A 57,671-nucleotide genomic window follows, 5' to 3' on the forward strand; every position below is an offset into this window, starting at 1 on the left:
TGCGTACCAAGTTGTTCTTGTTGATCAGTGTGTTGGTTTTGGCAAGCCTGGTTTTGGGCGCCTGCCAACCCGCTGCTACAACCCCTGAAACCATCATCCAGACGGTGGTGGTGGAAGGCACGCCTAAGGAGGTCGTGGTGACCGCGACGCCCGCGCCAGCCGCGGCCGGTCCCAAGGTGTTGCGCCTGAACATGGGTCCGGGCGATATTCCGACCATTGATCCCGCTCTGGCCACCGACACGTCTTCAGTGCAAATCATTGAGGAAACCTCGGTTGGTTTAACCCGCCAGGATGAAGAGACCGCGGACGTATTGCCTGGCATGGCCGAATCCTGGGATGTGGTCAACAATGAGGACGGCACGCAAACGGTGACTTTCCATCTGGTGCCCAACATTCCATGGGTGCGCTGGAACGGTAAAGAGGTCGAGCAAGTGCTGGACTGCAACGGCAACCCACGCTATGTGACCGCTTATGACTTCGAATACGGTATCCTGCGCACGCTGAATCCCAAGACGGCCTCGGATTACGCCTATGTGTTGGCGTTTGCGATCAAAGGTGCTGAAGACTACAATGCGGGGAAGACCGAGGACCCGACCACGGTGGCGGTGAAGGCAGTGGATGAGAAAACCCTCGAGATCACCTTCAAAGAGCAAGCGGTCTATAATATCAACATCGCTGGTATGTGGGTGGCGCATGCGATGCCCAAATGGCTGATCGAGGGTGATGACTGCACCGAAGCCCGCGGTGATAAGTGGACCGAGACCGGTTTCTTCCAGGGTTATGGCCCCTACACCCTGAAGGAATGGGTGCATGATTCTTACATTACCCTAGTGAAGAACCCCTTCTGGCCGGGCTTGCCCTCGGTGCCGGTGGCTAAGATTGATGAAATCACCTGGACCATGCTGGATGAGGTTCCGGCATTCGCTGAGTACGAGGCCGGCAATCTGGATGTGGCAGGTGTGCCTCTGGCCGACATTGACCGGGTGAAGGCGGATCCCGAACTCTCCAAGCAACTGGTAATTGGCCCGGTCCTCTGTACCTACTACTACGGTTTCAATACCAAAGCCAAGTTCGTGGATGATGTCCGCGTGCGCCGTGCTCTCTCTATGGCGATTGACCGCCAGAGCCTGATTGACAACGTGCTCAAGGGCGGTCAGGAACCGGCACAATGGTTCTCCCGCCCCGGTCTGACCGGCGCGCCGACCCCGGACAAATACCCCGATCTGGGCGTCAAGTTTGATCCGGAAAAGGCCAAGGCCGAACTGCAATCCTACCTGGATGAGAAGGGCCTGAAGGTTAGCGATTTGGATATCACCCTGATGTTCAACACTTCTTCGGGTCACCAGAAGATCGCTGAAGCCATCCAGCAGATGTGGAAAGAGTACCTCGGCCTGGATGTCAAACTGGCCAACCAGGAGTGGAAGGTCTACCTGAAGACCATCCGCGACCCGCAGGCAACGCCGCAGATTTGGCGCCTTGGCTGGTGCCAGGACTACCCGGATGCCAACAACTTCCTGCGCGAAGTACCCACCAAGGGTGGCTCGGCTAACCCGGCTGAGGGTGGTGGTTTCAACTGGGAGAATCCCAAGTTTGAAGAACTTGTCGTCCAGGCTGCGCGCGAAACGGATCCGCAGAAGCGTGTAGACCTCTACGCGCAGGCGGAGCAGATTTTGGTCTACGAAGATGCGGTGATGGCGCCGATCTACTGGTACACCCGCGTCACCGTGACCAAGCCGTATGTCCAGCGCACTTTCTCGGTGCTGGGTGGCCTCGAGCACATCGAGAAGTGGGATATTACCCAGTAGTGTATGAGGAGAAACAGGAGGGGAGGGGGGAGCCTCTCCCCTCCACTTCTCTATGAACGAAATTTGTTTAGGAGTGAGTGAATGGGCCGATATATTGCGCGGCGTTTGATTTATCTCCTGGTGGTGTTGTTTGTGGTATCGGCGATCACGTTTGGGCTAATGCATGCAGTGCCAGGGGGGCCTTTTGATCGCGAAAAAGCCTTGCCGCCCGAAATCCTTGAAAATTTGAATAAGCGTTATCATTTGGACGAACCTTTGTTGATGCAATATGGGCGCTACATGTACGATGTCTTTATCCCGCGGATAAGTTCTGTTCCGCCCAAAGGTAGTGTTGATGATGATTTCTTAATTACCGTTAAGTTGGGTAATGTGTGGTTTAAGTGGATGAATTTTGGCCCGACCTATACATCACGCAGTCGCACCGTCAACGATATCTTTCGCCAACAACTCCCCGTTTCTGCCCAACTGGGGATTATGGCCTTGCTGGTCGCTATCATCATCGGAATGCCGTTGGGGATTCTAGCGGCATTGAAACAGAACACCGTTTTTGACTATCTAGGGATGAGTGTGGCTATCTTCGGGGTTTCGGTGCCCGTTATTATTTTGGGCCCACTTATGATTTGGATTTTTGGAGTCACCTTGAAATGGTTCCCACCGACAGGGTGGGGGGCTAAACCACCCTTTGTGTTGGGTATCTTCCCACGCGATTTGAGCCCCGAATTCTTCCGCTATGCGATTATGCCGTCGGTAGCGTTGGGATTAGGTTCCTCAGCCATTATCGCCCGCCTCACCCGCGCCAGTTTACTCCAAACCATGCGCGAGGATTATATTCGCACGGCGCGGGCCAAAGGATTGCGCGAGTCGTTGGTCATTGTGCGCCATGCGCTCAAGAATTCGCTAATTCCAGTGGTCACCATCCTGGGGCCGCTGTTCGCCGCTTTGGTTACCGGGACCTTTGTCACAGAGGTTACCTTTGGTATTCCGGGCATGGGGCGTTACTTTGTCACCAGTATCACCAATCGCGATTACCCAGTGATCATGGGCACTATTCTGCTGTATGCAGTGATTTTGGTGATTGCCAACTTGATTGTGGATATCGTATACGCATACCTGGATCCACGCATCCGGTATGATTAAGCGTTTCGAGGAGAGAGTATGGCTCAGCCTGTGACCTTGGATCGTGCAAGCCAAAAAGATGTTCTTCTGACCACAAAACGCGAAAGCCTGTGGCAAGATGCCCTGCGCCGGTTGGTGCGCAACCGCGCGGCAGTGATCGGTGGGGTGATTATTCTAATCCTCTACCTTACCGCAATCTTTGCCGATAAGATTGCCCCTTATCCTTATGAAAAGCAGACCCTGGTGGATCAGAACAAGGTTCCAGCCTGGATGCTTAAGGTGTTCCCAACGATGCAGCCCTATGCCAAAATCTCGGATAAGTACCTTTTGGGGGCTGACTATGTGGGGCGCGATCTCTTCAGCCGGATCGTATACGGGACGCGCGTTTCACTAACCGTTGCGCTGATCGGACCTCTCATTAGCCTCTTTATCGGTGTGATTTACGGAAGCATTTCAGGTTACTTTGGGGGGCGCCTGGATAACATCATGATGCGCATCGTGGATGTTTTGTACGCCTTCCCGGGGTTGCTGTTTATCATCCTGCTCATGGCGTTTTTCCGCTCCACGTTGGCACGACCTGAGCCGGGCACGTTTGCCTACAGCGTCAGCCAATTAGATGCGCGTATGGGAGGGATGTTGTTTATCTTTATTGGAATTGGTCTGACGGCGTGGGAAACGATGGCGCGCCTCACCCGCGGACAGGTGCTTTCGATGCGCGAGAAGGAATTTGTTGAAGCGGCCCGCACCATTGGTGCTACCGACTTGCGTATCATGTTCCGCCATATCCTGCCCAATATCGTTGGTCCGTTGGTGGTGGCAGAGACGCTTGCAATCCCCGGCTACATCACAACGGAAGCGTTTCTCTCTTTTATTGGTCTGGGTGTTAACCCGCCCACGCCTTCCTGGGGTTCCATGATCTCCGAGGGCGCTCAAGTTATCCGCACCTACCCCAATCAAACCATTTTCCCAGCGTTGGCGCTGGCGATCACCATGTTCGCGTTCAACTTCCTGGGAGATGGCTTGCGCGATGCGCTTGATCCGCGTCTGCGCGGAACCCAGTGATCTTTTTAGCGGGGCTTATTCGTAGTTCCTGAACTCGCACCCTAAGAATCGAGGTCGTTAGCCCGCCGCGCTGAGGGATTTGCCAACCCGCAGGGCGGCTTATCCTATTAAATCCCAAAGGAGGAGGTTGCAATGCGTACTAAAGTCTGGATGGCCTTGAGTGTTTTACTCGCCCTTACATTGGTGTTGGCAGCCTGCCAACCCACTGCACCAACCCCGCAAGTCATTGTCGAGACCGTGGTGGTTGAAGGGACGCCTAAGGTGGTCGTGGCCACGCCCCAGGTCACACAACCGACCGAGCAGCGTAAAGTCTTACGCCTGGCTTGGGGTCCGGGGGATATTCCCACGATTGATACGGCGCTGGCGGTGGATGTCATTTCTATCCAGCTCATTGACGAGATGACGGTGGGGCTGACACGTCAGAACGAGCAGACGGCGGAATTGGAACTGGCGATGGCCACGGATGTTAAAACCTCGGATGATGGGCGCACTTACACCTTTACGATCAAAGAGGGCGTGCCCTGGGTGCGTTACAACGGGAAAGAGGTCGAGCAAGTGCTGGATTGTGAGGGCAACCCCCGCTATGTGACCGCTTATGACTTTGAATATGGCATTTTGCGCACCCTCAACCCGGCCACGGCCTCGGATTATGCATACGTGCTGTACGGCATTGAGGGGGCCGCGGCTTACAATCAGGGCGAAACCGAGGATCCCAGTACGGTTGGGGTCAAGGCGCTGGATGCCAAGACGTTGCAGATCACGTTTGTTGAACCGGCGGTGTATAACCTCAACATTGCTGGTCTGTGGGTTGCCCATGCGCAACCCAAGTGGATTATTGATGGGGATGATTGCACCGAAGGGCGCGGCGAGCGCTGGACGGAGACGGGCTTCTACCAGGGTTATGGGCCGTTTACGCTCAAGGAGTGGGTACACGACTCCGAAATCGCCATTGTGAAGAACCCCTTCTGGCCAGGTGATGCAGTCGTACCCTCACCCAAGATCGATGAGGTGCGTTGGAAACTGGTGGATACTTCGGGTGCCTTAGCCGAGTTTGAAACGGGTAATCTTGATGTGTCGGGCATCCCCTCAGGTGATCTGGATCGTATTCTCAATGATCCGAAATACGCAGATATGCTGCGTAACACCTATACCCTGGGCACTGAATTCTACGCCTTCAATACCACCAAAGCCCCTACCGATGATGTGCGGGTGCGGTTGGCGTTGGCGCTGGCCGTGGATCGTGAGGCGTTGGTCAAGAACGTGACCAAGACTGGCGAACCGGCGCGCTGGTTCACGCATCCGGGTGTCGCGGGTGCTCCCAAACCGGAGAAATTCCCCAACCTGGGCCTCACGTATGACCCGCAGCGGGCTAAGGCGTTGCTGGATGAGTATTTGAAAGAAAAGGGCCTCACCGCTGATCAGTTGGATATTACGCTCATGTTCAACACCAGCGAATCGCACAAGCGTAAAGCCGAGGCCGTGCAAGCGATGTGGAAAGAGACCCTGGGGGTTAATGTCAAACTGACCAATCAAGAATGGAAGGTCTACCTGAAGCAACGCAAAGCAGGCAATGAGAACATTTATCGTGGTTCCTGGGTACAGGATTACCCCGATGCCAATAACTTCCTACGCGAGGTGTTTGCCGATAATAACGGCACGCCTGGGGCCTACCAGGACGTGGTGAACTGGCCGGTAGCTGAAAACGCGGAAGGAATGATCGTCTACACGCCCGGGAGTAACCCGCTCTATGACAAGTTTGTCGAGTTGGTGAAGGCAGCGGCCAGAGAAACGGATCCGGAGAAACGCATGCAGTTGTATGCGGATGCCGAGAATATTCTGGTTAATGAAGCTGCCGTGGTCCTTCCGCTTTACTGGTATGCGGATAAGGTTCTGGTCAGCCCGCGGGTGGTGGATACACCCTCCGTCACCGGGTATGACCGTTACGAGAAGTGGGATATAAAGTCCTGAGCAGGTAGTCACTTGGGATCGTTCTGCAGCCCCTGAGCCAGCCGGGGGCTGCCTTTTTAACGCGGTGCGAGAATTGTGGTTATAATGGAGAAGCCTTCTCTCGGATAAAAGGGCTGAAGGTACCTTCATTGCGGAGAATCTTATGATCAGGACTTTCACGGATTGGCGTAGATGGACAGGCGTCTGGGTGATAATGACCCTTATTCTGACGGCCTGTCAGACGGCTGGGATAACCCCTGACCAGCCCACGCTAACGGTTGTCAATACATCTGTGCCCACATATTCCCCCACCCCAACTCAGCCACCCCAGGTGTTAACCGTGTGTCTGGGTGAGGAACCGCAAACGCTATATATTTACGGGGGCAATAGCCGTTCGATGTGGAATGTCTTAGAGGCCATTTATGATGGACCAGTGGATTGGGTCAACGGCCAACCGACGCCGGTAATCCTGGAGCGTTTGCCCACCCGAGAGAATGGCGATGTGGTTGAAGAACGCATCACTGTCAAAGCTGGGGATGAGGTTGTCAGTACTGAAGGTCAGGTGGTGCCTCTGGAAGCGGGTGTTCGTGTCTTTCCGGCGGGGTGCCGAGACGAAGGGTGTGCCCAAACCTGGGATGGCGATACGCCGCTGGAAATGACGCGCCTGCGGATCACCTTCCATCTGCGTGCCGGGGTAACTTGGTCGGATGGGCAACCCCTGACTGCGGAGGACTCGGTCTATTCGTATCGCTTAGCCGCCGACCCCCAGACCCCCACCTCGAAGTTTTACGTTGATCGCACCGCAGAGTATCAAGCCCTAGATGCACAAACGGTGCTCTGGGTGGGAAAACCCGGCTACTTTCCCCGAGATCATGCGGCGCTCTTTTTTATCCCGCTTCCTCGGCATGCATGGGGCAATTACACGGCCGAAGCCTTGTTGAGTGCTGAGGTTAGCACCAAGTCTCCGTTGGGTTGGGGACCCTATGTGATCGAAACCTGGCAGCCTGGTGAGGTTTTGCGGGTGCGACGCAACCCTAATTACTTTCGGGCCAATGAAGGTCTTCCTAAATTTGATGTGGTGGAGTTTCGTTTCTTGGGTGAGCAAGCCGATAATAATCTCTATGCCTTGCTCCATGGCGCCTGTGATATCGTAGATCGTACCGTGTTGTTGGAGAACCAGCTAAAAGACACGTTGGAAGCCGAACAAGCGGGCCAGATCCGCCTGTGGCGCATTTTGGGGCCGATCTGGGAGCAACTGGTTTTTGGCATTCGTCCCGCGGCTTATGATGCGGGTTATTCCCCCTATGGAGGTTATCGCCAGGATATTTTTGGAGATGTACGCGTGCGTCAGGCATTTGCCTATTGCCTGGATCGTGAGCGGGTGAACAAAGAGATATTCTTGGGACAGAACCGGATACCGCTGGGCTTTTATCCCCCCGACGATCCGCGTGCCCTCTCCGCCGAGAATCCCTATCCTTACGATCCCCAGCGCGGGCAACAGTTGCTGGAGACTGTGGGTTGGATAGATGATGATACCAATCCATCTACCCCACGTGTGGCGCAGGGCGTGCCCAATGTGTTGGACGGCACACCGTTGACAGTAACTTACCTGACGACGAATGCATCTTTACGCCAAAAAGTGGCGACGATTCTGGCCGAAGGTTTGCGGGGGTGTGGCATCGGGGTCAATGTGCAGTTCTTGGACCTTGGAGATTTCTACGCCCCGGGCCCAGAAGGACCGCTTTTTGGGCGCAAGTTTGACCTGGCGGCTCTTTCCTGGCAAATTGGCGAGGATTCGCCATGCTTTCTCTACTTGAGCGATCAGATTCCTGATAGCAATAATCATTGGTTGGGAGTCAATCTATCGGGATTCAGCGATCCCGAATATGACCGCCTCTGCCGGGCGGCACTTGATGCGAATCCCAATGAAGTTGAGTCTTATCAAAACGCTCAGCGTGCCGTGCAGGAGTATTATCTACAAGCCCTGCCCGCGGTTTCCCTGTATTTTGCGCTGGATTTGGTAGCGGCTCGCCCGGACATCTGCGGCTTAGCTCCTGATCGGAGCAGTCGCAGTGATGTTTGGAACCTGGAGGTGTTGGATCGTCAACCGAATTGTCCGCAATAAGGCCTTAAATCGGCTGGAACAATAACCACACGCCCAGCAGTGACACCACTGCCCCCAGGATGGCGCGCGGCGTTAACCGCTCCCCGCGCCAAGCGGCTAGAGGGAGGACAAAAATCGGGCTGGTGGCTAGAAGAGTCTGGGCGATGCCGGCGGCGGCATAAGTAAGAGCCACTTGTTGCAGCCACATGGCTAAGTAAGTGCCTAAAAACGTTGCAGCAAAGGCATAAACCCAAAAGCGGGGTTGGACCTTAAGGGCGCTCATATTTAGTCGTGCCTCACCCGTGAGGAGCATCCAAAGCAGCAGACCAACCACCCCCGCGGTTAGACGCATGACGGCGCTTTGTAGGGCGTTGACCGTGGTGGTGAGAAAGACTGCTCGTGAGAGAATGACCGCGCCAGACTGCGCCAGTGCTGCGATGAGACCCCATATCACCCCGCGCCAACGTACCGGGGTCTGCCCGTGGGCCTCGGATGTGCGTTCACTGATCACCCACGCCACGCCGGCAGTGGTGATGGCAATACCTCCCCAGGCCCAAAGGGTAAGGGCCTCGTGCAAGAGGATCAGGCTGAGCAAGGCCGTCATCGGTGGTGCGAGGATGGATAAAAGCAGTGTGCGGCGCGGCCCGAGATCACTTAATGCGGCGAGGTAAGCCGTATCCCCCAGGGTAATCCCAATCAGGCCGCTCAACCCCAGCCAAAGCACGGCAGAGGGGGTAAATGCGGTCATAGTTCCGCGCAGGGCCAGCAGGGTTAATCCTAAAAGGGCTAGGCCACAGATTCCTTTGAAGAGATTAAGGTGGAGCGGGGGCAACCAACGCCCGGCTCGCGCAAATAAGAAGGAAGCAGAAGCCCAGAAAAAAGCGGCCAGAAGGGCAGCCAAAGCACCTAGAGTTGGGATGATCATGGCGGCAATGCTCCGGAAAACAGGATGTTGTAGCGGGAATTGTCTTGATTTTACCCTTAGTGCTTATCACCGAAAAAAGATCGGTGCAAGGTGGTGACTGGGCAGATGGTTTCAAAGGTGTGGTATAAATAAATAAAAGGGCATTCGATAGGATTCAGGATTGCCTTGGGAGGATGATAGTGGTTGGTCTGGGTGATGCACGGCGTGCAAATCGCATTGACTGGGAGCGTCCGGTACAGATCGTTGCTCCGATATTGGCGGCGGCAAAAACGATTAATGTCAGCGCAGTGGGAATGTTGCTCTTAACCGCCGCTGATGCGGCTCTGAACGTGGGGGATGAGGTGGCATTAGAAGTGCCGCATCTGGATGCAAGTGACCCGCTCATTGTCCACGGGCGGGTGGTACGCCTTGAACGAGCCCCAGATTTCTTGCGCGTCGCTGTGGATTTTACATAAAGTGTTTCACTGCCCAAAACCACGTTGGCGGTTTGCACCCTTGACTCAAAAAGGTAGAGGGTTTGTAAAAACCTTGGACAATTAAGTTGACAATTTTTACTAATGATAGTAATATAATCTATAAAATCTAATATATTCGGGCTGGTAAAAGGCCTGAAAAAAATTGAAAGGATTGTTGATTATGGGAAAGCCATTCGAACTACCTGAACTGAAATACGCTTATGCGGCTTTAGAGCCGGCTATTGATGCGCGGACAATGGAAATTCATCATACCAAACATCATGCTGCCTATGTTAATAACCTCAATAAGGCGCTGGAAAGTGCGCCCGAGTGGTTTGACCATCCAATTGAGGAAATTCTGCGACGGATTAACGAAATACCCGAATCCATTCGCACGGCGGTGCGCAATCATGGTGGTGGCCATGCCAATCACTCTCTGTTCTGGGAGGTGATGATCCCAGGCGGAGCGAAGGAACCTCATGGCGCATTGGCGGAAGCAATTAACGCTACGTTTGGTTCTTTTACAGCATTTCAGGAACAATTCAGTAATGCGGCCATCACCCGGTTTGGCTCCGGCTGGGCCTGGCTGGTGGTAGACGGGGATAAGAAGCTGCGCGTTTATTCCACACCCAATCAGGATAGTCCCTACATGGAAGGGCATACCCCGATTTTGGGGCTGGATGTATGGGAGCACGCGTATTATCTGAATTACCAGTGGCGCCGCCCCGATTATGTCAAGGCCTGGTGGTCGGTGGTCAATTGGGATGTGGTGGGCCAACTTTACGAGCGGACGCGCTAGGTTATCATCCACGCAAGTATGGGAGCAGGGGCGGGGAAAATGGCTTCCCCGCTTCTGTTTATGGGACGTTCTTGCTGTTTTGATCAATAGTGGCTGTCAGGTGAGCGCCAAGCAGTGTAATCAGGCTGCTAACGTACATCCAGACCATAAAGGCCACGACCGTACCCAAAGACCCGTAAATAAGTTCATACCGCGCCCAACCACTGCTCAAGTAGAAGACAAAAGCACGCTTGGCGATTTCCCAGCCCAGCGCCGCGAAAAGCGCGCCCCACATAACCGCCCGCCAGCGCACCGAGGTGTTGGGGATCCAGGCATATAAACCCAGGAACATCAGAAAAGTGAAACTCCAGGGTATCAGGGTCGAGAGTGCAGTCCAGAGCAGGGTTTGTTCCAGCGGGACGCCGTTGCGCACCGGCAGGTGTGATTGGCGCAGGAAGTTAATCAGCGGGGTTGAAGCGAGGGAGAGGATTAGCAAAAGGATGATGATGAGCACCATCAGTAGGGCCATTAGCCGGGTGCGTATAAGATCGCGGGGTTTAACACCTTGCCAGGCATGGTTGATATGGCGCACCAGGGTGTTGAAAAAGCTGGTTGCCGACCACAGTGCTCCCAACAGACCGATTAATCCATAAGTGCCACGGCGACTAAGCACTTCTTGCAAGGTACGTTCGATCAGATTTTGGGCGCCGGGCATAGTCTCGATGACCAATTTGAGCGTTACTTGATAGGCATCTTCTCGGCGCAGAACGAAGCCCAAAACTGAGATTAGGATCAACAGAAGGGGAAAAAGAGAAAAAAGGGCATAATACGAGAGGCTGGCGGCAGCTTCTGCCCCGCGGGCTTGGCTGAAGCGCAAGACGGTCAAGCGCAGGATATGCAGGCTTCCGCGGCTCAGGCGGTTAGCATGGCGGTATAACGTGCGCAGTTTGAGGTACCCATGCTGGGCAAAGTGAGTGTAGCGGGCAAATTTTTGGGATAGGTCAAGTGGCATCATGGAAAACTCAAGGGCGATGATTAAGTCTCTGCCTCCAATTTACCATATTCACCCCGGTTTGGGAATTGAAAAGGCTGTCATCTGGTACAATTCTCTAACAAAATGCTGCCTGGTGGGTATGAAACGTGACCGAATCCGATGTGACCATTGAGAGAAGATCCCAGGTTGTCAAGGGTATGCGCATCCTGGTGGCGCGGCTGCTGGAGCAAGGGGTACGCACCACGGGATTGTGGCTACTAAATCTTTTTTGCCGGGTGGTTCTGGATCGGCCCTTGCGGCGGCTCTCACAGGTTGCACCGGGGGTATTTGTAGGTGGACAGTTTAAAGCACGGGGTAAACGTATTCTTGAGCAGTGGGGGATTGAGGCAGTGGTTAACTTGCGCCAAGAGTTTGATGACCATGCAGCCGGGTTGGCACCCCGCTATTACCTTCACTTGCCCACCATTGACGACCAAGCACCGACGCTGGAGGATTTGAACACGGGGGTCAAATTTATTCATTCCCATATTGAGGCAGGACGCAAGGTTTATATCCACTGCGCGTCAGGCGTGGGGCGGGCACCTACACTCGCAGCGGCTTATCTTGTCAGCTTGGGATATCCGGTGGAGCAGGCTTGGGCGATTATTCGCCGTGTTCGGCCTTTCATTCGCCCTACTGCGGTGCAGTGTGAGCAGGTCGAGCGTTTTGCACGATGGTGGGCTGAGCGTGCACGCACATCCTCGCTCGCATAAGTTGTAAAAACCGCTCTAAGGGTATTGACAAATTAAACCTAAATATCTCCAAATTCGCTATAATGAAGGCGGAAAAGGAGGTTAAGTGCGTTTAGAATACCCCATACCCCCGTCTTCTGAGATCACACCGGAGGCTCTTTATCTTTCGCGGCGCCGTTTTCTGCAAAGCGCGCTAACGTTGTCGGCGGGCATTGCGCTGGCCGCGTGTCTGCCTCCGTCACGCGAGTCGTTCCCTGATAGGGCCGGAATAACTCCCCAGGCTACCGGGACGTCGGATGAATTAGGTGATCCTCTAACGCCATTTGAAGCAGTGACTAACTACAACAACTATTATGAGTTTTCGAGCGACAAGCAGGCCGTTGCGCGTTTGGCGCGTGATTTTCCTTACCAGCCCTGGTCCGTGGTCATCGGTGGTCTGGTGCACCGACCACAGACACTGGGGATTGAAGATATCTTGCGTCTTTTTCCGCTGGAGGAACGCATTTATCGGTTGCGATGCGTTGAGGGTTGGTCTATGGTGATCCCCTGGTTGGGGTTCCCCTTGCGCCAGGTGTTGGAGCGGGTTGAGCCGATGGGCAGTGCGCGCTATGTTCGTTTTGTGGCAATTTACGATCCGGAACACATGCCGGGGCAGAAAACCAGCCTATTCCCCTGGCCCTACACCGAGGGCTTGCGCCTGGACGAAGCCATGCATGACTTAACCATCCTGGCATTGGGGCTGTATGGGCAAATGCTCTTGCCGCAAAATGGCGCCCCGTTGCGCTTGGTTGTGCCCTGGAAGTATGGTTTTAAGAGCATCAAAGCCATTGTGCGGATCGAACTGACTGAAGAACGACCTACCACATTGTGGTCAACCGTGGCGCCGCAAGAGTACGGTTTCTACGCGAATGTCAACCCGGATGTCCCGCATCCACGTTGGTCACAGGCCACTGAGCGGCGCATTGGCGAGAGTGAGCGTCGTCCCACCTTGCTCTTCAATGGATATTCGGAGCAGGTGGCGGGGTTGTATCAGGGGATGGATTTGCGGTTAAACTATTGAGCCGGGCCATGATGAAAGGTCTGACCCAGCAGACCAGGACACGGGGATGGCGATTGGCCGCGGTGCATGCTTTAGGGTTGGCGCCACTGCTTTGGTTGGGGATCAAGTTGGCGTGGGGGGCATATTGGGTTAATCCCTTGCAGGCAGTCATACAGCGTAGTGGGGATGCGGCTATTTTGTTGCTGCTGGCTTCGCTGACTTGCACACCGTTAAGCTGGTGGCGCGGTTGGGTCTGGATCGGGCGTTGGCGGCGTCCCTTGGGGCTCTATGCGTTTGGATATGCTTTGCTCCATGTTAGCCTCTATGTTGGGGTAGATTACGGGTTAAATTGGGCTTGGTTAGATGGCGAGTTTGGCGAGAAACCCTATTTGTGGTATGGTACAGGGGCATTCCTGATCTTGCTTCTTCTGGCGTTGAGTTCGCCGCGCTGGATTCAACGTCGGCTCGGAAAAACCTGGAAGTACCTGCATCGCTGGGTTTATTTGGGCGCACTTCTGGCATTGATACACTTAGGGTTGGTGGTCAAGGGTGATCCGTTGCAGTTGCGGGGGGACGTATGGAAACCGCTTCTGATCGGTGTAGGGATGGGGGTGGTCTTGGGGGCGCGTTTGCTTCGTGTCGTCATCCGGAAGTTACGTCAAGGATAGCACGCACTGACACGCGCTGAGGGAGCGGACATATGTCCATCGGGTCGGGTGTATGACCTGAAATATGACTGAATTGCTCCACATGGGCCGTGTGGATGCTGGGAGCGTACCGTAAAATGAGAGTATCCATGACCAAATAAAAGGAGAAAACCCATGGAGGCAACGACCCGTGAAGCGCGACTTGCCGCTTTGCCTAAATTAAGTGAGATCAATCGGGAAATAGCGGTTTTTCAGCATGCCGATACCCGTCGAGCCATCTGGCAATTGGCGAATACCCTTATTCCCTATGTATTACTTTGGTACCTCATGTACCGCAGTTTGGCTATCTCATATGCCTTGACGTTGGGCTTAGCGGTTTTGGCAGCAGGATTTCTGGTCCGGGTTTTTATCTTTTTCCACGATTGTGGTCACAACTCGTTTTTCCCCTCTACCCGCCTTAATCGCACGGTGGGTTTCTGGTTAGGAATCCTGGTTTTTACCCCTGGGGAGCAGTGGTGGCATTCCCATGCCATTCATCATGCTACCAGCGGAAATCTGGACAAACGCGGTGTGGGCGATGTCACTACCCTCACCCTTGAAGAGTTCTATGAAAAGGCCTGGCTGGAGAAACTGGGGTATCGTTTCTTCCGCAATCCCCTGGTCATGTTCATTTTAGGGCCAATTTTTATGTTCCTGATCATGCATCGTTTACCCTTGCCGCGCTACGGCAAGCGCCAAACGCGTAGCGTTTGGTTGACCAACCTGGGCATTGTAGCATTAGCCGCTGGGCTGATTGCGCTGGTAGGTTGGAAGGCGTATCTCATGATCCAACTCCCGGTGATCTGGATGGCGGGCACGGGTGGAATCTGGCTCTTCTACATTCAGCATCAGTTTGAAGATGTTTACTGGGAGCGGGCCGAGAACTGGAACTACGTGGCCTCGGCGTTACTGGGGGCATCCTACTACAAACTCCCAAAAGTATTAGAGTGGTTTACCGGCAGCATCGGTTATCATCACATCCATCACCTTAGCCCGCGCATTCCAAACTATTTCCTGGCCGAGTGTCAGCGTCGTTCGCCGATTTTACAAAAATGGGCACGCGTCGTCACGATTCCTGAGAGCCTGCGCACCGTGACGCTCAAGGTGTATAACGAGTCGCGTTATCGCATGGAGGGCTTCCCCAAGGTCGAGTACGAGCGAGCGGATGAACCGCGGCGGCAGAAGAAAGCGGCTTCAGCGAATTCCTCGTAGTGCTGCCATTCTTTTGTGGGGTGTTCAGCACAGGCCGGCTGATGAAGTGTTCGCCGGTCTGTGTTTTTCTATGCTATCATTGAGGCAATTCGCCCAATTGGGGTTTAGGTTGCGGGGAAACCATTCAATTTACTTATAACCATCGTGGAGGGAACAAGAACCCATGGTCTGGCAGCGACAACGTGCCCCTTTGATGACGCGCTGGAGTGAGGCTTTATGCCCCGATTGTGTTTGGCCGGAATATCCCCGCCCCCAGTTGGTGCGGGAGGAGTGGTTGAACCTGAATGGGGTCTGGCAGTTCGGCATTGCGCCACGAGATCAGGCACTTCCTCCCGCTTTCAAAGGTGAGATTTTGGTGCCGTTTCCCATCGAATCGGCGCTTTCGGGGGTGATGCGTCCGCTTCAGCCCGGGGAGCGCTTATGGTATCGGCGGATGTTCACGGTGCCAACAGCCTGGGAGGGGAAACGCGTGTTACTGCACTTCGGTGCGGTGGATTGGGAGGCAGAAGTTTGGGTCAACGGCCAGCGTGTAGGAAATCATCAGGGAGGCTATTTGCCGTTTACCTTCGATATTACCCCTTATTTGCGTTCTGGAGAGCAAGAGCTTGTAGTTGCAGTGTGGGATCCCACGGATGCCCATTGGCAACAGCGAGGCAAACAAGTGCGCCATCCTCATTCCATTTGGTACACACAGGTTTCGGGGATCTGGCAGACGGTTTGGCTGGAAGCAGTGCCCTCTCGCTATATCGCCGGCTTGCGGATAACCCCTGATCTGTCAGCACAGGTGGTGCGAATAAAAGTGCTGGCCGGAGGCAGTGATATCTTGCGGGATATTCATGTGGAAGTATGGGCGGAAGGGATGCGCCATGGTGAGGCGAGCCTTTCATCCTCTGAAGGTGAACTAGTGATTTCCCTGCCTTCGCCGCGCTTATGGCATCCCGATTCGCCATTCCTCTATGATTTGGTAGTGACGGCAGAAGAGGATCGCGTGAGCAGTTATTTTGGCTTGCGCGAATTTCGCCTGGGGAAAGACGTACATGGTCGAACACGAGTTTTCCTCAACGATGAGCCGCTGTTTATGTTTGGCCCGTTGGATCAGGGTTACTGGCCCGATGGGTTATATACGCCGCCTTCGGAAGAGGCGATGGAGTGGGAATTGAAACTGCTCAAGCAATTGGGCTTTAACATGCTTCGCAAACACGTTAAGGTCGAACCGGCCCGCTATTATTATGCCTGTGACCGCTTGGGCTTGATTGTGTGGCAGGATATGCCTAACGGCGGGCGAGCGCAAACCGCGTTTGAGGGATTGGTGACGCTTTTCTTGGGGGCGCATCAGGATGATCGGCGGGCGCTGTGGCGTTTTGGACGTAAGTCCCCCGAATCGCGGGCTGACTATCAACGTGAACTCAAGGCGTTGGTAGATCATCTCTATCACTTTCCTTGTATCGGGGTATGGGTGCCGTTCAATGAGGGGTGGGGACAGTTTGAAGCTCGTGCCATTGCCGAGTGGCTCAAAGCCTATGACCCTACCCGGTTAGTGGACCACGCCAGTGGTTGGTATGACCAGGGGGGTGGGGATTTTACCTCTTATCATATCTACGGTAAACCCCTGAAACCCATTCCCCCCACGGCGACGCGGGCCGTGGTGCTGTCGGAATTTGGGGGTTACAGCCTGGAGATTTGCAACCACCTCTGGAACCCGCGCCAGCGCTTTGGGTATAAGCATTTCAAGACCATTCCCGATTTGACGGCAGCCTACGAGCGCTTGCTGGATGAACAACTGTGCCCCTGGGTTGAGGCCGGGCTATCTGCCGCTATTTATACCCAAACCACGGATGTGGAAATTGAGGTGAACGGTTACTTGACGTATGACCGGGCGGTGCTCAAGATGGACGCACAGCGATTGCGAGCAGTCCACAAGCGGTTGATGACAAAAGCAAACTCCGGTCTCTGAGAGAGTAGGCTACTCGTAAGAAGGTGAGAAAAGGGGACAAAAATAGGATGAATATCATATTCAAATATTTATATAATAAGATATAATGGCAATACTTTATCTTGGTAAGGTTGTTTGATATGAATGTGTGGTTTTATGTAATCTCCACAAGTGTGGTTTTTGTCTTTTCCGGATTACTGGCTATGGCTGGCCTAGGGGCTGCTTTTCTTTTTGTGCCTTTTTTCTACTACATGGGATTGCCGCTTTCAGAAGCAACTCCAATTGCGCTTCTACTAAACGTGGTCAGCCTCTTCATGGCGGCGGTTAATTACGGCCGGGCCCGATTGATTAATTTCCGGATGGGAATTCCCATCATGCTGGCGGCAGTTATAAGCGCTCCCCTTGGAGCACGTTTAACCCCTTACGTTGCACGAGATGTCCTTCTGGCTCTGTTTGCGGCATTCCTGGTATTTGCGGGCTTTATGATGCTCTTCTATTCGCCTCACCCCCGTCAAAGGCCTCTCATGTCCTGGGTGGAAGTAGGGGTAGGGATTGGTATTGGGATCGTTGCCGGGTTCTTAGGCGGGTTATTAGGGGTTGGGGGCGGTAATTTTATTCTGCCTGTTTTGGCTTGGATGGGAGTAGACCCCAAAATTGCGGCTGGCACCACGGCAATGATTGTTGTGTCTTCATCGTTCTCGGGCTTTCTCGGTCATGTAAGCTTGGGTGGGCTGGAGCCGCGGTTTCTTGCCATCATGGGGCTTGCTGCTGGCGGTGGTTCGCTAGTAGGGTCGAACTGGATGAAGAACCGTCTCTCCAGCCAGCAACTTAAACGGATCATTGGTGTCTTGCTCTGGTTGATTGCGCTGAAGATGGTTTTCGATCTTATTTTCTAAATAAAAAGGAGGCCATAAAAATGTCTGAGATTTCTCTAGATGAATGGTTGAGCGGACGCGACTTCACGTTTTGGAGTAATGGCTATCATAAAATAGACCCGGCCCAGTTTTTTGATCTATGGGCAGAGGGGAAAGCTGTGTTGCTCGATGTGCGCACTCCGGAAGAACAACGATTTTTGGCCCTACCGTTTGCGATGGCGATCCCACTTCACGAGTTGCCTCAACGGTGGCAGGAAATTCCCCGCGATGTGTTGGTTGCCACATTTTGTTCAGGGGGTGATCGTTCTAATGTGGCTTTTACTTATTTGCGCAGTAAGGGCTTCGATAATGTGCGCATCTTTAAGGGGACGTATGCCGAATTGACTGCCGAATTGATGCCCGGAAAACTGCGTAAGTATCTCGAAAAGCGTCAATCGGCTTGAAACCTTCACTTTCCGTAGGTGTTTCCCTCGCTCTATAAACCGGGCGAGGTTTTTTTGTTTGGACCAACTCTACCGTCTCTCGGGAAAGCATCTTCGGGCTATAATTCTTTTGAGACTCAGGAGAAAGGTGATTATTAACCCGCGTGGCTGATTCAAAACGTTTTGATCCGAAAAAGCATGCTATCTTGCTGGATACCTCGCGCGAAGCCAAGTGGCATCCGCGTGCTTTGCTACGTGCCATTGGCGTACAGCCGGGGCAGGTGGTCGTGGACTTGGGCTGTGGTCCGGGATTTTGGACCTTTCCGTTGGCCGACTTGGTTACTCCCAGTGGGGCGGTGTGGGCGCTGGATGGAAGCCGCGAAATGTTGGATGTACTCAATGCGCGTCATCCCCCACAGCAGGTGCACACCATGTGCGCGGAATTGCCCCGCATTCCTCTTCCAGCGGCAAGTGTAGATCTGATTTGGGCGGCTTTTTTGGTGCACGAGGTTGAACCCATAGATCATCTCATGCGTGATATGTTGCGGGTGTTACGCCTTGGGGGGCGGGTGGCTATTTTGGATTGGCGCCCGGATGCTGTTCACGAGGACGGTCCACCCCGCGCCCATCGCCTGCCGGCGGCGTTAATTCGCCGCCATCTGCAAGAAGCCGGTTTTATACTGCGCGAATCCCCTTGGCAGCACGAAGATGCTTACCTGATCCTCGCCGAGAAAGTGGTGTAAGGGAAAGGAAACCATGCAAGCCACGGCATTAGCCCACCCGAATATTGCCTTTATTAAATACTGGGGCAATCGTGATCCGGAACTGCGTTTACCGGCGAATGGTTCGCTCTCAATGAATCTGGCCGGTCTTATGACCCGCACCCGCGTGCAGTTTGATCCAACTTTGGCTCAAGATCAAATCTGGCTTAATGGTCAATTTTTGGAAGGACGTGCTCGCGATCGCGTGGTGCAGTTTCTGGATCTGATACGCGCCTGGGCGGGGGTCGCGTTGGCAGCTCGGGTGGAGAGTGAAAATAACTTCCCTGCCGGGGCCGGGTTGGCTTCGTCGGCGGCTGCCTTTGCGGCGCTGGCGTTGGCAACCACGGCGGCGTTGGGATTGCACCTGGATGAGCCCACCCTTTCACGGCTGGCACGGCGTGGCTCAGGTTCGGCAGCGCGCTCGGTGCCGGGGGGGTTTGTGGAATGGCAGCCCGGTCGCGGCGATGCCGATTCATATGCGTTTTCGATTGCCCCACCCGAGCATTGGCCCCTAATAGACTGTGTGGCGGTGGTAGAGGCAACCCACAAGGCAGTGGGGTCGAGCGAAGGGCACAGGTTGGCGGCGACCAGTCCGCTTCAATCGGCGCGAGTGGTGGATACGCCGCGACGCCTTCGCCTCGCCCGCCAGGCCATCCTGCGGCGTGACTTTGAAGCCCTGGCCGAGGTGGCCGAGCAGGACAGCATGATGATGCATGCCGTGATGATGACTTCTCATCCTCCCTTGATCTACTGGCAAGGGACCTCGGTAGACCTGATGCGCGCAGTAACCGCTTGGCGCCGTGAGGGGGTAGCAGCTTTCTATACTCTGGATGCGGGACCCAACGTGCACGTGATCTGTTTACCGCAAGATGCCGAGACTGTGAAAGCACGCTTGAAGGCTTTCTCGGGGGTGAAAGAGGTGATTGTGGCAGGTGTAGGTGGTGCAGCCAGGTTGATTGAGACAGAGGCATAGACGCGGCTTTTGCTCTGACGGTTTAAAAGCGATATAATCAGGGTGCACATCACTTGTTAATCTAAAGGTAGGATGATGATCTTTCTAGAGTTTCTGATTTTTTTCAGTCTGACACTGTTTTTGCATGAGTTCGGACACTATCTGGCAGCGCGATTGTTTGGTATTCGGGTGGAAGAGTTTGGGTTTGGGTTTCCGCCGCGTTTGGTACGCTTATTTCGAGTGGGTGAAACCGAAGTCACATTAAACTGGATTCCCTTTGGCGCTTTTGTGCGCCTTTCGGGTGAAAATGATCCCAGCGTGCCCGGTGGCTTTATCAATGCTAAACCGCTAGCGCGCATTGCCGTGCTACTGGCTGGGCCGTTTATGAATCTGATGACCGGATTGGTGCTTTTCAGCCTCTTTTTCCTGCGTGCTGGGGTGCCTGAGGTTACCAAGGTGATGGTGGACTACGTGGAACCCGATTCGCCTGCGGCTCTGGCCGGCATCCAACCCGGTGACCTTGTGCGTCAAGTAAATGACGTTCCCATCACCGGCATGGCTCAGTTAAGTCAGATTATCGCCCAGCATCGAGGGGAAGAGATTACCCTGGTTGTGGAGCGCACCGGTCAGCAGATCACCTTGCGTGCAACGCCGCGTCTTAACCCACCGCCGGGGCAAGGGGCACTCGGCATTCGCATGGTCACGCCCTGGCGGCCGGTTACCTCGTGGTTTGAGACTCTGCCTTGGGCATCGCAAGCGACGTGGGAGGGCTTGGTGCAAATCCCGCGCTCGCTGATTGCAGCCGTGCGAGGAGAGGTGCCGCCCGAACAAAGCCGGGTAGTTGGCCCGGTTGGGATTTATACCATCTTCTCCCAGGCCCGCGAACGTGATATTGAAAATGAGCAGGCGGGGGCAAGCCCGGTGGAAACCACCCTGACCCTACGGCTGATGGCCCTGATCTCGGTGGCGGTGGGGTTTGCCAATCTGTTGCCGATCCCGGCCCTGGATGGTGGGCGCATCTTGTTTGCCTTGCCGGAATTGGTGATCGGCAAACGCGTACCTCCGAAGTATGAGGCTTGGGTACATACGGTTGGGTTTGTGTTGCTGATACTGCTCTTCCTGTATATCACTGCCCAGGATATTATTAATCCAATTACGTTACCCTAGATCGAGGAAAGGAATGTCGAAAAAATCGCGCAAGCAAGTTTCGTTTGACCAGGTGTTAGCGGCACTGCTGGATACCAACCAGCCTTTTCCGGCCCGCTTTCTGCACCGTTTCTCGGATCTCAGCCCAGAGGACTTGGAGCGTTTGAAAAAGGTGTGGGGGCAGGTGCCGGTAGAACGCCGCGTCGCCTTGATGGAAGATTTGGAAATGCTGGCCGAGGCGGATACCCTGGTCTCGTTTGATGAATTGAGTAAGTTCGCTCTGGATGATGAGGAACCGCGGGTGCGCGCCGGTGCACTCAGTTTGCTGTGGGAATGTCAAGATCCGCATCTGATTAACAAGTTTATCCAAATGATGGAAGAGGACAACGATGAAATCGTGCGTGCTCAGGCGGCCTCTACGTTAGCCCAGTTTGTCTATATGGGCGAAGTAGAAGAACTTCCTGAGGCCACCTTGCACATGGTCGAAGATCATTTACTGTCCACGTTGAGCCGAGATCGTTCGGCGTTGGTTCAGCGGCGGGCATTGGAGGCCTTGGGTTTTTCCAGCCGCCAAGAAGTGCCGACGTTGATCCTGCGCGCCTACACCAGCAACGACCCGGCCTGGATTGCCAGCGCGCTCTTCGCCATGGGGCGCTCGGCAGACCCGGCTTGGGGTCAGCATGTGGTGCGCATGTTGGATCATCCCGATTTCGATGTGCAGTTAGAAGCCGTGCGCGCGGCGGGTGAGTTAGAGGTTGAAGAGGCCCGCGAGCCGTTGCTCAATATGCTGGAAGAGGGCATCGAAGATGAAGAGGTGCGCATGGCGGCGATCTGGTCGCTCTCGCAAATTGGCGGCGAGGGGGTCCAACAGGCTTTGGAGCGCCTTCTGGCAGAGACCGAGGATGATGACGAAGCTGCCTTTATCGAGGATGCCCTGGATAACCTGTCGTTCAATGAGGGCGTGATGCCGTTTGGTATGTTTGAATTCGAAATCCAGGACGAGAAAGACCTCGATCACATTATTGACCTCGAATCCGAAGTGGATGATGAAGAGGATCTGGATGAGGATATGCTGGCGCGCCTGAATTAAAGCAAAACCCCCAGTGGGGAGGTAAAGCGGTTGGGTTGGCTAATTGTGGCGATATTATGGTGGCAGAGTCTGGGGTGGCCTCAGGTCGTAGGGGACACCATTATAGAACAGGCTTCCGCGGAACCGATATTTGGCGAGCGCGTGCTTTTTCAGGCGCATTTACGCCTTGCAACTCCGCCACAAGAGGTTGTGTTGCTGATCGCACCTGAAGGCCAGCCGCCCTTGACGGTAGCCCTAGTGCCAACTCCGGACGGACAATTAACCTATATCTGGGAACTGGTTGGGCGCAGGTTAACGCCGTTTTCCCACGTCACATACTGGTTTCAAGTTCGGCTGGCGGGTGGAAAAGTGGTTGAAAGCCCTCGCTATCAGTTCATCTACGCGGATGATCGCTTCACCTGGCAATCCCTGGAAGAAGCGGGCGTTCAAGTGGGGTGGGTAGAGGGAGATCTTGCCTTTGGGCGGGCAGCACTTCAGGCGGCGCAAAACGGTTTGAAAAGTGCGCAATCCCTGCTGGATGTAGAACCTCCCTCTCCGTTGCAGGTTTATCTCTACCCCGATATTCAAAGCCTACAAAGCGCTTTGAACCTGAGCGGTACGCCGTGGTTGGCGGGTCATGCCAGCCCTGAAACGGGCATCGTGTTGGTGGCCATCTCACCCGGCCCGGATCAGGTTGCCGAGATGGAACGGCAGATTCCGCACGAAATTGCTCATCTATTGCAGTACCGGCTAATGGGGGAGGCTTATGGACAACTACCGCTCTGGTTAGCTGAGGGGATGGCCTCGTTGGCCGAACTCTATCCTAACCCGGACTATCAGCGGGCGCTTGACCGGGCTGTCCAAGAGGATCATTTGTTGGCATTGTCAAGCCTGTGTCAAGCCTTTCCGCGCGAGTCTGCCGCGGCTTTTCTGGCTTATGCCCAGTCGGCTTCATTTGTGCGTTACTTGCAGGAACGTTTTGGCCGAAGTGGCCTCACTACCCTGGCCCGGGCTTATCAGGATGGCTTGGGTTGTGAGGAGGGGGTGCGGGCTGGCTTGGGGTTATCACTGGCGCAACTGGAGCGGGAGTGGTTGGAGGATAGCCTAGGAGTCAATCCCTGGCGGCGAGCCTGGCGTCACCTGTGGCCCTACGTGGTGTTGGGAGCACTGGTCATGCTCCCGGTACTGTTCAGTTTGCGTGGATCTTTTCCTCGTCATTCGCATCTTCCCCAAAAGGAGGAACCATGACCATGGAGACAATGCGCCTGCATGCCCGAATTCAAGGCCATGTACAAGGGGTTGGGTTCCGATACTTTGTGCAGGATCGTGCCCTTGCCCTGGGGCTGGTTGGGTGGGTGCGCAACACGTTTGATGGGGATGTCGAAGTTGTGGCCGAGGGGCCGCGAGATAAACTGGAAACCCTGTTGGATGACCTGCGGCGTGGGCCGCGTTCTGCCGTGGTGACCCGGGTGGATGTAGAATGGTCAGCTGCCAACGGTGAATTCCGTCGTTTTGAGATTCGGCCCACCGTTTAAGGCGCTTCCTCGCCGGCCAACAGGCGCGCTTTTTGCCACGGCGGAAGGTTGCTTTCTTCGGCCAGCAGGGCGCGTAACTCGAAAATCTGATCTCGCAGGACGGCCGCCTTCTCGAATTCCAGGTTTTTGGCAGCGATTCTCATCTGTTGCTCCAGTTCGGTGATCAGATGCCGCAGTTCGCGGGCAGAAGCGGCACGGTGGGCCGCCCTGCCGGCGGTGTATTCGGCCCGCCCTTCGGCTACGGCAGTAGTGCTCAGCCGTTCAGTCAAATCGTGTACGGCTTTGACGATACTGACCGGTTCGATGCCGTGTTCACGGTTGTAGGCCATCTGTTTGGCACGGCGGCGGTTGGTTTCATCAATGGCTTGCTGCATGGCTTCAGTGATGCGGTCGGCGTACATAATGACATGTCCGTTCACGTGGCGGGCGGCACGACCGATGGTCTGGATGAGTGCCGTAGCCGAGCGCAGAAAGCCCTCTTTATCCGCGTCTAGGATGGCAACTAACGAAACTTCGGGCAGATCCAGCCCTTCGCGCAACAGGTTGATACCCACCACGACATCGAAGACTCCCAAGCGCAGGTCACGCAGGATGCCTACCCGTTCCAGGGTATCAATCTCAGAGTGCAGGTAATGCACTTTGATCCCCAGTTCCATCAGGTAATCGGCAAGATCTTCGGCCATGCGTTTGGTCAGCGTGGTAACCAGGGCGCGTTCACCTCGTTCGACGCGTTGGCGAATCTCTTTGACCAGGTTGTCAATTTGCCCTTGGGTAGGACGCACTTCCACCACCGGGTCGAGCAAGCCGGTAGGACGGATAATCTGTTCAACCACCTGGTCGGCGCGTTCTAGTTCGTAAGGGCCAGGGGTGGCAGAGGTGTATATAGTGTAGCCCATGCGCTGTTCAAACTCTTCGAACGTCAGGGGACGGTTATCCAGCGCCGAGGGTAAGCGAAAACCATATTCCACCAGTACCTCTTTACGTGAGCGATCACCGTGGTACATCCCGCGAATCTGAGGAATAGTCATGTGCGATTCATCTATGATTAAGAGATATTCGCTGGGCAGGTAGTCCATGAGCGTCCAGGGTGGTGAACCCGGCGGACGCTGATCCAAGTGGCGCGAATAGTTCTCGATGCCTGAACAGTAGCCCACCTCGCGTAGCATTTCCAGGTCATATCGCGTGCGCTGTTCCAGGCGTTGGGCTTCGAGCAATTTGCCCTGTGCCCGTAGATAAGCTAAGCGTTCTTCCAGTTCGTTCTCGATGTCTTGGAGCGCTTTTTGCAGGCGTTCCTGCTCGGTGATGTAGTGTTTGGCAGGGTAGATGGCGATCTGTTGGGGTTCGTGAAGTAATTCCCCGGTCAAGGGGTTGATAACCTGGATGCGTTCAACCTCATCGCCAAAGAAGGTGATTCGATAAGCCCGCTTTTCTTCATAGGCGGGAAAGACTTCCAGGGTATCACCGCGTACGCGGAAGACGCCCGGTCGCATTTCAAAATCGTTGCGCTGGTACTGACTCTCAACCAACTGGCGCAGGAGGGCGTTGCGACGGTAGATGCCGCCGATTTGCAAGTCAATGACACTTTTACCATAGGCTTGAGGATCACCCAAGCCATAGATGCATGACACGGAGGCGACAATGATGACATCCGGTCGCGACATCAGCGCTGTGGTGGCTGCCAGGCGCAAGCGGTCAATTTCTTCGTTGATATCGGTCTCTTTCTCGATATAAAGGTCATGCTGGGGAACATAGGCTTCAGGCTGGTAGTAGTCGTAGTAGGAGACAAAATACTCAACCGCATTCTCCGGAAAGAATTGCTTAAACTCGGCATAAAGTTGCGCCGCTAAGGTCTTGTTGTGCGCCATGACCAGCGCCGGCATTTGTAACTCAGCGATTACATTAGCGATGGTATAGGTCTTGCCGGTGCCGGTGGCGCCCAGCAGAACCTGGTGACGATAACCGCGCCGAACGCCTTCAACCAGTTGACGAATGGCTTCAGGCTGGTCACCGGTGGGGTGGTAAGGGGCTTGTAACTTGAATTTCATGGGATGCCCTTCTTGTCCATTCTGAGAATACGTGAAACATTTGTTCAAGGGTTTTGATTCTAACATAATTTTGCCCGGGTCAAGGGTGCACCCGGGCAACTCGGGAGAAGGGGTGAATGATCATTTTATTAAGAGATCTTGGGTCTCCCGGCGCGGGAAGAAGCGGGCACGTAGCGGTCGTCGGTTGAGGTCTGCGAGTGGGGTTTGCAAAAGTTGCCGACAGACTTCGGCAATGCGTTCAGCAGAGCGTCCACCGTTTTGAATGGGCATAAGTTGTCTGAGGGTACTGAGATCAAGATCGCAGTGGATGGGTTTGCCCAACGCAAGCGCGGTAAAGATGGCCGACGTGTTTTGGGCAATGAGCATATCGCAGTTCGCAATCATGTGGTGCAAATTGCCCTCAGTGTGAATTTGCGCCTCGGGAAAATAGTGCCGAATTTCACGTGTTGCACGGTCAATGTTTTCATTGGGGTGTAATTTGAAAATCAACGGGCGGCCATCAGCCAGTGCTTTGACGCGTTGGAGGAAGCGCTCACGATCATGAGATTTCAGTGTTTCACGGGTGGCAGATGTCGCTATTAGGATGTAGTCATGGTGGGGAAAATCGTTGTTCAAATAACCTGCGGCGTGATCAAAATTAGGGATGCCGGTGACAATAATTTTGTCAGGGTTAACTCCCTTGTGAATAAAGAGGTCGCGATAGCCCGGTGAAGCCACACAGAAGGCGTGGTAGGCGTGGGATAAACCGGTAGCGGCGGTGTTGGCGAGATAGCGCGGAAGTTTGAGGGTGCGCACGAGATGAAAACGCCAATCCTCCGGTTCTAGCATCCCTTCTTGTACCAAAACCAGGCGGGTGTTAAGGATGTTGCGGGGTAGAAAGAGGTCGGTGCAAGTAACCACGAGATCATAGTTTTGACGCTTACCCCCGTAATCTACAGGAAGATGGTGTTCGCGCAGGTAGCGTTCGGTGGCTTGCCGATGGCGCCCGCCCAATATAGTAAAACGAGTCAATCCCAAGCGTGTTAATAAGCCGATGATCCCGTCGGCGTAAAAGGGCGTAAAATAACAATCGCATTCCGGCAACTGCTGGGCGATTTGATGCATAATGGTGGTTTGGTTAAGCGAGCCACCAATGAAAAGTACTTTGGGGTTGGTCGTCATCACATGTGTCCTCCATGGGCTTAGCCTATCATGGGGTTTTATAGCGCTTGGGACATACGGACTAGTCGGAGTGGAGCGTGTGGGCTTGAAGTATGAATTACCCAACCCATTTTGCGCAGAATGTAGCGGGGAATGAAGTCGCGCAGCACCTCAACTCCCCCAAGACCATGTCCTTTGCGCACCTCGGTTGTAGCCCGTTCTAGGGCGTGACGCAGTTCAGCCGCGGTGGTGCCGGGGAAGAATGTTGCCCCTTGACCAATCATGCGCAGGACATGAGCATCGCTATTGCCAACTTGGGCGAGGGGTAGGGCGCTGGCCATAGTTTCTACCCATGGATTACGCCGGGTGTAAACCAGCCCGCCATTAAATCGTTCTATCCCTACCAGGATGCGGCTCACCTCAGCATGCTCAAGCGCGGCGCAGATGGTTTTAAAGTCAAGGCTGCTGGTACCCGCAGCCATCGGGTGTGCAGCAATGCATAGCCCTCCCAGTTCACCGACCCGCAGTGCCGTTTCAATAAGGGAAAGGCCGGCTGGAACCGGTCGCTCTATGTAAAGTGCCAGGACATGACCATCAGATGTGGATACCTCAACTCCCGGTATGACCTCAATCCCGTAGGCTGGGGCTAAATCCTGTGCCTTGAGGGCACCGTAAATACAGTCGTGATCGGTTATGGCAATAACATCGAGATCGGTGTAGTCTGCAACGTACTTCAATACGGCTTCTACCGAAGACGTGCCGTCATAACTGTAAATGGTGTGAATGTGCAAATCCGCATATCCCATGTGATTTCTCCCTTTGTTTATGTTTCCAATAGTTACTATAGCCTGCGTTTTTTAAGGTTTCGTGAACACAGGGATAAAAGAAGTTTTGCGTTTGATTGTTGCCGATTAAAGGGAGATTAAGAATGGATAAGCACTTGTATCAAACCAGATGCTCGCTGGATGATCTTGGCCCAGGGAACAGTTAAGGTGATGAGTAACTGGTTGGTTTTAGAGGGCAGATTAGAAGGGTAAGACATCATCGCTTCCCACGCGCATGGGTTATGTTTATCCTGCCCCAAACAGAATTTGAAAAGGCAAATAACAGACAGGATATGGGTTAAGGTGACGCCAAAATTGGTTTGAACAAGGATTAGATGGTCTTAAAAGCAGGGAAAGGTAACAAAATCGGGGAGGTTATAAGGGTTTGGGCGATCGTTCTAATTGACTTAGTCGTTCCAGCAAGTTGAGCAGGCGCTGGCGCCATTGCGGATTGGAGGGGTCGAAGGGCGTCCAATAGGCATTCTTACCGCTGCGTGCCAGAGGCTCGAGCGAGGGCAGGGTCCGAGGTGGTGCATCCTCAGGACGAGGAGGGTAACGAAGCACGATTTGGCCGCTTTCGATGCTCACAGAAGCCAGCCCGGCTGCTTCGGCGCGCAGTTTGACCTGCATTTGGAAGAAGAGGTTTTCCACGGCTTCGGGCAAGGGGCCAAAGCGGTCGCGGAACTCCTCACGCAGAACATCCAGTTCGTGCTCGTTGCGGGTGTCCGCCAGACGACGGTAAAGGCTCAAGCGGGTCTGCTGATCGGGCACGTAAGACACAGGAATCCCTATATCCAAGGGAAGATCCACGTTAACCATGAGCCCCAAATCACCTGTGGATGGGGTAGGTTCAGCCGTGCTGAGTTGCGGGTAGTCACGGCGCAGTTCGCGCACGGCTTGCGCCAACAAGCGGGTATAAAGGTGAAAACCAACGCTGGCAATGTACCCATGTTGGCGCGTACCGAGAATTTCGCCCGCTCCACGCATTTCCAGATCGCGCATGGCGATGGCGTACCCCGAGCCGAGTTGGGTGTTTTCAGCAATGATTTCCAGCCGTTCCTGGCCTTCGGGGGTGGGCGGGCGTTTGCGGTGGCGAAAGAAATAGGCATAGGCGCGCTGGGTGCCGCGCCCTACTCGTCCGCGCAACTGATAGAGTTGTGCCAAGCCAAAGGTATCGCCGCGATCCACGATGAGGGTGTTGGCATTGGGAATATCTAACCCCGATTCAATGATCGAGGTACACAGCAAGACATCCACCTCCCCGCGAGTGAAGCGCTCCATGACCTGCGCCAGTTCGTCTTCAGGCATCTGTCCGTGTGCCACAGCAATGCGCGCTTCGGGCACCAGCGATTCCAGGTGGCGGCGCATGGCCTGGATGGTGTGGACGCGATTGTGAACGAAGAACACCTGTCCTCCTCGTTCGATCTCACGCAGGATGGCTTGTCGCACCAGGCGCGGGGAATAGGGACCGATGTGGGTAATCACGGGCAGACGTTCTGCCGGCGGGGTATTGATGATGGAGATATCGCGCACACCGGCCAAGGCCATGTAGAGGGTGCGCGGAATCGGGGTAGCGGTCAGGGTCAGGACGTCAACCTCGGTGCGTAGTTTCTTAAAGTATTCCTTATGGGTAACCCCAAAACGCTGTTCCTCGTCTATGATGACCAAGCCCAAGTCCTTAAAAACCACATCGGGCTGGAGCAGTCGGTGGGTGCCAATAATAATGTCAATGTCCCCTACCGCTAGGCGGATCAAAATCTCCTCCTGTTCTTTGGGCTTGCGGAAACGTGAGAGCATCTCCACATTAACCGGAAAGGGCGCCAGGCGTTGGCGAAAGGTCTCATAGTGTTGTTGTGCTAGGATGGTGGTGGGCACCAGAACTGCTACCTGTTTACCATCCATGACCGCCTTAAACGCGGCGCGCAACGCTACCTCGGTTTTTCCGTAGCCCACATCGCCGCATAAAAGGCGATCCATAGGACGCGGGCTTTCCATATCCCGTTTTACGTCTTCAATCGCATGTAACTGATCTTCGGTTTCGATATAAGGGAAACTGGCTTCAAGTTCCTGTTGCCAGGGGGTATCGGGGCTAAAGGCAAAGCCCTTGGCCACTTGTCGCTTGGCGTAGAGTTCCAGCAACTCGCGGGCCACTTCTTGCACAGCCTCACGCACCCGCTGTTTAGTCAGGTTCCAATCAGCGGTACCCAAGCGGGTGGGAGTGGGTTCTTCACCATCCGGGCTAATATAGCGGCTGATGCGGTCGGCTTGATGCACCGGGACGAAGAGCTGATCCCCTTCGGCATAGGCGATGCAGAGGAATTCACGTTCCACGCCTTCCAACGTGCGCCGCACTAAGCCCACAAAGCGACCGATTCCGTAGTCTACATGCACCACCCAATCACCCGGTTTGAGATCAGCGTAGACGGCTTCAGGAGGAAGCGCTTGAGGGCGGGTACGACGGCGGGGTTGTGGTCGTTCCCAACCGAAGAGTTCACCGTCGCCGAGCAAATGGAGTGGTTTTGCTGCCGGGTGCAGAAGTTCCCAACCTTCACTCAAACTACCTTCGATGAAATGAACGCGTTGTTCTGCGGTTTCCGGCATGTGGCGGCGGTGTTCTTCCCATAATTCGCGCAGGCGTGCCACCTGGCGAGAGACTATGAAAATGTCCTCTCCTTCTGTACTGCGCAGGGCAAGCCATTCCAAGAAGGACCTGAGTCGTCCGCCAAAGCGAGGTTGGGGTTGAAATTGCTTTGCTAAGGGGTGCCCCTCTTCGGTCTGGCCATGGCCTAACTCTAGCCAAAGATGATCGCCCAACAGGTCTTGCAGTTCTGACCAGGGGAAGTAAGGGATAGGATAATCGGGTGTAAGCAGCCCCTCGGCAATGCTCTCCTGGCGCATGCGCACAGCCAGTTCTTCAATTTCGTTGGCTGTACTTCGCAAGAGATCCAGATCATCGATAATCACCAGGGCATCGCGGGGTAGATAATCGAGCAGGCTGCCGGCTAAGGGGTAAAGCAAAGGGAGATCAAATTCATCAACATCGGTGGGCGAGAGACCGAGTGCAGTGGCTTTGGCTGGCAGTACCTCGCGCGCTGGGGTGATCAGAGCGTGTTCTAAGTTGCGCACGGTGCGTTGGGTGGCGGGGTCAAACTGGCGCAGGGTATCCAATTCATCCCCAAAGTACTCAAGGCGTAAAGGCAGAGGTTCCGTGGGTGGCCATAGGTCTAAAAGGCCACCGCGCAATGCCACTTGGCCGGCTTCCACCACTACGTCCTCGCGTTGATAGCCTATCTCCAGGCACTGACGCAGAAAGGATTCTAACGGCAAACGTTGCCCGACTCGAATAAGCCGTGTGGCTTTGATGAATTCGCGCCGGGGGAGCGTGCGCGTCATGACGGCGCGCAAGGGGGCAATGATCAGCGGCGGATATTCAGGGCGTGGCAACGTGGGCAGGTGGTAGCGGCTGAGCAGGCTCAGTACTTGTAGGCGGTCCCGCCGTGTCAGCATTCCCCAGGCGGCACGTTCGTAAAAGAGGGGATTGGGTTCGGGAAAGAGAAAATGCCGGCTTTCACCCATCCAGAGGATTAGTTCATCGTGGAGGGTCAGGGCGCGGTCACTGCGTTCAACAATCCACAGCAGGGGTGCACCCAGATCATGGGCTAGAGCAGCGACCAGGGGTAAACGTGCAGCGCGCATGACCCCCATTCCTTGGATCACCAGACCGTCGTGCAGATCTTCCAGAAGATGGCGGTACTCCGGGAGGGAGCGAAGGGCTTCCAATAAGATGTTCAGCTTCATGGTTCGAGCGTCAAACCGTTAAAGCGGTTCATGGCGGTGTCCAGGCCTTCGGTAACGAAAACGCGAATGGCCTGCACAGCGCGATCGATGAGCAATTCCAGAACGGGCTGTTCGCTGGCGTCGAAATCTTGGAGCACGTAATCCGCAGGATCCATCTTGCCCGGTGGGCGGCCGATGCCAAAGCGAAGGCGGGGAAAATTCTGAGTACCCAGGCGGTCCATAATTGAAAGTAGCCCTTTGTGTCCGCCGGCACCACCCCCGGGGCGCAGACGAATAACCCCGAACGGCAAATCGAGGTCGTCGTGGATGACCAAAAGGTGCGGAAGAGGGATTTTATAGTAGTGCACCAGGCTACCAACCGCCTCGCCGGAGAGATTCATATACGTTTGAGGCTTGGCCAGGATGACCTTGCGCCCGTCAAGTACGCCGTTCAGCACCAAGGCTTTCATCTGTAGGCGCGGGGTGCCTAAATTCAATTGTTTGGCCAAGGCGTCAATGACCATAAAACCAATGTTATGGCGGTTGCGGACATACGTGCGGCCAGGGTTGCCCAAGCCAATCAACAAATATGGTGAGGAAGCAAAATCTGAAGATTCAACAGATGATGTTGTCATAAGCGATTAGCTGCGGTCACGATGGTGGCGTAACTCGGAATAGAGCCCGATAACGGCGAGCAGACCTAATGCCACCAGCCCGCCGCGGGCGAGCACACGTAGAATAGCATTCGGGGTTAAGATAAGCGGGTTCGGCGGGAGCGGCGTGGGGGTTAGGAGCAGGGTCGGGGTGGCGGGCAAGGGGGTAGGGGTCGGCGTGCGCTCTGAGGACACCCGTGGCGTTTCGGTTTCTACTGCGGTGTAGTTACGCACGCGCAACTCAGTAACGATATGCTCGATCACCTGCCCATCTCCCAGCAATACCCGCAGGCGCAGGCGATAATTACCATCGGTGATGACGGTGGTATCCCAGGTAAACAGCACTTCGTCTGCCGGGCGTTGATCGGACTGGGTGAGAGGAAACCAGGTCTGGGTTGGGTTGTCTTGATAACTAAACTCTAATTCATAGCGTTGGAATTCACCCGGCGGCAAGTTGGCGCGAATGACCACCTGTCCGCGCAACACCGCGCCAGGTGTGGGGGAGATGATCAGGGGAGGTGGGGTTTGGGGTAGGGGTGCCAGTCCCACCAGACCAAAGGTAATGACCAGGCGCAAGATAGCCCAGAACATAGCAGTTAAGTTTATCATGAAATACGATCCTCTTGTATTTGACGCATTTTCTCCGTGATGATATATTGCCCCTGAGTGAAGCTAATCGGGTTGTGAAGTTTTATCATTGGGCACAGAAAGTGAGTTTCAGTGAACGACGCCATGGCTTTTCTAACTGGTCTCTTTCACACGTCGTTTCTCCCCATTGTGGCGGCGATGCTGGCTGGCGGATTAATTGGGCTGGAACGCGAATATCGTGATAAGTCCGCCGGGTTTCGCACGTTTATCTTCATTGCCGTGGGTTCGGCATTATTCACCCTGCTTTCGCGTCACTTTGGGGGTGCGGATATTTCACGCATTGCGGCCAATATCGTTACCGGCATTGGTTTCCTGGGTGCAGGGGCGATATTGAGAGAGGGGCCGCGGATAGCGGGCCTAACCACGGCGGCGATCATATGGTTGACTGCCGGGGTGGGGATGGCCATGGGGGCGGGGGAATATCTTTTGGGCGGATTAGTTACCTTTATGGCGTTGATTGTATTGTGGTTGTTTCCTTCATTTGAAAGGCGAATTGATCGTTTGCGCGAGCAACGGATTTACGAAATGAGTGTTCAAGGCGGGGTTGAGTCGTTTGATCAAATTTACACTGCCTTGGAGCAGGCAAGTTTGCGCTTGATTCGGCGCGAATATTTCAAAGAGAGTAGTGGATTGCTACGCTGTCGCTGGGTCGTGCTGGGTAGTATCTCAGCACATGAGCAGTTTGTGAAATTCCTGCTTGATGCGCCGTTTGTGGTTCAGTTTCGATATTAAAACTAAGCGCCTCTGCCAATCCGCAGAGGCGCTCTTGGTATCGGACCACAACCTGGATTTAGATAAAGATGATCTGTGCCCCTTCGGTCATGTCAATAAAGTCGCTGGCGGTGACGATGCCCTGTACACCCTCAACGAAGTCATCCATGGTCAACCCCATCATATCCACGGTCATCTTGCAGGCATAGAGCTTAGCGCCGCCATCTACCAGCATTTGCAGGTACTCGCGCACTGGCGGTACCCCCAGGGCTTTCATTTTATCTTTCATCAGTTTGGTGGCGAGAGCCGTCATGCCTGGCAGAACCCCGACTAGGTTGGGAATGCCCAGGTTACCCGGGATGCCCATCATGTTCATCTTCATGCTGGTGTTCGCCACCGGGGGCAGTTCCAGATGATCTACACGGTGCTTGTTGATTAGGTCAAGCCCCCAGAAGGTGAAGAAGATGGTGACATCCACACCGTTGCCCAGGGCCGCCCAGCCCATCACCAGGGCTGGGTAGGCCATATCGAGATTGCCCTTGGAGCAGATAAACGCAATGTGGCGGTTTCCTTCGGTCATGGCTTTGACTCCTTTTGCTTAGATTAGACGCAACCTTCGGGCTTGCCCAACCCGGCGATCTTGGCTACTTTCTTGGCCGGGCCTTTGGGGAAGAGGGCAAAGAGGTCCTTAGTGGAGATACCGGTGCCAGCGGTAATTTGGCGCAAGGTAGGGGCTTTGCCATTAGCGTTAGCGCTTTGGCGGCAGAAGTTGATGACTTTCCAGTGCTCGGGGGTCAGCTCAGCAATACCCTCCTCTTTTGCCAATTCTACGGCGATCTCCTCGTTCCACTCATTGGGGTTGGTCATGAACCCCTCAGCATCCACTTCCACGGTCTTTCCAGCAATAACTCGGGTAGGCATAGTTTGGTTCCTCCTTACGTGTGAATATTTATCCCTGAGCAGGGACGGGTTTCGAGTTGGCATCGGCCTGGTGGCCGATGACCTGCAAAACACGCAATGTCAGCGCCAACCCGCGACGAACGGCCGGGTCTTGCAACTGGCGCAATAAACCGAACAACGAGGTGTCCACCGGTTTGCCCACTTCTTGCTCCGCTAAAAGCAAGGTATTGCGGACAAAGGTCATGATCTCGGGTTGGGTCATGTCTTTGACCGTGTTGAGAATGAGCACGATATTATCGCCCAACCGGTTGACATCGTCCTCGCTGAACGAAGTGACGATGTTATCCACAATGCGTGCCCCACTGCGGGCAAAGGCGAAATAGCCTTTCTCATCCAGCGTTTGCAGGACGTCGGTGAGGCGCATCATGATGTCCTTGGAGACTGGGGTCAGGGTTTCGAGCAAATCGTACAGCGCATCTAACTGATCCAGCAGGGACTCAAGTTGGCGGGCATGGCGCAGGAATTTTTTGAGCAAGCGCAGCAATTCTTCCGGCTGGACATAGTCCTGCACCTCTTCGAGTTGTTCACTTCCCAGGCGCAGGGCTTCTTTGGCGATGGGCATGGCGGTTTCAATCAGTTCATCCCGTGCTTGCCGCCCGCGCTCGGCCACCTTGGCCTGCTCGGTGAGGTAAGCCACCTGTGCCGTGAGGGCATCGAGTTTTTGGTTTAAGGCAGCGATCTCGGCTTCCATAGCCCCTCCACTAAACTTTCCACTTACCAGCCATGCTCATTGTGGCGGGAAGCGGCAGTTCCATGCCCTGCAGTAGGATATGCCAGTACATCCAGCGGAACATGAGTTTGCCCCAGTGATTGAATTCGGACTCTTGCAGTAAGGTCAGCGGGCCAATGCCTGGTAGTGGATAGCGACCAGGGAGAGGTTCCTGGGTGTAGTTGAAATCAATCATCAACCCCTTACCAAAGCCGGTCTCGATGAAGCAGTTGGCGTGCCCATCGAAGTAAGGTGGGAGTTCGCCGGTTTCTACATAATCCAGGAAGTGTTCGGTGAAGAGGTCAATGGAGAAGTGGGCGGTAGCACCGGCTTTGGAAGCGGGCGCGTCCGAGGCATCGCCCAGGACGAAGATATTGGGATAGGCTTTAGCGCGTAACGTATGCGGATCCACCGGCACCAGGTTAAGTTCATTGCCCAGGCCGGATTTACCGATGACATCGGCGCCTTTATTGAGCGGGATGGTAACCAGTAAATCGTACTCGATTTCGCGCTCGTCATAAGAGACGATCTTTTTGGCTTCCGGCTCCACCCGTTCAATCATGAAATCGGGTTCGACCTTGATGTTTTTGCTCTCGAGCAATTCGCCGAGTAATTTTGAGGCCACGGGTTTGGTGAAGGCACCTGACAGTGGCGTGGCGTAAACAATCTCAACCCGGTCGCGCATGCCTTGCTGATGGAAGTACCAATCGGCCAGCATGATAAATTCCAGTGGGGCGACCGGGCATTTGATGGGATTGTCCACCACATTGACCACCAGCCGTCCACCTTTCCACGTGCGCAGAGCATCGCGCAGGGCTTGGCTGGTAGGCAGGGTATAAAACGAGTGAATGGATTTACCCCACTCGCCATCCAGCATTCCCGGGGTCTCTTCAGGGTGAATGTCTACCCCGGTGGCGATGATCAGGAAGTCATAAGGCAGGTTGGTACCATCGGCTAAGTGCACGCGGTTGTGATCGGCGTCAATGGCTTCAACTTTGGATTGGATCAAGCGCAGCGGCGGGTCAATGAAATCACGCTTGGGCTTAATCACATCTTTCTCTGAATACATGCGGAAGGGAATGAACAAGAACCCCGGTTGGTAATAGTGGACGGGGTCGGGATCAACCAGGGTGACCTGCCACTGGTTGAAATCCAAGAGGCGTTTGAAGCGGTTGGCCACGATGGTGCCTGCGGTTCCAGCGCCGAGAATGACAATTTTCTTCATAAGAGGTACACTCCTTGCTAAGAAATTTGAGTTAGGCTAGCGATTTGTTGCAGGCGCTCGATAAACGATAGGCGCTCATGCAGGATACTTTGCACAGCGCGGGCGGCAGCCAGTGGCCAGGCCGCAACGCGCTGACGCTGGGCAGAATCTATCACACGAAGATCATGGGCGGCTAGGCGTACTTGGTCTAGGGGTAGGTTATAGCGTTGAGCTAGGTGTTCCCATAGGGCATCGGTAGGTTGTGTTTGCCACAAGCATGGACCACATACGAACCACGCTACAACCTGACCATCGTCTTGAATGGGGGTGAAGAGATAATCTAGGCCGGCATGGCACGTTGCGATACCACCGCGCGGGGCTACCTCGCGTACCATCTGTTTCCAGGAGGCCTGGCAATCAGCGTGGGCTTGTTCGTTTTGCCATAGTAGACGGCAGAACCCGCAAGGATGGCTAATCTCGGTTAGGGGGTTGCCCTCAGGGTCCAGGACAACGGCACTTAACCCGCTGACCTCGGCGTAAAGGTCCTGAATGGTCTGGACGCAGTGGGTGGGGAACCCGGTCGCTAGATCCATGGCTTGGGATGCCGGCTCGGGTGTTGGGCGCCCAAGTAATCGTTCGACCTCATTGCGCGGAAAACGCCACTGCTGGCCGATCTTTATCCCTTTTAGCCGCCCATCCTGAAGCATGCGGTAAATGGTGATTCGATCTACCTTTAGAAGGTCTTGAACCTGGCGTGTGGTTAATAATTCTTCCATAGCATGTTATAAAATGTTATAGCAATCTCTATCGCACTCAATAGTAGCACGCTTGACCCACCCTAGATAGTGACAAATGTCACGAGGAATGTCATGTCTGTTACGTTCTTCACAAGGGCCGGGTTGGTGTATTGGGTTGTACATTGGTTCCCTTTTTTGATGTCTAGGGGATAAAATAGACCTCAAAACTGATAATAGAGGGACCAAATCGCGATGGAAGAAAAGTTACCTGAATGGGCATATCGTGCGCAGTATATCAACTTAACGACATTTCGCCGCAATGGTCAGGCAGTGGCGACACCGGTGTGGTTTGTGGTGCACGATGGGCGTTTATACGTGATGACTAATGTGGATTCGGGAAAAGCCAAGCGCATTCGGGCCAATGGTCAAGCTCAGGTAGCTCCTAGTGATGTGCGCGGGCGACCTTTGGACGAATTTATACCAGCGCGGGCTCGACCGGTGGAGGATCTAGCGTTGCGACAAGCCATTGCGACGGCATTTGACCGCAAATATCGCTGGCAGCGCCGCCTGATCCGTCTGGTAGCAGGTTTGCGAGCCCGACGGACAGGGGATCCAACCTATATGATTGAAATTGAACTTATGCCATCATCCCCCTGATGGGCTTAAAAATCAATTGGCTGATCAGCCCTGGGCGCGGTATCTTTCCCCAGGGCTTTTTTCCTTTCCAGGCGTAACCCAACCTGAAACCTGGGGTTTCCAATGGATAGAATGTCCATGATGATCCTTTCTCTCATCATGCTCCCAACAGTTTAGATTAAATCCTGGTGTGCCCTGGGGCCTCGCCAGAGGGACGATGACGATAAAATCTTGCAACCTGATACACTTGAATCCCATTGACGTCCTTTGAGGAGGAATAGGCATGAGCGAAACCAAAGCGGTTGCCATAGTGGGGGTGGGTGCTATCTTGCCCGATGCCCCCGATGCCGCGACCTTTTGGCAAAACATTAAACAAGGGCGCTACTCGGTTACCGAAGTGCCCCGCGAGCGTTGGGATCCTGACCTTTACTATGATCCTGATCCACGTGTTCCAGATAAGACCTACACCAAAATAGGTGCCTGGGTGCGTGAATTTCGGTTTGAGCCGTTGAAGTGGGGTATTCCCATTCCCCCCAACGTACTGGCCGTGATGGATAACACCCAAAAATGGGCCATTGCGGCGGCGCGAGAGGCGCTGTTGGATTACGGCTACCCGGAACGCTATCTGGATCCAACGCGGGTGGCGGTGATCCTGGGCAACTCTATGGCCGGTGAAAATCAATACAACACTAGCCTGCGCGTGCGCCTACCGGAATATCTCGAAGCTTTACGCGAACTTGAAGCCTTTCAGCACCTTCCTCCGGAGGTGCAGCGCATGCTCTTAGAAGGGGTGGCGGCGAAAATTCGCGCCAAGCTGCCCCCCATTACCGAGGACACTATGCCCGGTGAGTTAGCCAATATCATTGCCGGACGGGTGGCTAACGTCTTCAACTTTTCCGGGGCCAATTTTGTCACCGATGCGGCCTGTGCCTCTTCCCTGGCGGCGCTTCAGGCGGCTATTGAAGGTTTAAATAATTATCAGTTTGATGCTGTCCTTACCGGTGGCGTGGACGGCAACATGAGTATTGACGCTTACGTTAAGTTCTGCAAAATCGGCGCTTTGAGCCCCGATGGTTCTCGTCCCTTCGCCGAAGGTGCTAACGGGTTTGTCATGGGTGAGGGGGCAGCGGTTTTCCTGCTCAAGCGCCTGGCTGATGCCGAGCGCGACGGTGACAAGATCTACGCTGTGATTCGCGGGGTGGGTTCGAGCAGTGATGGGCGGGGTAAAGGGATCACCGCTCCTAATCCTACCGGTCAACAGCGCGCCATTGAACGGGCTTGGAAAAATGCCGGCCTTTCACCAGCCACCGCTACCCTTATTGAAGCCCATGGCACCTCCACCCGCGTGGGGGATGTCGTTGAGGTCAACAGCCTTAACGCCATCTTTGATCCTTTCGATTTGCCCATTGCCTCGATTGCATTGGGCTCGGTCAAGTCAAATATTGGTCATCTCAAGAGCGCGGCAGGGGCGGCGGCATTGCTCAAGGTGACCTTTGCCTTACACGAAAAAGTTCTGCCCCCTTCCATTAACTTTACTCGTCCCAACCCCAATATTGATTTCGAGCACCTGCCCTTTTACGTCATTACTGAACTGCGTCCCTGGGAGCGTCCGCGCGGGGAGATTCGGCGTGCTGGCATCAGTTCGTTCGGCTTTGGTGGGACGAACTTTCACGCTGTGGTCGAGGAATATGTTCCCGGGCTGTTGACCAGTGAGAAAAAAGTCTTCCCGGCCGTTTCGGTGGCCCAGGTAGAAACCGCATCGGAGCCCATTATGACCAAAACATCCCAAGGATTGCCGACCTATCGCGGCCTGCTGGTAGTGGGTGCCCCGGATCGTTTTATGTTGATGCAACGACTCCAAAAAGTGCTCGAGGATGCACGGGTAGGGCGAACGCCCCCCTGGACAACCCCTGCTCCCGATAATGTACGCCAACCTGAGCGCCTAGCGCTGGACTATGCCGATGCGGCGGATTTGGCGAAGCGACTCGAGAAAGCCCTCGCCGCCTTGGAGAAGGATGCGTCCGACACCTGGCAAGCCTTAGCCGGACAGGGGATCTATCGCGGTCGGGGAACCCCAGGCAAGGTGGCATTTCTCTTTCCCGGGCAGGGTTCGCAGTATGTTAACATGCTGCGGGACTTACGGGATTTGGATCCGGTTGTGGCTGAGACATTCAATGAAGCTGATGCGGTCATGACGCCGATTCTAGGCCGTCCGTTGAGCAACTACGTCTTTGTCGAGGATGGCGATGAACGCCTCAAGCAAGCCGAGGCTGAGTTGCGTAACACGATTGTCACGCAGCCAGCGATGTTGACCGCAAACGTTGCCCTACTGCGCCTGCTGGCAAAGTACGGATTCCACCCTGATATGACCATTGGGCACAGCCTAGGCGAGTATGCGGCGCTGGTGGCGGCAGAGGCCTTGCCCTTTGCCGAGGCCTTAGAGATTGTGAGCGCACGGGGACGTGAGATGGCGCGTGTTTCCATGGCCGATAACGGGTGCATGGCAGCGGTCTCTGCGCCCCCTGAGGCCATCGAACGCATCCTGAGCCAGATACCGGGCTATGTTGTTATTGCCAACTATAACAGTCCGTTACAAAGCGTGATCGGGGGCGAAACGGCAGCGGTTGACGCCGCCATCAAGGCATTACAGGCGGCGGGTTACCAGGCGGTGAAGATCCCCGTCTCACATGCGTTCCACACTCAAATTGTTGCTCCGGCCAGTGGCCCGTTGCGGCAAATCATCGCACGCATGCACCTTCAGTCGCCGCGAATTCCGGTTATCTCAAATGTGACCGGCGACTTCTACCCGACCGGGCGTGAAGCCATGCTTGACCTGTTGGCACATCAGGTGGCTTCGCCGGTGCAATTCATTCGCGGCGTGCAAACTCTTTATGCCCATGGTGCACGCATTTTTGTTGAGGTGGGCCCAAAGCGCGTTTTGGCTGGGCTAACTAACGATATCCTTAGGGAAAAAGCGCTTGAAGTATGGGTGCTTGCAACCAATCACCCCCGCAAGGGTGGGCCGGCTTCGTTCAATGAGGCACTGGCCGGTTTGTATGCGGCAGGTGTTATTCCTCAGGTAGCCGATGTGCGTCCTCTTCCGGTAACAATTTCACCCTTAGGTGAAGCGTCACCCTCGGAGCCCAAATCGCCTGCTCACTATGAAGCGCCAGCAGTGGTGGTCCGAGATGGCGTTTTGCCGTTGACGGGTTCTGTGGTGATCAGTGGGGCCGGCTTGGGGTTACCGGGGCGCCAGCATGCGGTTTTTGCGGATGACAACGTTGAGCGGTTGCTGCGCGGTGAGATCATGATTGAGCCGTTGCCGTTGGAGGTGCGACAAAGCCTCCTCCAACGCCGCATTATTCGCCTGATCAAGAGTGATAATGGGGCCGAAGTGCAACCCGTTGAGGATCTCGAGCAAACGGTCAAACTGGCCGGCCAGCGTGGAAGGTTCGACCTGAGTGCGGATTTCGGTGTGCCCGCGGAACGCGTAGAAGCCCTGGATATTTCGACCCAACTGGCGATTGCCGCCGGTATTGAAGCCTTACGCGATGCAGGTATTCCCCTCGTGATGCATTACCGTCCGACCAGTGTGGGGACCTACTTACCAGATCGTTGGCGCCTGCCACCTGCTTTAGCCGATGAGACCGGCGTGATCTTTGCTTCGGCTTTTCCGGGGCTCAGTGAACTGGCGCGCGAGATTGAGGATTTTTATCAGTATGAGACACTCAGACGTCAATTAGACACGCTGTATGCCTTATTGGAGTCATTAAGCGCGACTGCGCCCGATGTTGCGGCTATTTTGCGCGCTCAAATAACCTCCCTTGAACACCAGTTAGAGGAAAAAGATTATCATCTGGATCGCCGCCTGGTGTTTCGGGCGTTGAGCATGGGACATTCCCAATTTGCCGAATACATCGGTGCGCGTGGTCCAAATACCCATGTGAATGCAGCCTGTGCCAGTACCACCCATGCATTGGCGCTGGCCGAGGACTGGATACGTCAAGGGCGTTGCCGCCGCGTCGTTATTATTGCCGGCGATGATGTGACCAGCAACCCCCTGATGTCTTGGATTGGAGCATCGCTTATGGCTAGCGGCGCGGCAACGATTGAAGGCGACTTGCGTCAGGCTGTGCTACCTTTTGACCGGCGACGCAATGGGATGATTATGGGCATGGGCGCTGCAGCCCTGGTGGTGGAGTCGGAGGATGCAGTGCGAGAACGCGGAATGCGGGGAATCTGCGAGGTGCTGGCAACAGATATTGCCAACAGTGCCTATCACGGTACCCGCCTGGATGTATCCCACGTCAGTGAGATTATGGAACGTTTGGTTTGTACCGCGGAACGCCGTTTTGGGCTCAATCGGGCGGCAATGGCGCCGCATATGGTGTTTGTTTCTCATGAGACCTATACCCCGGCCCGCGGAGGCTCGGCTTCAGCCGAAATCCGGGCATTGCGCCAGGTCTTTGGCGAACACGCCAACCGCATTTTGATCGCGAATACCAAAGGTTATACCGGCCATGCCATGGGGGTGGGGATAGAAGATGTCCTGGCGGTTAAAGCGTTGCAGTATGGTCGTGTTCCTCCTATTGCCAACATTGACGATGGTTTTGAGCCTGATCCAGAATTGGGTGATTTGAACCTCTCACGGGGAGGGGTGTTCCCTCTGCGTTATGCCTTGCGTTTGGGGGCTGGCTTTGGGTCTCAAATTGCTATGGCCTTGCTACGGCGAATTGATGATAAGGGAGAACGGGTAAATCATCGAGTCTATGAACGCTGGCTGGCCGATCTGGCTGGTTATGAACAGGCGGAGTTAGAGGTGGTACAGCGTACACTGCGCATTCGCCACGCCGGCCCGCCACAGCGGGTGCCGCTGAAATCACGATGGCAATATGGACAAGGGCCAACGCAGTGGGCTGAGACCACTACGCAAGAAGAGAGCACGGAAGTGCTTGAGCCTTTGCAATCATTGCCCTCTCAGCAACCGGAGGCGTTGCCGTCAGCCCAGCCAACGCTGCTAGTGCCAGATGAGCAACAGGTCACAGAATTTGTTTTAAATCTGGTGAGCGAGAAGACGGGTTATCCCCGTGAGATGCTGGACCTGGACTTGGACTTGGAAGCCGACCTGGGCATTGACACCGTTAAGCAAGCCGAACTCTTTGCCGCAGTGCGGGAGCGCTACGGCCTCCCACGCCGTGAGGATTTGCGCCTGGTGGACTATAACACGCTCCGCAAGGTGATTGCGTTTGTGCGCGAGGCGGCAGTAAACCAGCCGCAAGTGACCGGTGCCGTTCCCCATGCCGGGTCGGCGCTTGAGGCGCATCCCGAGCCGCTCGTAGCCGGAGAACGACAGGGGCAGACAGTTGTGACCAAGCCCAGGGTAGCGCTACCCAGCGAAGAGGAGATTAAAAACGTGTTGGTAGCACTGGTGAGCGAGAAGACCGGCTACCCACCCGATATGCTCGATCTGGATCTCGATTTAGAAGCCGATTTGGGCATTGATACGGTTAAGCAGGCGGAATTGTTCGCTGCGGTGCGCGAGCGCTATGGTATTCCTCGCCGTGAGGATTTGCGGCTGGTGGATTACAACACGCTGCGTAAGGTGATTGTGTTTGTGCGGGAGTCGCTTGAGGCGCAAAGTGGTTCGGAATCACAACCGTCAACTTCAGCCTTAGATGCTCAACCATCTGAAGCCGTGAGCCCCGAAGTGCTGGAACTGGTCACTGCACGGGTGGGATATCCTGTTGATCATCTGCCCATAAACAAAGAGGGTGGAGATGCGCATCTCGGCCCATCTCAACTGCCTGCTGCCCAAACGGTCAAGACCGTGGATGAGACGGACATTCAGTCCTTTGTCGTGGGGCTGGTGAGTGAGAAGACCGGCTATCCTCAGGAAATGTTAGACCTAGATTTAGATTTGGAAGCCGACTTGGGCATTGATACTGTTAAGCAAGCAGAGCTCTTCGCCGCAGTTCGTGAGCAATATGGGATTCCACGGCGGGAAGACCTGCGTTTGAGCGATTACAATACCCTGCGCAAGGTCATTGCGTTTATCCAAGAGGCTTTGGCCTCGCAGGTTATCTCACGGGAGACTGCGCCTGAAGCCGAGCCAGAAGATAGGTCAACGACGCTCCTTTCCATCCAGGAAGAGGGCGTGCTTTCCGGAATGTTGGAAAGTGCCAAGGAAGAAGCCGGAATGATACGCCGGCGAGTGCCCCAGGCTGTGCTGCGCCCACGGGCAACGCTTTGTCAGCCGACCGGGATTGATCTTTCAGCAAGGTTACGGGTGGTTTTAGTGGAAGATCAGGGAGGTGTTGGCTTGGCCCTGGCACGCCGGTTGCGTGTGCGCAAAGTCAAGGTGCTGATGATCCCGGCGGAGTGGTCAGAGCAAACTCGTGCGCGCGTTCAGGAATGGGCGCAAGAAGGCAAGGTAGATGGCCTGTTCTTCCTACCCGGTTTGGATCCACATCCTAACCTGGAGGCGATGACGGTTGAGCAATGGCGAGCCGAGGTGGAGCGCCGAGCGCAAATGTTGTTTGACCTGCTCCAGGCTCTGCCGGGTGAGCCGTTCTTAATTGCGGCCACGCGCCTGGACGGTCAGCAAGGATTCTCTGGTGAGCCACTGGCGGCTCCCTTGGGCGGTTTGGTCAGCGGGTTGGTCAAAGCAGTGTCCTGGGAACGTGCCAATGCACTGGTCAAGGTGGTAGATTTTGCTCCGCAGGCTGAAGCTGCCGAAATTGCTGCGCAGTTGATCGAAGAATTGCTGTATGACCCCGGTGTGGTAGAGGTAGGACGACACCAAGGTCAGCGTTATGGTGTCACCCTGGTTGAAACGTCGCTGGACAACATAACAAGCACAGATTGGGACGACAAGCCGGTCTTCCTGATCACTGGTGGTAGTGGTGGAATCACCCAGGCCGTGGTACGCGATCTGGCACACCGGACGCGTGGGGTGTTCTATCTGATCGGACGTTCACCTTTGCCTGATCCAGATGACCCTGATTTGGTGCTTCTGCGGCAGGATCGTTCGGCCTTGCGCCAGGCTTTGCTCAAACGCCTGGCGGCAGAGGGTAAACGACCTTCCCTGGTGGAAGTGGAACAACACCTGGCGGTCCTAGATCGTGCCAATGGGACCTTACGGTTGTTGGATGATGTCCGTTCGTGGGGGGCTGAAATAACCTATCTCCCTGCTGATGTAACCCAGGCGCAGGCCGTGGAAGAGGTTGTGGCGCGTGTGGTGCGCGAGCAAGGACGTTTGGATGTTCTCATTCATACGGCCGGAATTGAACGCAGTCGTCGCCTGGAAAGTAAACCCCGTGAGGAATTTGCTCAGATTCTGGCGGTTAAGGCTCAAGGGTTCTACAACCTCTATCAGGCCTTGCACCGACATCACATGTGGCCACGTGCGATGATGGCGTTTACCTCGATTGCAGGGCGCTTCGGTAATGCTGGGCAGGTGGATTACTGCGCCGGGAATGACTTTCTGGCGAAGATGATGTTGGCACTCCGTCATCATCCGGCAAGTATGAAGACCATTGCGCTGGATTGGGGGGCTTGGGCTGAGGTGGGAATGGCCAGCCGTGGCCACGTGCCCGAATTGATGCGGCGGGCGGGCATTGATCTGATGCCGCCTGAAGATGCAGCCAAGTGGGTTTACCGCGAGTTGGTCGCCAATTCTGGGCAGCCGGAGGTTGTTTTGGCGGGTTCGCTGGGCTTGCTTACCTTCCCCCGCCGCGAGCAGGATGGTCTCGATCTCGAAGCCATAAAACCCCTTGTAGGCAATGATCTTCATCACCTTCCTGGGGTGCTGACAGGGTATGATCGCTGGGAAGGGGCGCGCTTTGAAGTCGAACTGGATCCACAGCAGACGCCTTATCTTTCCGATCATGCGCTCAATGGTATTCCCTTGTTGCCAGCAGTGATGGGTTTAGAGGGGTTCGCCACAGCGGCGTTGCGCTGGCTAAGTCTCGCTGATGAGTCTTCGGCCTGGCAAGTAATGGGTTTTACAGACGTTCAGTTTATGGCGCCGCTGAAATTCTATCGCTCCCAACCACGCCGTTTTGTCATCAGGGTCAATCTTTATCCAGTCCAAGAGGGGTTGATTGCCCAAGCGGTGCTGGAATCCACCTTGATCCGCGCCAGTATGCCGCCTCAGACTTTGCGCCATTTTACGGCTAAAGTGCTGCTGGGAACCTCTGAATTGGCGGATGCACCTGGGGCAGAGGTACCCGCCTGGGATGAGCATCGCCTTATCTACCGCGACGCCATTTATCGGCTCTTCTTCCATGGGCCGGCTTTCCAGGTGCTGGAGGCGGTGCAAATCGAACCGCGGCGGGCACTAGGACGTTTGGCGGCGCATTTGCCCGCACTGAGTACTGCGCCGCTGGTAACCCTTCCCTCTTTGCTTGAATTGGTGCTGCAGACAGCGGCGGCGTGGGAAGTAGCCCAAGATGGCGTGCTTGCGTTACCCTTCGGTGTTGAACGGATTACTTTCCTCACGCGCCAATGGCAGGAATCGGTGTGGGCTGAGGTGATTCCCATTTCACCCGTTGGTGAAAATCGGCGGTTTGACGCGCGGGTTGTAGACGGTGAGGGGCGAGTGATTATCGAGGTAAAGGGTTATCGAACGGCACGCTTGCCTTATGCCGCCGAGGCGGCGCTGGTAGCGCCGTTTCGGGCGTGCCTTAAACAACGGGAGGAAGGTAGTTAATGGTGAACATTTACTGGACCTTAGCGGGTGGGCCAGCCGTGCTGGCTGAGCCCACCTCTCTGACACAGACCCTTTCGGTGGCGGAACAGATTCACCTGCAGACCCTGCGCTTTCCACGACGGCGTGCAGACTGGTTGCTAGGGCGTTGGGTGGCCAAAAACCTTCTTCGCACTGCCGATCGGCGCCTTCAGGGTGTTGAGGTACAGCGGATCAGCATCTTGCGCAGTGCTCAAGGATCACCCCAGGTTTGGGTTTCCCCGGAGAACCCCTTCCCGGTTTCGCTCTCGCTCAGTCATCGCGAGGGATGGGTGGCCTGTGCATTGGCGTTGGCTCCCGATTTGGCGCTGGGCATTGACCTGGAAGTGATTGAACCGCGGCCACACGCTTTTGTTGAAGATTTTTTCACCTCTGAGGAACAAGAGTTTTTACAAGACCTGCCCGCACTGCAGCGGCCTTTGGCCGTAACCTTGATCTGGAGCCTGAAAGAAGCAGCCCTCAAGGCGTTGCGGGTTGGGCTCACTTGGGATACCCGGCGGATTAATGTGCAATTACCTTCAGGTTTGCCCTCAGATTCTTCCTGGCGGGCGGCTCGGATTTCGGTGCGCGGTATTCACGCTCCCTGGCATGCTTGGTGGTGTGTGGTTGGGCCAAGCGTGCTCACCCTGGCCGTATGTGCTGAGGTTATGCCTGAAGCCTTGATTTTTGTTCCACTGCGCCATGCCAGCGCAGTGCGTCAGCGCATGGGTTGTTGAGGAAGATAACGGGTAAGCGCAGGAGGTAGGCGAACCCCTTGGAAGGCTAACATGCGCGCACGGGCAAGGTACGCGCAGCCGGTCATTAAGTGCAGGGCTATGTCGGCCACGTGCCGGTTCTCCGGCGCTTCCAGGTACGTACCCTGCACCCAGGCGTTAAATGTACCCATGGCTGGACCGCACCAAATCTGGTAGTCCATTTCGCGCCCTGGCTCACCGCGATTAGCCCAGCGTGAGGAAAGCCCCAAATACCACCGAAAGACTAAGGCCATTTTCTGATGCGGGTCGCGTTGGGCGCGTTCAATTTGGCGTGGATCGCGTTCCTGGAAATATTGCACGGTTTCTTGCCAGATGGTTTCCAGGTCGCGCTTGAAGATCTGGCGTTCCAATTTTTCGCGTTCGTCCGTTGGCAGGGCTTCCAATGACGGGTAGCGAGAGTAAAGTTCATAGAGTTTCTGGGCGCGCAGAGGAAAGAGGGTGCCGCGTTTGAGCAACTGCACCTTAACGCCCATTTCAAACATATCGGCAGCGGGTGCCATCATCACATCGGCCATATCGGCTTGAGCAAGCAAGCGTTTGACATGAGGGGAGGTGCCGGCTTCCACACAGGATTGGTTGATCGAGCCGGTGACAATATAATCCGCACCCATGGTGAATGCCGCTAGAGCGGCTTCGGGGGTGCCGATACCGCCGGCGGCACCGATAAAAATGGGCTGCGCGTAGCGATATTGGGCCTGGATTTGCTCGCGCAGGGCTAGCATGGTCGGGATCAACCCCACCAGCGGGCGGTTATCGGTATGGCCACCCGAGTCGGCTTCAACAGTGATGGCATCGGCCATAGGGACGAATTGGGCCAATTGCGCCTGGGTTTCGCTTATTTGACCACTTTGGAGTAATTGGGCAACTAAATCAGTGGGCGCAGGTTGCATGAAGCGCTGGGCAACTTCACGACGTGAGATTTTGGCAATGATCTGATTTTGGGCAATAATTTTTCCCTGCGGAGTTTGCACCAGGCCGGCCAACCGGTAACGCACCAGGTTGAGCGTGAGGTCAACATAGGCAGAGGCCTCAATGGTACGAATGCCTTGAGCCAGATACAGCGTTGCCGTTCGTTCTTCTAGCGCCGGCTCATTGGGGCTGAAGATGAGGTTGAACGCATAAGGGCCTTGGGGCAGGGCTGCGCGAATGCGCTGGATGGCTTGCTCAACGCGCGCCGGGAGCAAACCTGCGGCACCGAATACGCCCATGAAGCCGGCCTTTCCCAGTGCGATGACCAGGTCTTCAGAGGCAATACCCCCAGCCATGGCGCCGGCATAATAGGCATAGCGCAGGCTGAAGTCGGCGCGGAAATCGGGATTACCCAGAGTTTCAGGTACGAGGGGAGGGGCATAGGCTAATACTTCGGCGGATTCGGGCTCGGCCAAGCGAGCAGGAATCAGTGCGGCTTCAGAGGTTAAGCCCAGGCCTTGGCGGTCAGCGATAGCCCAAACAGGTTGTTCGAGGTGCAACAGCAACTGACGCTGGGAGGCTTCATCGTGTGCAATTGTGTTAGAGTTACCCTGCCAGCGCCAGGCTGTAAATGAGTTGGTGTTATCGAATGGTCTTGGGGTGGGCAGAACGACCTCGTGGTGGGGCATGGTTTTCTCCTACCGGAAGGAATACATCACCAATTAAAACCCATGCCCTGGGGATGAGTTGCAGGGCGTGGGCGATCCTCAATGTGGATAGGCGGGATTTCAATCGCCCAGGCAGGTGCCCACCAGACGCGCACCCTGCACCCAGGAATGATCTAACGGCACACGTTTGACCTTGCCGGCTACCTGGGCCAGGGGGGTGGGTTTGACGCTTCCGCCTTGAATGCCGACCATGACTCCGTAGTGCCCCTGACTGACCAGATGAGCACAGGCGGTGCCAAGTTGGGTGGCGAGGACGCGGTCAAAGGCCGAAGGCGCCCCGCCGCGCTGGAGGTAGCCTAAGATGGTGACACGGGTTTGCAGGCGGGTGAATTCTTGCAGTCGGTTAGCCAGGTGGAGGGTATCACCGGCAGAGCGTTTTTCGATCTCTTGCAGGCCGGCTTCGACCTCTTCGGCTTCCTCACCACTGCGCAGGCGGCGGTTGGCCTGGCGAGCATGCTCAAAAAACTGCAGGGTTTCTTTGGCAATTGCCCCTTCGGCCACGGCGACCAGGCTAAAGCGCTTACCCCGACGGCTGCGTTCGAGGATGGCTTGGGCGACTTTGTGGATATCGTAAGGGATTTCAGGAATGAGGATGACATCAGCGCCGCCGGCGATACCCGCACCAAGGGTGAGCCAGCCAGTCTCGCGCCCCATGATCTCAACAATGATGATGCGGTGATGGCTGAAAGCGGTGCTGTGGAGACGATCTATGGCTTCGGCGGCGATTTCCATCGCCGTATTAAAGCCGACCGTCATGTCCGTTTGGGGAATATCATTATCAATGGTGACAGGAAGGGTAATAACGTTGAGGCCTTTTTGCTGTAGGTAGTAAGCGCTTTCCTGGGTGTTCCCACCGCCCAGGCAGATCAGGCCATCTAAGTTGTGTTGGTGGTATACCTGAAGGATTTTCTCGGTGTAATCCACGCGTTGGCCGTCTTCTTCGGCGCTATAGGGTTTATCGCGGTTGGTGCCCAGGATGGTGCCGCCGGTGGTCAAGATGCCGGAGAGCGCCTCGCCCTCGAGGGGCATGATCAGATTGTGGGCCATGCCGCTAAAGCCATCGTGGAAACCGATCAGTTGTAAATGAAAATGGCCGGCAATGGCCTTGCCGATTCCGCGGATAGCGGCATTGATGCCGGGGCTATCACCGCCGGAGGTCAGGATGCCGATTTTACGCGGGGTTTTTGTTTTCATTTGGACAACCTTTCGCTTTCAATTGCCGCTGCCATAGAGAGCGCGGTACTTTTCCAGGTCCACGGCGGCAATGTAAGGGAGGTTGCGACCTTTTTCATCGATATCCAAACCGTAGCCAACTACAAAGTAGTCGGGAATTTCGAAGCCCAAGTAATCAATCTGAATATCCACCTTATGGCGGGCTTTTTTATCCAGCAGGGCACAGATTTTGAGGCTGCGCGGCTGACGCTCGAGGAGCAATTTTCGCACGGTATGGATGGTGTATCCGGTGTCAATGATATCGTCCACGAGAATCACGTCCCAATTGTGGATGTTGATTTTATGGTCGGCGTCAATGCGAACGAAGCCGGAGGATTCGGCGCCGCGGTAGGAGGAGACAAGCATGAAGTCCATGGTCATGGGGCGGTTGATCTTGCGCATGAGGTCGGTGAGGAAGACCACACTACCGCGCAGCAGGCCGAGGAGGAGCAAGCGGTCGGAATCGCGATAATCGGCGGTGATCTGGGCACCGAGTTCGGCCACGCGTTGCTCGATCTGTTCTTGCGTGATCAAAATTTGTCCGATGAAGTCATAGGGGTAGGGAGGAGTTTGCACCTGCGCCATAGGCCCTCGCAAGGGAAGGAGTGCGATCAGGGTATATGTTACCATGAAAAAAGGGGTAGATAGACATTGAGTTAATTGAAAGGCATATTTAGCGCCTGAAAAATTTTTTTGTGAAAGGCGAGAAGATACCCTTCTCCATTAGCTGATAGATATCCCAGGTTGAAGCAATACGTTCACTTTGGATCACCTTGCGTTTTTCTAGTACGATTTTTAGGCCTGCAAAAGCATCTTGTTTGGCTTTCCAAATCGTGTTTCGGTGTCCTTTTCTCGCGAAGTAAACCAGAGAATAAATGTTCATTAGGAGATGAAGTGGTAGATACATTTCAAGTAAAGGGGTAGGCATATTTTTGAAATAGGTCCACACCAGATTTCGATGCCCGTGATAAATAGCAAATGGACTGGATTTCCCAGTAGTGGCAGATCCAATATGGTGTACAACAGCCTGGGGAATGTGATAACACCTTAGCCCCTTAAGACGTAATCTGAAGCCTAGATCTATATCTTCGTGGTAGGCAAAATAGGATTCATCAAACCCGCCCACTTCAAGAAGGGTTTGACGTGGGTATAAAGCAGCTGCTGCACAAGCACTAAAAACCTCTTCAGGTTGGTTTTTAGGTATGACTGGTGCACCGTAATTCCGTCTCCAGGCTAAACCACTGACATGGTAAGTATCGCCTTCGCCATCCAATAGATGGGGAAATTGGGCTTGCAGTTGGCGAGAAGCGAAAAAGGCATTAGGATATTGAAATGTTGCCTGCACCAGTTGTTCAAGCCAATCCGGCTTGGGGAAAGCATCTGGGTTTAAAGTAGCAATCCATTCGCCTTTAGCTAAGCGAGCCCCGTAATTGTTGGCAAAAGCAAAGCCTTTGTTTTCATTGAAATATTCGATCCTGATCCGAAGACTTGGCCATTGCTCGCAAAGAGATTGAGAGGGAGGGTCCTTTGAGCCGTTGTCGATTATCAGAATCTCAATATTGTGGTATGTTTGTTTAGCAATATGATCTAGACATACCTTAAGACTCGTCTCGCTATTGAAAGAAACAAGCAAAATTGAGATCAAGGGATATATTTTGTCTTGTAAACTGATAATTATTGTTCCTCCAAAGATATTTTTTTCAGGAAAAGGGACAAATTCCGACGGTCCTCTTCAATTACAATGAAATTATCAGAAACTATAGTAATTTCAATACTATTTTGCAATTCATTCTCAATTTCGCTCAAAGGAACCAATATTTTATAGTTTCCTGAAGCCGAGAAAGATCGACAGGTTGTTTTCATCCTGTTCAAATATATTGTTACATTAGTTGTTTTTTTTGCATATTTTGAAATATCTGGAATCTCAAATTCTATTTTTAGATATCTTTGTCCCTTATAATCTAAAAGAATGGCAGCTATGTTCTGGGCCCATTTTCCGTATGGGTTTATTTCTTGTAAATATATGTTTCGTGTTGGGTTGAAGAAATTTGATTGGGTAAAATCTATATAAGAGAGTCTAGCCTGGTCCTTTTCAGATGATGTGAATGGTTCATAATCAAATAATTTTCTTTCTTTGATGCGATAAAGGCCATTGTATTTATCCATGTAAACTGTTTCATAAACAAAGTGGTTTAAGGTCTCTTCTAAGAAATTTTTTGCACTGATAAATGTGTACCAGTCTGCTACTAGATAACTCTCGGTTTTATTCATGCCTGGGGTAAGAATTTCCGGATCTCGATAAAGATCATGAAAGGTCATTCCGGACGCAAAAGCAATTACGGGGGCCTGCATCCATCCGAAACCATAGACCTTTACATTTGGGGGCAATGATTTAATAAAACCAGCGAGGTTGTAAACAGATGTTTTTTCAGGGGTGTCTTTGAAACTTAATTGAAAGTTAGAATAACTCTGTTTAATAAAAAAGGTGGGAACAATACACCCGATAAGCGTTAAAGATATAATAAGTTTACATTTCCCTAGGCACTTTTTTGAATTCTGCGGAAAATTTTGTTGCGAAATTAGTGTGGAAATTATAACAATACAAAGTTCCAACAAAATCACACCATTTAATATTCTACGATACCAGGCTTTTTCAGTAGGGGTGATGAGTAGCCACCAGCTAAAGTAGAGAATCGTGGTTAGATATAGGATAGATGCACTCGCTATCGCCGAGACAAGCTTATTATGAACTTCTTTTCTGTATTTTATGAGAATGTATAACGAATAACACAGCGCTATGAGTATGATAGACAATAGAAGAAATAATATTATAGGATAATACCCAGAGTATTCAAAGAATAAGTTCAGATGCTTTGAGAGTTTGTTTGCTAACCCAAGTGTATCATTATATCCAGCGGAAACACCAGCCTGTTTAAAAATCTCTCTCAGCTGCGCTTTCCACCATCCTAAATAATTTGATAAACCCAATCCTGACAGTTTGTAAGATTCAAATGCTATAATTGGGATTAAGAATCCCCAAACGCTAAGGACCCATCTTTTTGTTAACAATTTGATTGTTTCCAGTTTTGATCCACTGATAGCTTTTTGTGCTCTGATTTGTTCAAGGGCGTCAACTGCAATGGGGATTATTTGGGTTGGAACTGTAATGAACATAACAGTTTTCGTTATTACACTTAATCCCAAGGATAAGCCAGAAAGAAGAAGATAATGTGGTCGCTGAGTTTCGAGATATTCTCGTGTTATAGCTGTGGACAGCAAAAAGAAAAAGAGAGCTGGAATTTCACCATATAGGCCAAATCCCAGGTTAAAGATTTCTGGTGTGAGGATAAAGAACAATAAGGCGATAGAAACATAGCCATCTTTCAAATAGAACTGGAACTTTAGGAGATAGAAAATCGTCGTTGCGGTTAACAATAAATATATACCGTTCACCAACAGACCACTAAAGAACGACTCACCAAAGATCATAAAAGATATTGCAACGGGTAGTAACACCGTTGGGCCAGTTTGAATTTTTCCATCAAACATTATGATACGGGGGTAGGATGTAGCATAGCCTATTCCTTTAACAACGTTTTGAGCAACTTGAGCGTTCATTGCTCCGTCAAAAGAAAAGACATCCGTTACTGCTATAGATAGGCTTTTGATACCCAAAAAAAGTAAAATTACAATTGGTAAAAGTGAGCCAATTTTCTCAAAGGGGGTAGTAATTGATGTCGGTTTTTTCCCCATTTTTATAATCGATATGAGAGGAAATAAATGATGAGGCTATTGATGGTAGTAATCTTATTGAATGCTTAGATCCAATCTATTCCCACGATTTAATAAAATCTTCTCTAACCGTTTACTCGCCTTAAGACCAATAGAAAGTAAACTATACTTCACTCGCATCTCTATACTGGCTCTCTTTCCAATATTTCTCCCCACTTCTGGATTTTCAATTAAGCGTTCCATAAAAGAAGCGGCTTGTTCTATATTAGGCTCAGCCCAGTATTGTCCAGCGTAATATGGATACTCCCCTTCCTTGACGGGTACAAGGCTGTAATCTACAAGAAAAGAGTTCTCTTTGTTCATGAATTCAAGGTTCCCCGAGTAACCAGTGGCAATGACTGGTTTTCCCATATACATTGCTTCCGCAATTGCTAGACCAAATCCTTCTGAACGGTGTAGCGACACATAACAATCGCAATTTCGGATTAAGTTCTTGGCTTCGTTTTCAGAATACGAAGCGTTTAATAGGATGATTTTGTCACGTGCAGGACTTGATTCAACCAATTGTTGGAACCTTAAGAAAGTTCTTCGAGTGCTTTGGTCAAGGTCATTTCCACTAACCTTAATAACTGCTCTTACATCTGCTTTGGGTTTACTATCGCACAATTTCTCAAATGCTTTTATGAAAGCAACTGGATTCTTTCTTTCAAGATAGGACCTAAGGTCAAACATGTGCAAAAACAAATATGAAGATTCGGGTAACCCGAAATATTGCCGACTTAAGAAAGAAGAAAAACAGACATCTATGGGATGAGGGATACAAAAAATCGGTTTACTACAATTCTTTGAGAGGGCATTTTTCAAGAAATCCGAGGGTACCCATATTTCATTGAAATATCTTTCTATCAATCTTGCCCACTCTGTTGGATATTTTTCAAGCTCCCAAGATGGATATATGATGTTATATGGTTTAGTGTGGTATGGCCCTAGCATTTCCTGTGTAGACTTTATTTCATCGCCATTGATCACATAAATATTTATTGTTTCACTTGGTTTATTAGACATAAAAGGTTTTAACTCTTGCTTGATTTGATCATTCAAATTGTATTGAAAGCGAGAAGAAATGTCACAAATTAATACTGGAAATTGCGCTTCCTTAAGCGCCCGAAAGAGATTTAATGCTGCAATACCTCTACCTATGGGCGCGTACGGATGTCCTATCACGGTTACTGGCAAAACATTATTTTCTCTCATCTCTCATCAAACCTTCAAGAGTCAAACGCGGTTTTTGCATATTAAGAAATACTCTCTGGCGTTGAGTACAGCATTCAAGTAGCTGTGACCAAAATGTTGATCAGGTTCTAGAAAATTGCCTTCACCCCACTCGTTCCACGCATTTATAAAGACGATTCGGTCCTCTTCAGAGTTTTGTTCACGTGTTATGCGTATGATTTTCTCTAACCATGCCTGAAAAGCGCCTGGACTGGAATTCAAAAAAATAGTGGAGTGGTTCTGCCTGCGAGGTGTATTATCCCAGCGAGGCATTACAGTTCTGTATTTCGTATAATTTGGAAGGGGTTTGAGCACAGAATGAATTATTGCTTGATGATAATCATATACTCTACCGGCAAAGCCCTTTTTGATCTCAAGCTTATACCCGCCCCGAAAAGGATAACCCAGACCATGGGGTGGGAACTCCACCAACCTGTCTACACCGTAGTTTTCTAGATCGATGTCCGCACTTGTTGCAAAATCAAAGGATTCCACCATGGCTAGCAAAATTTCTCCAATACCAACTTGTCGACAATAATCGCGCCAAATTTGTGCGGTTTTTTTAAAATCAGGAAATAAATCTACGCGGTATATAAGTAGCAATGGACGTCCGCTTATTCGAATATAGCTCGGATGTACTAGATACCTTGCCAGATCCTTAATACAGGCCAAGTCGTCTTCACTAGAATGATTTTGAGCAATAAGTACCTCCTCATCTTTACCATCCCATCTACGGGTCCAATTTTCATTTGCCCAACATAAGCAAAATGGAAAATTTGGTCGGTTGGTCTCCAAAAGCCTTTCTAATGGTAATTCAAGAAGCCTTTTTCCGTTGAACCAATAGTAATAGTAACAAAATCCATAAATTCCATATCTTTTTGCTAATTCGGCTTGTTGTTCCATTACTTCTATGATCCGGAGATCGTAGAAGCCAAGATCACTTGGGAGGTTGGGTTGAATGTGACCTTTAAAAATCGGACGTGCTCTAGCAACGTTATGCCATTCTGTAAACCCTTTACCCCACCATAAGTCGTTTTCTGGGATTGGATGAAATTGGGGTAAGTAGAAGGCAATGATTTTAACATTGTTGAGACGTTCGATTTCTTCTTGCCAATGTTCAATGAATTTTTGCCGGTTCTCGGTTACTAGTCTTAATTTCTTTTGTTCACCCCATAATACACCTGAGGTCGCGCTTAGATGATGAACTATGCTCACTTCAGGGTTGTAAATGATCTTTAATCCATTTTTCCTAAGTTTCATACAAAGATCAACGTCTTCATAATATGCTGGGGCGTATAATGGGTCAAAGCCTCCTACCGCCTCAAAATCCTCCTTTTTTACCACTAAGCAAACTGCAGATACATAGTCAACTTCGCGCATATAACAGTATCGCGGAAGATTTGGATCGTCACCGTAGCCCATCATAGTGGTCGTTCCGTCTACGTTGATAATGGCACCCGCTTCCTGTAATCTACCGTTTGGATAAAGAATTTTTGGCCCAATACATCCCACTTTTGGGTTCTCTAAGAAAGGCTTTGTCAAAGAAAATAACCAGTCTTTTGTCAAAATTTGGACATCATCATTTAGGAAGATTAAATACTTTCCCTTGGCCTGTTTTGCCCCGAGATTGCAAGCAGGACCAAATCCTGGTTCACGATCATTATGTACTATTTTTACAGATTCTAATTGGGTAATTAGGTCTAATACTTCATTATTTGCGTGATCCTCAACAATGATTACCTCATAATCTTCTATAGTTGTGTTTTGTTGAATAGAGAGCAAACATTCGATTAGCAGTTTTGTATTAGTTCGAGCTGGGATAATAATTGAATAGTCTGGATTCTTGGGACTTGGTAATTTCAGAAGCGAAGTAATCCTAGATAACTTTTCAGTCTCATACGATAAAATCTTGATAGGCGAGACTTTTAATTTTTCGATATACTCCCTTTCAATTCTGCTGAATTCTGTCATCAATCTTTGGTAATGGTCCCATCTGTAAACATCTTCCTTTTGAAAATTAGAAGAAGTATATGGTTTAATTTGTTTTTTTTTATGCCAATCCATTGACTGAAGCTGTTTATATGCTCGGCGTAGTCCATTTAATAAATGGCGAGCGAAATACTCTCGTTTACTTCCCCGCGGAAATAAAATTAATCTAAGTCTCCACATAATCTGAATCAGCCTCCAAGCTGTACTGTTATAAATTTCTCCCAACCTTTGCTCAAGCTGAGCTCTCTGCAGCTCCGTTTCGTTGAGCTGGTGGTGTTTCAGTTCTAAACTCTTCTCCAAGATTGTAGTGACCCACCGAATAAAGTCACGTTTTGCAGAATTATTTTTATTTTTTAACTCAAGTAGCCTTTTTTGGATTTTGGAAAATTCATTTACGGAGAGAAGTTCCTTTGCCCTTTTTGAGGCATTAAGGCCAAGTTGGGCGCGTTGATTAGGGGCTTTGACTAACGTAATTATTTTATCGGTTAATTCAGTCACATTACCTGGTGAATATAGTAGTCCACTAATTCCGTCCTCAATCAATTCCATTGTTCCACAAGATCGGGTGGCGATAACCGGTTTTCCCAACAACATTGCTTCAAGTGTAACTCTACCAAATGCTTCACACCGGGAGCAAACCAATACAATATCCGCCTGTTCGTAAATGGAGGTCGGATCATCTTTATAACCAACTAGGTGTATGAATTCCCGCAAATTATTTTCATCGATAAATTTGG

General features: G+C 53.0%; 44 protein-coding genes (1 of these 44 running past the window's edge). 24 read left to right on the forward strand and 20 right to left on the reverse strand.

Translation table 11 applies throughout. The features are described from left to right. From AC01YT_RS07050 to AC01YT_RS07070, 5 genes are all read left to right on the forward strand, one after another. Positions 1–1,805 (forward strand): peptide ABC transporter substrate-binding protein (locus AC01YT_RS07050; RefSeq protein ID WP_476674005.1); only part of this gene is annotated, 1,805 nt, incomplete at its 5' end. 81 nt (positions 1,806–1,886) lie between these two features. Then, positions 1,887–2,942, forward strand: coding sequence for an ABC transporter permease (locus AC01YT_RS07055; protein ID WP_424912981.1), 1,056 nt, complete (start codon positions 1,887–1,889; stop codon positions 2,940–2,942). A gap of 18 nt (positions 2,943–2,960) precedes the next feature. Further along, complete coding sequence (locus AC01YT_RS07060; RefSeq protein WP_424912982.1) at positions 2,961–3,983, forward strand: ABC transporter permease; 1,023 nt, start codon at positions 2,961–2,963, stop codon at positions 3,981–3,983. A gap of 132 nt (positions 3,984–4,115) precedes the next feature. Continuing rightward, complete coding sequence (locus AC01YT_RS07065) at positions 4,116–5,951, forward strand: peptide ABC transporter substrate-binding protein (protein WP_476674008.1); 1,836 nt, start codon at positions 4,116–4,118, stop codon at positions 5,949–5,951. Positions 5,952–6,144: 193 nt separating this feature from the next. Next, complete coding sequence (locus AC01YT_RS07070; protein ID WP_476674010.1) at positions 6,145–8,055, forward strand: ABC transporter substrate-binding protein; 1,911 nt, start codon at positions 6,145–6,147, stop codon at positions 8,053–8,055. 4 nt (positions 8,056–8,059) lie between these two features. Here AC01YT_RS07070 and AC01YT_RS07075 read toward each other — a convergent pair whose 3' ends face one another. Further along, positions 8,060–8,959 (reverse strand): DMT family transporter, encoded by a 900-nt coding sequence (locus AC01YT_RS07075; protein ID WP_476674012.1) that lies wholly within the window; start codon positions 8,957–8,959, stop codon positions 8,060–8,062. Between the two features lie 179 nt (positions 8,960–9,138). On the opposite strand from AC01YT_RS07075, the gene AC01YT_RS07080 reads away from it, so the two are divergent. Together AC01YT_RS07080 and AC01YT_RS07085 are read left to right on the forward strand one after the other, a co-directional pair. Next, positions 9,139–9,414: a PilZ domain-containing protein gene (locus tag AC01YT_RS07080; protein WP_476674014.1), complete on the forward strand. Its 276-nt coding sequence runs from the start codon at positions 9,139–9,141 to the stop codon at positions 9,412–9,414. A gap of 181 nt (positions 9,415–9,595) precedes the next feature. Beyond that, positions 9,596–10,213, forward strand: coding sequence for a superoxide dismutase (locus AC01YT_RS07085; protein ID WP_476674016.1), 618 nt, complete (start codon positions 9,596–9,598; stop codon positions 10,211–10,213). A 58-nt stretch (positions 10,214–10,271) separates the two neighbouring features. Here the strand turns inward: AC01YT_RS07085 and AC01YT_RS07090 are convergent, their stop codons facing one another. Continuing rightward, positions 10,272–11,207, reverse strand: coding sequence for a YihY/virulence factor BrkB family protein (locus AC01YT_RS07090; RefSeq protein WP_476674018.1), 936 nt, complete (start codon positions 11,205–11,207; stop codon positions 10,272–10,274). Positions 11,208–11,332: 125 nt separating this feature from the next. On the opposite strand from AC01YT_RS07090, the gene AC01YT_RS07095 reads away from it, so the two are divergent. The 13 genes from AC01YT_RS07095 to AC01YT_RS07155 all read left to right on the forward strand — a co-directional run bounded on the left by AC01YT_RS07095 (position 11,333) and on the right by AC01YT_RS07155 (position 23,547). Next, entirely contained in the window at positions 11,333–11,938 is a 606-nt protein-coding gene (locus AC01YT_RS07095) for a protein-tyrosine phosphatase family protein (protein ID WP_476674020.1), read from the forward strand. A gap of 85 nt (positions 11,939–12,023) precedes the next feature. Continuing rightward, positions 12,024–12,977: a protein-methionine-sulfoxide reductase catalytic subunit MsrP gene (gene msrP / locus AC01YT_RS07100; protein ID WP_476674022.1), complete on the forward strand. Its 954-nt coding sequence runs from the start codon at positions 12,024–12,026 to the stop codon at positions 12,975–12,977. Between the two features lie 8 nt (positions 12,978–12,985). Further along, positions 12,986–13,624, forward strand: coding sequence for a protein-methionine-sulfoxide reductase heme-binding subunit MsrQ (locus AC01YT_RS07105; protein WP_476674024.1), 639 nt, complete (start codon positions 12,986–12,988; stop codon positions 13,622–13,624). Positions 13,625–13,777: 153 nt separating this feature from the next. Next, complete coding sequence (locus AC01YT_RS07110; RefSeq protein ID WP_476674026.1) at positions 13,778–14,854, forward strand: fatty acid desaturase; 1,077 nt, start codon at positions 13,778–13,780, stop codon at positions 14,852–14,854. A gap of 163 nt (positions 14,855–15,017) precedes the next feature. After that, positions 15,018–16,808, forward strand: a complete 1,791-nt coding sequence (locus AC01YT_RS07115; protein ID WP_476674028.1) for a glycoside hydrolase family 2 protein — start codon at positions 15,018–15,020, stop codon at positions 16,806–16,808. 119 nt (positions 16,809–16,927) lie between these two features. Further along, a complete protein-coding gene (locus tag AC01YT_RS07120; protein ID WP_476674030.1) occupies positions 16,928–17,683 on the forward strand; it encodes a sulfite exporter TauE/SafE family protein in 756 nt (251 codons plus the stop codon). Positions 17,684–17,703: 20 nt separating this feature from the next. Further along, a complete protein-coding gene (locus tag AC01YT_RS07125; protein ID WP_315624563.1) occupies positions 17,704–18,105 on the forward strand; it encodes a rhodanese-like domain-containing protein in 402 nt (133 codons plus the stop codon). 143 nt (positions 18,106–18,248) lie between these two features. Continuing rightward, positions 18,249–18,827 carry a class I SAM-dependent methyltransferase gene (locus tag AC01YT_RS07130; protein WP_476674033.1) on the forward strand — a complete coding sequence of 193 codons (579 nt, stop codon included), beginning with the start codon at positions 18,249–18,251 and terminating at the stop codon, positions 18,825–18,827. 13 nt (positions 18,828–18,840) lie between these two features. Continuing rightward, complete coding sequence (mvaD, locus tag AC01YT_RS07135) at positions 18,841–19,818, forward strand: diphosphomevalonate decarboxylase (protein ID WP_476674035.1); 978 nt, start codon at positions 18,841–18,843, stop codon at positions 19,816–19,818. Positions 19,819–19,890: 72 nt separating this feature from the next. Further along, positions 19,891–20,964, forward strand: a complete 1,074-nt coding sequence (locus tag AC01YT_RS07140; protein ID WP_476674037.1) for a M50 family metallopeptidase — start codon at positions 19,891–19,893, stop codon at positions 20,962–20,964. A 13-nt stretch (positions 20,965–20,977) separates the two neighbouring features. Beyond that, on the forward strand, positions 20,978–22,033 hold the full coding sequence (locus AC01YT_RS07145) for a HEAT repeat domain-containing protein (protein ID WP_476674039.1): 1,056 nt from the start codon (positions 20,978–20,980) through the stop codon (positions 22,031–22,033). Positions 22,034–22,063: 30 nt separating this feature from the next. Beyond that, a complete protein-coding gene (locus tag AC01YT_RS07150) occupies positions 22,064–23,260 on the forward strand; it encodes a peptidase MA family metallohydrolase (RefSeq protein ID WP_476674041.1) in 1,197 nt (398 codons plus the stop codon). After that, positions 23,257–23,547 carry an acylphosphatase gene (locus AC01YT_RS07155; protein WP_476674043.1) on the forward strand — a complete coding sequence of 97 codons (291 nt, stop codon included), beginning with the start codon at positions 23,257–23,259 and terminating at the stop codon, positions 23,545–23,547. Before AC01YT_RS07150 ends, AC01YT_RS07155 begins: the two co-directional genes overlap by 4 nt. On the opposite strand, the gene uvrB is transcribed toward AC01YT_RS07155, so the two are convergent. The 6 genes from uvrB to AC01YT_RS07185 all read right to left on the reverse strand — a co-directional run bounded on the left by uvrB (position 23,544) and on the right by AC01YT_RS07185 (position 32,595). Next, complete coding sequence (gene uvrB / locus AC01YT_RS07160; protein WP_476674045.1) at positions 23,544–25,592, reverse strand: excinuclease ABC subunit UvrB; 2,049 nt, start codon at positions 25,590–25,592, stop codon at positions 23,544–23,546. The genes AC01YT_RS07155 and uvrB overlap by 4 nt on opposite strands. Positions 25,593–25,712: 120 nt before the next feature. Continuing rightward, the gene (locus AC01YT_RS07165; RefSeq protein ID WP_476674089.1) at positions 25,713–26,753 is read right to left on the reverse strand and encodes a glycosyltransferase family protein; all 1,041 of its coding nucleotides are present in this window, start codon (positions 26,751–26,753) and stop codon (positions 25,713–25,715) included. A 38-nt stretch (positions 26,754–26,791) separates the two neighbouring features. Beyond that, positions 26,792–27,538 carry a PHP domain-containing protein gene (locus AC01YT_RS07170; RefSeq protein WP_476674047.1) on the reverse strand — a complete coding sequence of 249 codons (747 nt, stop codon included), beginning with the start codon at positions 27,536–27,538 and terminating at the stop codon, positions 26,792–26,794. A gap of 393 nt (positions 27,539–27,931) precedes the next feature. Next, positions 27,932–31,354: a transcription-repair coupling factor gene (gene mfd / locus AC01YT_RS07175; protein ID WP_476674049.1), complete on the reverse strand. Its 3,423-nt coding sequence runs from the start codon at positions 31,352–31,354 to the stop codon at positions 27,932–27,934. Further along, positions 31,351–31,968: an aminoacyl-tRNA hydrolase gene (gene pth, locus AC01YT_RS07180; RefSeq protein WP_476674051.1), complete on the reverse strand. Its 618-nt coding sequence runs from the start codon at positions 31,966–31,968 to the stop codon at positions 31,351–31,353. Before pth ends, mfd begins: the two co-directional genes overlap by 4 nt. Before the next feature lie 6 nt (positions 31,969–31,974). Then, positions 31,975–32,595, reverse strand: a complete 621-nt coding sequence (locus AC01YT_RS07185) for a hypothetical protein (RefSeq protein WP_476674053.1) — start codon at positions 32,593–32,595, stop codon at positions 31,975–31,977. Positions 32,596–32,706: 111 nt separating this feature from the next. Here AC01YT_RS07185 and AC01YT_RS07190 point away from each other — a divergent pair, with 111 nt between their 5' ends. After that, on the forward strand, positions 32,707–33,366 hold the full coding sequence (locus AC01YT_RS07190; protein ID WP_476674055.1) for an MgtC/SapB family protein: 660 nt from the start codon (positions 32,707–32,709) through the stop codon (positions 33,364–33,366). Between the two features lie 58 nt (positions 33,367–33,424). On the opposite strand, the gene AC01YT_RS07195 is transcribed toward AC01YT_RS07190, so the two are convergent. The 5 genes from AC01YT_RS07195 to AC01YT_RS07215 are packed head-to-tail and all read right to left on the reverse strand — an operon-like array spanning position 33,425 to position 36,994. Beyond that, complete coding sequence (locus AC01YT_RS07195; protein ID WP_152965595.1) at positions 33,425–33,925, reverse strand: DsrE/DsrF/DrsH-like family protein; 501 nt, start codon at positions 33,923–33,925, stop codon at positions 33,425–33,427. A gap of 23 nt (positions 33,926–33,948) precedes the next feature. Continuing rightward, entirely contained in the window at positions 33,949–34,266 is a 318-nt protein-coding gene (locus tag AC01YT_RS07200) for a TusE/DsrC/DsvC family sulfur relay protein (RefSeq protein WP_476674057.1), read from the reverse strand. Between the two features lie 28 nt (positions 34,267–34,294). Continuing rightward, a complete protein-coding gene (locus tag AC01YT_RS07205) occupies positions 34,295–34,996 on the reverse strand; it encodes a helical membrane plugin domain-containing protein (RefSeq protein WP_476674059.1) in 702 nt (233 codons plus the stop codon). A gap of 10 nt (positions 34,997–35,006) precedes the next feature. After that, positions 35,007–36,239 (reverse strand): type III sulfide quinone reductase, selenoprotein subtype, encoded by a 1,233-nt coding sequence (gene sqr / locus AC01YT_RS07210; RefSeq protein ID WP_476674061.1) that lies wholly within the window; start codon positions 36,237–36,239, stop codon positions 35,007–35,009. A 17-nt stretch (positions 36,240–36,256) separates the two neighbouring features. Then, positions 36,257–36,994: a PocR ligand-binding domain-containing protein gene (locus tag AC01YT_RS07215; RefSeq protein ID WP_476674063.1), complete on the reverse strand. Its 738-nt coding sequence runs from the start codon at positions 36,992–36,994 to the stop codon at positions 36,257–36,259. A gap of 213 nt (positions 36,995–37,207) precedes the next feature. Between AC01YT_RS07215 and AC01YT_RS07220 the strand changes: the two genes are divergently transcribed. The 3 genes from AC01YT_RS07220 to AC01YT_RS07230 all read left to right on the forward strand — a co-directional run bounded on the left by AC01YT_RS07220 (position 37,208) and on the right by AC01YT_RS07230 (position 47,053). Next, complete coding sequence (locus AC01YT_RS07220; protein ID WP_476674065.1) at positions 37,208–37,612, forward strand: PPOX class F420-dependent oxidoreductase; 405 nt, start codon at positions 37,208–37,210, stop codon at positions 37,610–37,612. Positions 37,613–37,874: 262 nt separating this feature from the next. Beyond that, positions 37,875–46,301, forward strand: a complete 8,427-nt coding sequence (locus tag AC01YT_RS07225) for an SDR family NAD(P)-dependent oxidoreductase (RefSeq protein WP_476674067.1) — start codon at positions 37,875–37,877, stop codon at positions 46,299–46,301. Next, the gene (locus AC01YT_RS07230; protein ID WP_476674069.1) at positions 46,301–47,053 is read left to right on the forward strand and encodes a 4'-phosphopantetheinyl transferase family protein; all 753 of its coding nucleotides are present in this window, start codon (positions 46,301–46,303) and stop codon (positions 47,051–47,053) included. The genes AC01YT_RS07225 and AC01YT_RS07230 overlap by 1 nt, the downstream gene beginning before the upstream one ends. Here the strand turns inward: AC01YT_RS07230 and AC01YT_RS07235 are convergent. The 7 genes from AC01YT_RS07235 to AC01YT_RS07265 form a co-directional block, all read right to left on the reverse strand. Continuing rightward, a complete protein-coding gene (locus tag AC01YT_RS07235) occupies positions 47,035–48,690 on the reverse strand; it encodes a PfaD family polyunsaturated fatty acid/polyketide biosynthesis protein (protein WP_476674071.1) in 1,656 nt (551 codons plus the stop codon). The two genes, AC01YT_RS07230 and AC01YT_RS07235, sit on opposite strands and share 19 nt — an antisense overlap. Positions 48,691–48,789: 99 nt before the next feature. Further along, entirely contained in the window at positions 48,790–49,923 is a 1,134-nt protein-coding gene (locus tag AC01YT_RS07240) for a 6-phosphofructokinase (RefSeq protein ID WP_476674073.1), read from the reverse strand. A gap of 18 nt (positions 49,924–49,941) precedes the next feature. Then, positions 49,942–50,526, reverse strand: a complete 585-nt coding sequence (hpt, locus tag AC01YT_RS07245; protein ID WP_476674075.1) for a hypoxanthine phosphoribosyltransferase — start codon at positions 50,524–50,526, stop codon at positions 49,942–49,944. A gap of 88 nt (positions 50,527–50,614) precedes the next feature. Next, positions 50,615–51,574, reverse strand: coding sequence for a glycosyltransferase family 2 protein (locus AC01YT_RS07250; protein WP_476674077.1), 960 nt, complete (start codon positions 51,572–51,574; stop codon positions 50,615–50,617). A 41-nt stretch (positions 51,575–51,615) separates the two neighbouring features. After that, positions 51,616–53,694, reverse strand: a complete 2,079-nt coding sequence (locus AC01YT_RS07255) for a glycosyltransferase family 39 protein (protein ID WP_476674079.1) — start codon at positions 53,692–53,694, stop codon at positions 51,616–51,618. Between the two features lie 54 nt (positions 53,695–53,748). Further along, positions 53,749–54,927 carry a glycosyltransferase family 4 protein gene (locus AC01YT_RS07260; protein WP_476674081.1) on the reverse strand — a complete coding sequence of 393 codons (1,179 nt, stop codon included), beginning with the start codon at positions 54,925–54,927 and terminating at the stop codon, positions 53,749–53,751. Positions 54,928–54,948: 21 nt separating this feature from the next. After that, on the reverse strand, positions 54,949–57,671 hold the 3' portion of the coding sequence (locus tag AC01YT_RS07265; RefSeq protein ID WP_476674083.1) for an FkbM family methyltransferase. 1,585 nt of this gene lie beyond the right edge of the window; the window shows 2,723 of its 4,308 coding nt (coding positions 1,586–4,308); the start codon falls outside the window, past its right edge — the gene reads right to left on this strand; the stop codon is at positions 54,949–54,951.

The organism is Thermanaerothrix sp., from assembly GCF_056331585.1.

Coding starts and splice junctions, on each gene's coding strand:
- AC01YT_RS07065 (WP_476674008.1), top strand. CDS start 4,116: ATGCGTACTAAAGTCTGGATGGCCTTGAGTGTTTTACTCGCCCTTACA.
- AC01YT_RS07105 (WP_476674024.1), top strand. CDS start 12,986: ATGATGAAAGGTCTGACCCAGCAGACCAGGACACGGGGATGGCGATTG.
- AC01YT_RS07230 (WP_476674069.1), top strand. CDS start 46,301: ATGGTGAACATTTACTGGACCTTAGCGGGTGGGCCAGCCGTGCTGGCT.
- AC01YT_RS07110 (WP_476674026.1), top strand. CDS start 13,778: ATGGAGGCAACGACCCGTGAAGCGCGACTTGCCGCTTTGCCTAAATTA.
- AC01YT_RS07185 (WP_476674053.1), bottom strand. CDS start 32,595: ATGATAAACTTAACTGCTATGTTCTGGGCTATCTTGCGCCTGGTCATT.
- AC01YT_RS07260 (WP_476674081.1), bottom strand. CDS start 54,927: ATGAGAGAAAATAATGTTTTGCCAGTAACCGTGATAGGACATCCGTAC.
- AC01YT_RS07115 (WP_476674028.1), top strand. CDS start 15,018: ATGGTCTGGCAGCGACAACGTGCCCCTTTGATGACGCGCTGGAGTGAG.
- AC01YT_RS07070 (WP_476674010.1), top strand. CDS start 6,145: ATGACCCTTATTCTGACGGCCTGTCAGACGGCTGGGATAACCCCTGAC.
- AC01YT_RS07090 (WP_476674018.1), bottom strand. CDS start 11,207: ATGATGCCACTTGACCTATCCCAAAAATTTGCCCGCTACACTCACTTT.
- AC01YT_RS07055 (WP_424912981.1), top strand. CDS start 1,887: ATGGGCCGATATATTGCGCGGCGTTTGATTTATCTCCTGGTGGTGTTG.
- hpt (WP_476674075.1), bottom strand. CDS start 50,526: ATGGCGCAGGTGCAAACTCCTCCCTACCCCTATGACTTCATCGGACAA.
- AC01YT_RS07060 (WP_424912982.1), top strand. CDS start 2,961: ATGGCTCAGCCTGTGACCTTGGATCGTGCAAGCCAAAAAGATGTTCTT.
- AC01YT_RS07220 (WP_476674065.1), top strand. CDS start 37,208: ATGGAAGAAAAGTTACCTGAATGGGCATATCGTGCGCAGTATATCAAC.
- AC01YT_RS07085 (WP_476674016.1), top strand. CDS start 9,596: ATGGGAAAGCCATTCGAACTACCTGAACTGAAATACGCTTATGCGGCT.
- mfd (WP_476674049.1), bottom strand. CDS start 31,354: ATGAAGCTGAACATCTTATTGGAAGCCCTTCGCTCCCTCCCGGAGTAC.
- AC01YT_RS07200 (WP_476674057.1), bottom strand. CDS start 34,266: ATGCCTACCCGAGTTATTGCTGGAAAGACCGTGGAAGTGGATGCTGAG.
- AC01YT_RS07255 (WP_476674079.1), bottom strand. CDS start 53,694: ATGGGGAAAAAACCGACATCAATTACTACCCCCTTTGAGAAAATTGGC.
- AC01YT_RS07170 (WP_476674047.1), bottom strand. CDS start 27,538: ATGGGATATGCGGATTTGCACATTCACACCATTTACAGTTATGACGGC.
- AC01YT_RS07155 (WP_476674043.1), top strand. CDS start 23,257: ATGACCATGGAGACAATGCGCCTGCATGCCCGAATTCAAGGCCATGTA.
- AC01YT_RS07235 (WP_476674071.1), bottom strand. CDS start 48,690: ATGCCCCACCACGAGGTCGTTCTGCCCACCCCAAGACCATTCGATAAC.
- mvaD (WP_476674035.1), top strand. CDS start 18,841: ATGCAAGCCACGGCATTAGCCCACCCGAATATTGCCTTTATTAAATAC.
- sqr (WP_476674061.1), bottom strand. CDS start 36,239: ATGAAGAAAATTGTCATTCTCGGCGCTGGAACCGCAGGCACCATCGTG.
- AC01YT_RS07165 (WP_476674089.1), bottom strand. CDS start 26,753: ATGACGACCAACCCCAAAGTACTTTTCATTGGTGGCTCGCTTAACCAA.
- AC01YT_RS07240 (WP_476674073.1), bottom strand. CDS start 49,923: ATGAAAACAAAAACCCCGCGTAAAATCGGCATCCTGACCTCCGGCGGT.
- pth (WP_476674051.1), bottom strand. CDS start 31,968: ATGACAACATCATCTGTTGAATCTTCAGATTTTGCTTCCTCACCATAT.
- AC01YT_RS07075 (WP_476674012.1), bottom strand. CDS start 8,959: ATGATCATCCCAACTCTAGGTGCTTTGGCTGCCCTTCTGGCCGCTTTT.
- AC01YT_RS07195 (WP_152965595.1), bottom strand. CDS start 33,925: ATGACCGAAGGAAACCGCCACATTGCGTTTATCTGCTCCAAGGGCAAT.
- uvrB (WP_476674045.1), bottom strand. CDS start 25,592: ATGAAATTCAAGTTACAAGCCCCTTACCACCCCACCGGTGACCAGCCT.
- AC01YT_RS07145 (WP_476674039.1), top strand. CDS start 20,978: ATGTCGAAAAAATCGCGCAAGCAAGTTTCGTTTGACCAGGTGTTAGCG.
- AC01YT_RS07225 (WP_476674067.1), top strand. CDS start 37,875: ATGAGCGAAACCAAAGCGGTTGCCATAGTGGGGGTGGGTGCTATCTTG.
- AC01YT_RS07215 (WP_476674063.1), bottom strand. CDS start 36,994: ATGGAAGAATTATTAACCACACGCCAGGTTCAAGACCTTCTAAAGGTA.
- AC01YT_RS07140 (WP_476674037.1), top strand. CDS start 19,891: ATGATGATCTTTCTAGAGTTTCTGATTTTTTTCAGTCTGACACTGTTT.
- AC01YT_RS07120 (WP_476674030.1), top strand. CDS start 16,928: ATGAATGTGTGGTTTTATGTAATCTCCACAAGTGTGGTTTTTGTCTTT.
- AC01YT_RS07205 (WP_476674059.1), bottom strand. CDS start 34,996: ATGGAAGCCGAGATCGCTGCCTTAAACCAAAAACTCGATGCCCTCACG.
- AC01YT_RS07125 (WP_315624563.1), top strand. CDS start 17,704: ATGTCTGAGATTTCTCTAGATGAATGGTTGAGCGGACGCGACTTCACG.